Origin of the sequence: Cellulosimicrobium sp. NPDC055967 (assembly GCF_042269845.1) — a bacterium.
Taxonomy (GTDB): Bacteria; Actinomycetota; Actinomycetes; order Actinomycetales; family Cellulomonadaceae; genus Cellulosimicrobium.
The window spans coordinates 1-55,086 of sequence record NZ_JBHJYJ010000014.1 but is presented as its reverse complement, the minus strand read 5'-3'; the positions used below and the strand labels follow the sequence as shown (position 1 = coordinate 55,086).

General features: G+C 75.1%; 56 protein-coding genes and 1 pseudogene (1 of these 57 only partly in view). 37 read left to right on the top strand and 20 right to left on the bottom strand.

What is annotated here, in order from left to right; all coding sequences use genetic code 11:
• From ACFC2L_RS16265 to ACFC2L_RS16245, 5 genes are all read left to right on the top strand, one after another.
• Positions 1–2,081 carry the 3' portion of a nitrate reductase subunit alpha gene (locus ACFC2L_RS16265; protein WP_375825353.1) on the top strand. It extends 1,870 nt beyond the left edge of the window, so the window shows 2,081 of its 3,951 coding nt (coding positions 1,871–3,951); its start codon lies off the left edge, out of view; its stop codon occupies positions 2,079–2,081.
• Positions 2,082–2,166: 85 nt separating this feature from the next.
• Positions 2,167–4,026, top strand: coding sequence for a nitrate reductase subunit beta (narH, locus tag ACFC2L_RS16260; RefSeq protein WP_375825352.1), 1,860 nt, complete (start codon positions 2,167–2,169; stop codon positions 4,024–4,026).
• Positions 4,023–4,778, top strand: a complete 756-nt coding sequence (gene narJ, locus ACFC2L_RS16255; protein WP_375825350.1) for a nitrate reductase molybdenum cofactor assembly chaperone — start codon at positions 4,023–4,025, stop codon at positions 4,776–4,778. Before narH ends, narJ begins: the two co-directional genes overlap by 4 nt.
• Positions 4,775–5,533 (top strand): respiratory nitrate reductase subunit gamma, encoded by a 759-nt coding sequence (gene narI, locus ACFC2L_RS16250; protein ID WP_375825348.1) that lies wholly within the window; start codon positions 4,775–4,777, stop codon positions 5,531–5,533. The genes narJ and narI overlap by 4 nt, the downstream gene beginning before the upstream one ends.
• 185 nt (positions 5,534–5,718) lie before the next feature.
• Positions 5,719–6,285 (top strand): DoxX family protein, encoded by a 567-nt coding sequence (locus tag ACFC2L_RS16245; RefSeq protein WP_375825346.1) that lies wholly within the window; start codon positions 5,719–5,721, stop codon positions 6,283–6,285.
• A 191-nt stretch (positions 6,286–6,476) separates the two neighbouring features.
• Here the strand turns inward: ACFC2L_RS16245 and ACFC2L_RS16240 are convergent, their stop codons facing one another.
• The gene (locus tag ACFC2L_RS16240) at positions 6,477–6,965 is read right to left on the bottom strand and encodes a GNAT family N-acetyltransferase (RefSeq protein ID WP_375825345.1); all 489 of its coding nucleotides are present in this window, start codon (positions 6,963–6,965) and stop codon (positions 6,477–6,479) included.
• Between the two features lie 183 nt (positions 6,966–7,148).
• Between ACFC2L_RS16240 and ACFC2L_RS16235 the strand changes: the two genes are divergently transcribed.
• Genes ACFC2L_RS16235 through ACFC2L_RS16225 form a run of 3 tightly spaced genes read left to right on the top strand, consistent with a single transcriptional unit; the run spans position 7,149 to position 10,691 of the window.
• Complete coding sequence (locus ACFC2L_RS16235; RefSeq protein ID WP_375825343.1) at positions 7,149–7,553, top strand: molybdopterin-binding protein; 405 nt, start codon at positions 7,149–7,151, stop codon at positions 7,551–7,553.
• On the top strand, positions 7,550–8,443 hold the full coding sequence (gene modA / locus ACFC2L_RS16230) for a molybdate ABC transporter substrate-binding protein (protein ID WP_375825341.1): 894 nt from the start codon (positions 7,550–7,552) through the stop codon (positions 8,441–8,443). The genes ACFC2L_RS16235 and modA overlap by 4 nt, the downstream gene beginning before the upstream one ends.
• A 25-nt stretch (positions 8,444–8,468) precedes the next feature.
• Positions 8,469–10,691: an ABC transporter permease gene (locus tag ACFC2L_RS16225; RefSeq protein ID WP_375825339.1), complete on the top strand. Its 2,223-nt coding sequence runs from the start codon at positions 8,469–8,471 to the stop codon at positions 10,689–10,691.
• 73 nt (positions 10,692–10,764) lie between these two features.
• On the opposite strand, the pseudogene ACFC2L_RS16220 reads toward ACFC2L_RS16225, so the two are convergent.
• Together ACFC2L_RS16220 and ACFC2L_RS16215 are read right to left on the bottom strand one after the other, a co-directional pair.
• A pseudogene (locus ACFC2L_RS16220) lies at positions 10,765–10,992 on the bottom strand (MFS transporter); the annotation flags it as partial.
• 21 nt (positions 10,993–11,013) lie between these two features.
• A complete protein-coding gene (locus ACFC2L_RS16215; RefSeq protein ID WP_375825338.1) occupies positions 11,014–11,715 on the bottom strand; it encodes a FadR/GntR family transcriptional regulator in 702 nt (233 codons plus the stop codon).
• 162 nt (positions 11,716–11,877) lie between these two features.
• On the opposite strand from ACFC2L_RS16215, the gene ACFC2L_RS16210 reads away from it, so the two are divergent.
• Together ACFC2L_RS16210 and ACFC2L_RS16205 are read left to right on the top strand one after the other, a co-directional pair.
• The gene (locus ACFC2L_RS16210; protein ID WP_375825337.1) at positions 11,878–12,453 is read left to right on the top strand and encodes a gluconokinase; all 576 of its coding nucleotides are present in this window, start codon (positions 11,878–11,880) and stop codon (positions 12,451–12,453) included.
• A gap of 51 nt (positions 12,454–12,504) precedes the next feature.
• The gene (locus tag ACFC2L_RS16205; RefSeq protein ID WP_375825335.1) at positions 12,505–13,887 is read left to right on the top strand and encodes a GntP family permease; all 1,383 of its coding nucleotides are present in this window, start codon (positions 12,505–12,507) and stop codon (positions 13,885–13,887) included.
• 65 nt (positions 13,888–13,952) lie between these two features.
• Here ACFC2L_RS16205 and ACFC2L_RS16200 read toward each other — a convergent pair whose 3' ends face one another.
• From ACFC2L_RS16200 to ACFC2L_RS16190, 3 genes are all read right to left on the bottom strand, one after another.
• Positions 13,953–15,431 carry a hypothetical protein gene (locus ACFC2L_RS16200; RefSeq protein WP_375825334.1) on the bottom strand — a complete coding sequence of 493 codons (1,479 nt, stop codon included), beginning with the start codon at positions 15,429–15,431 and terminating at the stop codon, positions 13,953–13,955.
• A gap of 86 nt (positions 15,432–15,517) precedes the next feature.
• Positions 15,518–16,657 (bottom strand): hypothetical protein, encoded by a 1,140-nt coding sequence (locus ACFC2L_RS16195; RefSeq protein WP_375825333.1) that lies wholly within the window; start codon positions 16,655–16,657, stop codon positions 15,518–15,520.
• Between the two features lie 105 nt (positions 16,658–16,762).
• Positions 16,763–17,917 (bottom strand): VIT1/CCC1 family protein, encoded by a 1,155-nt coding sequence (locus tag ACFC2L_RS16190; protein ID WP_375825332.1) that lies wholly within the window; start codon positions 17,915–17,917, stop codon positions 16,763–16,765.
• Between the two features lie 137 nt (positions 17,918–18,054).
• Between ACFC2L_RS16190 and ACFC2L_RS16185 the strand changes: the two genes are divergently transcribed.
• A complete protein-coding gene (locus tag ACFC2L_RS16185) occupies positions 18,055–18,435 on the top strand; it encodes an FKBP-type peptidyl-prolyl cis-trans isomerase (RefSeq protein WP_087470098.1) in 381 nt (126 codons plus the stop codon).
• Between the two features lie 90 nt (positions 18,436–18,525).
• On the opposite strand, the gene ACFC2L_RS16180 is transcribed toward ACFC2L_RS16185, so the two are convergent.
• Positions 18,526–19,251 carry a DedA family protein gene (locus tag ACFC2L_RS16180; protein ID WP_375825330.1) on the bottom strand — a complete coding sequence of 242 codons (726 nt, stop codon included), beginning with the start codon at positions 19,249–19,251 and terminating at the stop codon, positions 18,526–18,528.
• A gap of 194 nt (positions 19,252–19,445) precedes the next feature.
• Here ACFC2L_RS16180 and ACFC2L_RS16175 point away from each other — a divergent pair, with 194 nt between their 5' ends.
• The gene (locus ACFC2L_RS16175; RefSeq protein ID WP_087470100.1) at positions 19,446–20,042 is read left to right on the top strand and encodes a ribonuclease H; all 597 of its coding nucleotides are present in this window, start codon (positions 19,446–19,448) and stop codon (positions 20,040–20,042) included.
• A gap of 120 nt (positions 20,043–20,162) precedes the next feature.
• Positions 20,163–21,173 carry a DNA-3-methyladenine glycosylase family protein gene (locus tag ACFC2L_RS16170; protein ID WP_375825329.1) on the top strand — a complete coding sequence of 337 codons (1,011 nt, stop codon included), beginning with the start codon at positions 20,163–20,165 and terminating at the stop codon, positions 21,171–21,173.
• A gap of 76 nt (positions 21,174–21,249) precedes the next feature.
• On the opposite strand, the gene ACFC2L_RS16165 is transcribed toward ACFC2L_RS16170, so the two are convergent.
• The 3 genes from ACFC2L_RS16165 to ACFC2L_RS16155 all read right to left on the bottom strand — a co-directional run bounded on the left by ACFC2L_RS16165 (position 21,250) and on the right by ACFC2L_RS16155 (position 22,960).
• Entirely contained in the window at positions 21,250–21,429 is a 180-nt protein-coding gene (locus ACFC2L_RS16165; protein ID WP_375825327.1) for a hypothetical protein, read from the bottom strand.
• A gap of 156 nt (positions 21,430–21,585) precedes the next feature.
• On the bottom strand, positions 21,586–22,284 hold the full coding sequence (locus tag ACFC2L_RS16160; protein ID WP_375825325.1) for a DsbA family protein: 699 nt from the start codon (positions 22,282–22,284) through the stop codon (positions 21,586–21,588).
• Between the two features lie 49 nt (positions 22,285–22,333).
• Positions 22,334–22,960: a DinB family protein gene (locus tag ACFC2L_RS16155; protein WP_375825323.1), complete on the bottom strand. Its 627-nt coding sequence runs from the start codon at positions 22,958–22,960 to the stop codon at positions 22,334–22,336.
• A 305-nt stretch (positions 22,961–23,265) separates the two neighbouring features.
• Here ACFC2L_RS16155 and ACFC2L_RS16150 point away from each other — a divergent pair, with 305 nt between their 5' ends.
• Together ACFC2L_RS16150 and ACFC2L_RS16145 are read left to right on the top strand one after the other, a co-directional pair.
• Positions 23,266–23,913, top strand: coding sequence for a histidine phosphatase family protein (locus ACFC2L_RS16150; protein ID WP_375825321.1), 648 nt, complete (start codon positions 23,266–23,268; stop codon positions 23,911–23,913).
• Positions 23,914–23,982: 69 nt separating this feature from the next.
• Positions 23,983–24,540 (top strand): PH domain-containing protein, encoded by a 558-nt coding sequence (locus ACFC2L_RS16145; RefSeq protein WP_375825320.1) that lies wholly within the window; start codon positions 23,983–23,985, stop codon positions 24,538–24,540.
• A 15-nt stretch (positions 24,541–24,555) separates the two neighbouring features.
• On the opposite strand, the gene ACFC2L_RS16140 is transcribed toward ACFC2L_RS16145, so the two are convergent.
• Positions 24,556–25,317 (bottom strand): MOSC domain-containing protein, encoded by a 762-nt coding sequence (locus tag ACFC2L_RS16140; RefSeq protein WP_375825318.1) that lies wholly within the window; start codon positions 25,315–25,317, stop codon positions 24,556–24,558.
• Positions 25,318–25,406: 89 nt separating this feature from the next.
• On the opposite strand from ACFC2L_RS16140, the gene ACFC2L_RS16135 reads away from it, so the two are divergent.
• Positions 25,407–26,027 carry a class I SAM-dependent methyltransferase gene (locus ACFC2L_RS16135; RefSeq protein ID WP_375825317.1) on the top strand — a complete coding sequence of 207 codons (621 nt, stop codon included), beginning with the start codon at positions 25,407–25,409 and terminating at the stop codon, positions 26,025–26,027.
• A gap of 36 nt (positions 26,028–26,063) precedes the next feature.
• Here ACFC2L_RS16135 and ACFC2L_RS16130 read toward each other — a convergent pair whose 3' ends face one another.
• Positions 26,064–26,339: a hypothetical protein gene (locus ACFC2L_RS16130; protein WP_375825315.1), complete on the bottom strand. Its 276-nt coding sequence runs from the start codon at positions 26,337–26,339 to the stop codon at positions 26,064–26,066.
• Positions 26,340–26,342: 3 nt separating this feature from the next.
• Positions 26,343–27,407, bottom strand: a complete 1,065-nt coding sequence (locus ACFC2L_RS16125; RefSeq protein ID WP_375825313.1) for a C2 family cysteine protease — start codon at positions 27,405–27,407, stop codon at positions 26,343–26,345.
• A gap of 162 nt (positions 27,408–27,569) precedes the next feature.
• On the opposite strand from ACFC2L_RS16125, the gene ACFC2L_RS16120 reads away from it, so the two are divergent.
• The 4 genes from ACFC2L_RS16120 to ACFC2L_RS16105 all read left to right on the top strand — a co-directional run bounded on the left by ACFC2L_RS16120 (position 27,570) and on the right by ACFC2L_RS16105 (position 30,939).
• Positions 27,570–28,115, top strand: coding sequence for a hypothetical protein (locus ACFC2L_RS16120; RefSeq protein ID WP_375825312.1), 546 nt, complete (start codon positions 27,570–27,572; stop codon positions 28,113–28,115).
• A gap of 3 nt (positions 28,116–28,118) precedes the next feature.
• The gene (locus ACFC2L_RS16115) at positions 28,119–28,406 is read left to right on the top strand and encodes a hypothetical protein (RefSeq protein WP_375825311.1); all 288 of its coding nucleotides are present in this window, start codon (positions 28,119–28,121) and stop codon (positions 28,404–28,406) included.
• 103 nt (positions 28,407–28,509) lie between these two features.
• The gene (locus ACFC2L_RS16110; RefSeq protein WP_375825310.1) at positions 28,510–30,006 is read left to right on the top strand and encodes an amino acid permease; all 1,497 of its coding nucleotides are present in this window, start codon (positions 28,510–28,512) and stop codon (positions 30,004–30,006) included.
• 42 nt (positions 30,007–30,048) lie between these two features.
• A complete protein-coding gene (locus ACFC2L_RS16105; RefSeq protein ID WP_375825309.1) occupies positions 30,049–30,939 on the top strand; it encodes an aminoglycoside phosphotransferase family protein in 891 nt (296 codons plus the stop codon).
• A gap of 3 nt (positions 30,940–30,942) precedes the next feature.
• Here ACFC2L_RS16105 and ACFC2L_RS16100 read toward each other — a convergent pair whose 3' ends face one another.
• Genes ACFC2L_RS16100 through ACFC2L_RS16085 form a run of 4 tightly spaced genes read right to left on the bottom strand, consistent with a single transcriptional unit; the run spans position 30,943 to position 34,482 of the window.
• A complete protein-coding gene (locus ACFC2L_RS16100; RefSeq protein WP_375825308.1) occupies positions 30,943–32,139 on the bottom strand; it encodes an ABC transporter permease in 1,197 nt (398 codons plus the stop codon).
• A complete protein-coding gene (locus tag ACFC2L_RS16095; RefSeq protein WP_375825307.1) occupies positions 32,136–32,795 on the bottom strand; it encodes an ABC transporter ATP-binding protein in 660 nt (219 codons plus the stop codon). Before ACFC2L_RS16095 ends, ACFC2L_RS16100 begins: the two co-directional genes overlap by 4 nt.
• Entirely contained in the window at positions 32,792–33,889 is a 1,098-nt protein-coding gene (locus tag ACFC2L_RS16090) for an efflux RND transporter periplasmic adaptor subunit (protein WP_375825306.1), read from the bottom strand. The genes ACFC2L_RS16095 and ACFC2L_RS16090 overlap by 4 nt, the downstream gene beginning before the upstream one ends.
• Positions 33,886–34,482, bottom strand: a complete 597-nt coding sequence (locus ACFC2L_RS16085) for a hypothetical protein (protein ID WP_375825305.1) — start codon at positions 34,480–34,482, stop codon at positions 33,886–33,888. The genes ACFC2L_RS16090 and ACFC2L_RS16085 overlap by 4 nt, the downstream gene beginning before the upstream one ends.
• A 132-nt stretch (positions 34,483–34,614) precedes the next feature.
• Between ACFC2L_RS16085 and ACFC2L_RS16080 the strand changes: the two genes are divergently transcribed.
• From ACFC2L_RS16080 to ACFC2L_RS16025, 12 genes are all read left to right on the top strand, one after another.
• Positions 34,615–35,271 carry a response regulator transcription factor gene (locus ACFC2L_RS16080; RefSeq protein ID WP_375825304.1) on the top strand — a complete coding sequence of 219 codons (657 nt, stop codon included), beginning with the start codon at positions 34,615–34,617 and terminating at the stop codon, positions 35,269–35,271.
• Positions 35,268–36,485: a sensor histidine kinase gene (locus ACFC2L_RS16075; RefSeq protein ID WP_375825303.1), complete on the top strand. Its 1,218-nt coding sequence runs from the start codon at positions 35,268–35,270 to the stop codon at positions 36,483–36,485. The genes ACFC2L_RS16080 and ACFC2L_RS16075 overlap by 4 nt, the downstream gene beginning before the upstream one ends.
• Before the next feature lie 238 nt (positions 36,486–36,723).
• Positions 36,724–37,353, top strand: coding sequence for a hypothetical protein (locus ACFC2L_RS16070; protein ID WP_375825302.1), 630 nt, complete (start codon positions 36,724–36,726; stop codon positions 37,351–37,353).
• Between the two features lie 31 nt (positions 37,354–37,384).
• Positions 37,385–38,380: a peptidoglycan-binding protein gene (locus ACFC2L_RS16065; RefSeq protein WP_375825301.1), complete on the top strand. Its 996-nt coding sequence runs from the start codon at positions 37,385–37,387 to the stop codon at positions 38,378–38,380.
• The gene (locus ACFC2L_RS16060) at positions 38,377–38,979 is read left to right on the top strand and encodes an ATP-binding cassette domain-containing protein (protein WP_255179749.1); all 603 of its coding nucleotides are present in this window, start codon (positions 38,377–38,379) and stop codon (positions 38,977–38,979) included. Before ACFC2L_RS16065 ends, ACFC2L_RS16060 begins: the two co-directional genes overlap by 4 nt.
• Complete coding sequence (locus ACFC2L_RS16055; protein WP_375825300.1) at positions 38,976–40,043, top strand: hypothetical protein; 1,068 nt, start codon at positions 38,976–38,978, stop codon at positions 40,041–40,043. Before ACFC2L_RS16060 ends, ACFC2L_RS16055 begins: the two co-directional genes overlap by 4 nt.
• Positions 40,040–41,890 (top strand): AMP-binding protein, encoded by a 1,851-nt coding sequence (locus ACFC2L_RS16050; protein WP_375825299.1) that lies wholly within the window; start codon positions 40,040–40,042, stop codon positions 41,888–41,890. The genes ACFC2L_RS16055 and ACFC2L_RS16050 overlap by 4 nt, the downstream gene beginning before the upstream one ends.
• 218 nt (positions 41,891–42,108) lie before the next feature.
• On the top strand, positions 42,109–42,543 hold the full coding sequence (locus ACFC2L_RS16045) for an Rrf2 family transcriptional regulator (RefSeq protein WP_375825298.1): 435 nt from the start codon (positions 42,109–42,111) through the stop codon (positions 42,541–42,543).
• Positions 42,544–42,614: 71 nt separating this feature from the next.
• Positions 42,615–43,841 carry a globin domain-containing protein gene (locus ACFC2L_RS16040; RefSeq protein WP_375825297.1) on the top strand — a complete coding sequence of 409 codons (1,227 nt, stop codon included), beginning with the start codon at positions 42,615–42,617 and terminating at the stop codon, positions 43,839–43,841.
• 407 nt (positions 43,842–44,248) lie between these two features.
• Complete coding sequence (locus ACFC2L_RS16035) at positions 44,249–45,565, top strand: NAD(P)/FAD-dependent oxidoreductase (protein ID WP_375825296.1); 1,317 nt, start codon at positions 44,249–44,251, stop codon at positions 45,563–45,565.
• A 109-nt stretch (positions 45,566–45,674) separates the two neighbouring features.
• The gene (locus ACFC2L_RS16030; RefSeq protein ID WP_375825295.1) at positions 45,675–46,292 is read left to right on the top strand and encodes a hypothetical protein; all 618 of its coding nucleotides are present in this window, start codon (positions 45,675–45,677) and stop codon (positions 46,290–46,292) included.
• A 147-nt stretch (positions 46,293–46,439) separates the two neighbouring features.
• On the top strand, positions 46,440–47,123 hold the full coding sequence (locus ACFC2L_RS16025) for an SDR family oxidoreductase (protein WP_375825294.1): 684 nt from the start codon (positions 46,440–46,442) through the stop codon (positions 47,121–47,123).
• A gap of 3 nt (positions 47,124–47,126) precedes the next feature.
• Here ACFC2L_RS16025 and ACFC2L_RS16020 read toward each other — a convergent pair whose 3' ends face one another.
• Together ACFC2L_RS16020 and ACFC2L_RS16015 are read right to left on the bottom strand one after the other, a co-directional pair.
• Positions 47,127–48,404 (bottom strand): hypothetical protein, encoded by a 1,278-nt coding sequence (locus ACFC2L_RS16020; protein ID WP_375825293.1) that lies wholly within the window; start codon positions 48,402–48,404, stop codon positions 47,127–47,129.
• A gap of 113 nt (positions 48,405–48,517) precedes the next feature.
• Complete coding sequence (locus tag ACFC2L_RS16015) at positions 48,518–50,284, bottom strand: M28 family peptidase (protein WP_375825292.1); 1,767 nt, start codon at positions 50,282–50,284, stop codon at positions 48,518–48,520.
• A 220-nt stretch (positions 50,285–50,504) separates the two neighbouring features.
• On the opposite strand from ACFC2L_RS16015, the gene ACFC2L_RS16010 reads away from it, so the two are divergent.
• A complete protein-coding gene (locus tag ACFC2L_RS16010) occupies positions 50,505–51,806 on the top strand; it encodes an exonuclease domain-containing protein (RefSeq protein WP_375825291.1) in 1,302 nt (433 codons plus the stop codon).
• Between the two features lie 27 nt (positions 51,807–51,833).
• Here ACFC2L_RS16010 and ACFC2L_RS16005 read toward each other — a convergent pair whose 3' ends face one another.
• Positions 51,834–52,265: a PASTA domain-containing protein gene (locus ACFC2L_RS16005; protein WP_375825290.1), complete on the bottom strand. Its 432-nt coding sequence runs from the start codon at positions 52,263–52,265 to the stop codon at positions 51,834–51,836.
• 136 nt (positions 52,266–52,401) lie between these two features.
• On the opposite strand from ACFC2L_RS16005, the gene ACFC2L_RS16000 reads away from it, so the two are divergent.
• The 4 genes from ACFC2L_RS16000 to ACFC2L_RS15985 all read left to right on the top strand — a co-directional run bounded on the left by ACFC2L_RS16000 (position 52,402) and on the right by ACFC2L_RS15985 (position 54,967).
• Positions 52,402–53,406: a hypothetical protein gene (locus ACFC2L_RS16000; protein ID WP_375825289.1), complete on the top strand. Its 1,005-nt coding sequence runs from the start codon at positions 52,402–52,404 to the stop codon at positions 53,404–53,406.
• 86 nt (positions 53,407–53,492) lie between these two features.
• Complete coding sequence (locus tag ACFC2L_RS15995) at positions 53,493–53,933, top strand: hypothetical protein (RefSeq protein ID WP_375825288.1); 441 nt, start codon at positions 53,493–53,495, stop codon at positions 53,931–53,933.
• Positions 53,930–54,289, top strand: coding sequence for a carbohydrate-binding protein (locus ACFC2L_RS15990; RefSeq protein WP_375825287.1), 360 nt, complete (start codon positions 53,930–53,932; stop codon positions 54,287–54,289). Before ACFC2L_RS15995 ends, ACFC2L_RS15990 begins: the two co-directional genes overlap by 4 nt.
• Before the next feature lie 156 nt (positions 54,290–54,445).
• Positions 54,446–54,967, top strand: a complete 522-nt coding sequence (locus ACFC2L_RS15985; RefSeq protein WP_375825286.1) for an Hsp20/alpha crystallin family protein — start codon at positions 54,446–54,448, stop codon at positions 54,965–54,967.
• Positions 54,968–55,086: the final 119 nt, after the last annotated feature.

The following is a 55,086-nucleotide window of genomic DNA, read 5'->3' as shown; positions in this document are numbered from 1 at the left end:
TCTACCGCGCGATGCTCGCGCTGACGACGCTCACCGGCTGCCAGGGCGTGAACGGCGGCGGGTGGGCGCACTACGTGGGGCAGGAGAAGTGCCGCCCGGTGACCGGGTGGGCGCAGTACGCGGGCGGCCTCGACTGGTCGCGCCCGCCGCGCCAGATGATCGGCACGGCGTTCTGGTACCTCGCGACGGACCAGTGGCGGTACGACGGCCTGCCCGCGGACGCGCTGGCGTCGCCGCTCGCGCAGGGTCAGTTCTCGGGTCGCACCACGGCGGACACGCTCGTCGAGTCGGCGCAGCGCGGCTGGATGCCGAGCTTCCCGACGTTCGACCGCAACCCCCTCGACCTCGTGGACGAGGCGCGCGCGGCGGGCAAGGAGCCCGCGCAGCACGTGGTCGACGAGCTCAAGGCCGGGACGCTCCGGTTCGCGTGCGAGGACCCGGACGACCCGGCGAACTTCCCGCGTGTCGTGACGGTGTGGCGCGCGAACATCCTCGGGTCGTCGGGCAAGGGCAACGAGTACTTCCTCAAGCACCTGCTCGGGACCGACGCCGCGGTCAACGCGGCGGAGTCGAGCCCGGAGCGCCGCCCGCGGTCGATGACCTGGCGGGACGAGGCGCCACAGGGGAAGCTCGACCTGCTCGTCACGCTCGACTTCCGCATGACGTCGACGACGCTGTTCTCGGACGTCGTGCTGCCGGCGGCCACGTGGTACGAGAAGCACGACCTGTCCTCCACGGACATGCACCCGTTCGTGCACTCGTTCAACCCGGCGATCAGCCCGCCGTGGCAGACGCGCACCGACTTCGACATCTTCCACGCGCTGGCGGGGAAGGTGTCCGAGCTCGCGGTGACGCACCTCGGGGTCCGGGAGGACCTCGTCGCCGCGCCGCTCGCGCACGACACCCCGGACGAGATGGCGGTCCCGCACGGCGCGCTCACCGACTCGGGCCTGCCCGTGACGGAGCGCGAGCTCGTGCCGGGCGTGACGATGCCGAAGCTCGTGGTGGTCGAGCGGGACTACCCGGCGTTCGCGGCCCGGATGGCGTCGCTCGGTCCGCTCACGGAGAAGGCGGGCATGGTCACCAAGGGCGTGCACTTCTCGCCCGCGCCCGAGGTCGCCGACCTCGGCCGCCGCAACGGTCTCGTCCAGGACGGACCGACGGCCGGGCGCCCGCGCCTGGACCGGGACACGCACGCGTGCGAGATGATCCTCGCGCTGTCGGGCACGACGAACGGCCGGCTCGCGGTGCAGGGGTTCGAGCACGTCGAGCAGCGCACGGGCACCCGGCTCGCGGACCTCGCGCTCGACGAGCAGGGCAAGCGCGTGACGTTCCCGGACGTGCAGTCGCGCCCGACGCCGGTCATCACCTCTCCCGAGTGGTCCGGGTCCGAGCACGGGGGCCGCCGGTACTCGGCGTTCGTCGTCAACGTGGAGCGGCTCAAGCCGTGGCACACGCTCACGGGGCGCCAGCACCTCTACCTCGACCACGACTGGATGATCGAGCTCGGCGAGCACATGCCGATCTTCCGGCCGCCGCTCGACATGCACCGCCTGTTCGGCGACTCGCCGGTCGTGGGCGACACGTCGCCGTCGGGCTACCCCGCCTCCGGCGGTCATGCCGAGGTCGCGGTGCGGTACCTCACGCCGCACAACAAGTGGTCGATCCACTCGGAGTACCAGGACAACCTCTTCATGCTGTCCCTGTCCCGGGGCGGCCCGAACGTCTGGATGTCGCCCGCCGACGCCGCCAAGATCGGGGTCGCGGACAACGAGTGGATCGAGGCGTACAACCGCAACGGCGTGGTCGTGGCGAGGGCGGTGGTCAGCCACCGGATGCCCGAGGGCACCGTGTACATGCACCACGCGACGGACCGCACGATCGACGTCCCGCTCGCGGAGACGTCCGGGCTCCGTGGCGGCATCCACAACTCGCTCACGCGCATCCTGCTCAAGCCGACGCACCTCGCGGGCGGCTACGCCCAGCTCTCCTACGCGTTCAACTACCTGGGACCCACGGGGAACCAGCGCGACGAGATGACCGTCATCCGCCGACGCAGCCAGGAGGTGCGGTACTCGTGACGCTCGTGACACTCGTGACCCGGACCGGAACAGCGCGGGGCCCGGCGGCGGGCAGGCAGTCGTCGGCGTGGGAGGGGGTGGCGTCGTGCGGGTGATGGCGCAGATGTCGATGGTGATGAACCTGGACAAGTGCATCGGGTGTCACACGTGCTCGGTCACGTGCAAGCAGGCCTGGACCAACCGCACCGGGGTCGAGTACGTGTGGTTCAACAACGTCGAGACCCGCCCCGGCCTGGGCTACCCCCGCACCTACCAGGACCAGGACCGCTGGCAGGGCGGGTGGGTGCGGACCAAGAAGGGCAAGCTCAAGCTGCGCGCCGGGGGCCGGTTGAAGAAGCTCGCCACGATCTTCTCCAACCCCGTCCTGCCCTCGATCCACGACTACTACGAACCGTGGACGTATGAGTACGACATGCTGCTCTCGGCCCCCCAGGGCGCCCACACCCCCGTCGCCAGGCCGAAGTCGCTGCTCACGGGCAAGGACATGAACATCTCCTGGTCGGCGAACTGGGACGACGACCTCGCCGGGTCCACCACCACCATGGCCGACGACCCGGTCCTGCAGCACATGTCCGAGCACGTCGCGACCGAGCTCGACAAGACGTTCATGTTCTACCTGCCCCGCATCTGCGAGCACTGCCTCAACCCCGCCTGCGTCGCGTCCTGCCCGTCGGGCGCCATGTACAAGCGCGCCGAGGACGGCATCGTGCTCGTGGACCAGGACCAGTGCCGGGGTTGGCGCATGTGCGTCACCGGCTGCCCCTACAAGAAGGTCTACTTCAACCACAAGACCGGCAAGGCCGAGAAATGCACCCTGTGCTACCCCCGCATCGAGGTCGGCCTGCCCACCGTGTGCTCCGAGACGTGCGTGGGACGCCTGCGCTACCTCGGCCTCGTCCTGTACGACGCCGACAAGGTCACCCAGGCCGCGTCGGTGGAGGACGAGCACGAGCTCCTGGCCTCCCAGCGCGCCGTCTTCCTCGACCCGAACGACCCCGACGTCATCGCCGCCGCGCGCGCCGAGGGGATCCCCGAGGACTGGATCACCGCCGCCCAGCGTTCGCCCATCTGGGACCTCATCACCCGGTACGAGGTCGCCCTGCCCCTGCACCCGGAGTACCGCACCCTGCCCATGGTCTGGTACATCCCACCCCTGTCCCCCGTCGTCGACGTCGTGACCGCCTCCGGCAACGACGGCGAGGACGGACGCACCCTGTTCGCCGCCATCTCGAAGCTACGCATCCCCCTGGAATACCTCGCCGGCCTCTTCACCGCGGGCGACACCGCCCCCGTCGAGAAGGTCCTGCGCCGCCTGGCCGCCATGCGCTCCTACATGCGCGACATCAACCTCGGCCACGACGCCAACGAAGAGACCGCGGCCGCCGTCGGCATGACCGGGCAACAGGTCCAGGACATGTACCGCCTCCTCGCGATCGCGAAGTACGAAGACCGCTACGTCATCCCCACCGCCCACACCGAGATCGCCCGCGAGCTCGACGAGCTGTCATGTTCCCTCGACTACGACGGCGGCCCGGGGATGGGCGGCATGGGCCTGACCGGCGGCGGGCCGTTCGGCGAGACGTCCGGGAGCCCGGTGCCCGTCGCGGTCGAGAACTTCCACGTCCTCCAGTCGCGCCAGACGGCGGACTCCCCGTACGGGCCCTCGACGCCCGGCCGTGTGAACCTCCTCAACTGGGACGGCAACGGCCGCCCGCCCGGGCTCTTCCCGCCGGGCGAGGACGCGACGACCGGCGGGACCGGCGCGGGCACGGGGACCGGCGGCGTCGTCCCCGGGGGGCCCGGCTCGCTGCCCGGGGGTCGGCAGGACGCGCGGCACGACACGATCCCCGGCCCGTCGGCGCCCGGTGGGCCGGTCGGCGGACCGGCGGGCAACCCGGCACAGGAGGACGGGCCCGGCGTCGGGCCCGACGGAGGCACCCGATGAGGACGCGCTCCCTGCTCCCGACCCCGGCGCTGCGCCCCGGGGCGCGACCTCGCGGGCCGCAGCCCGACCACCTGGCCCCCGTCTCGGCGTCGGGCACCCAGCGCCGCACGGCCCACATGGCCGCGTCCGTGCTGCTCGCCTACCCCGACGCGGACGTGCTCGACGCGGCCGTGGCCGTCCGGGCGTCGACGCCCGGGCTGCCCGCACCGGTCCGCGAGCGCCTCGACGCGTTCTGCGACGTGCTGCCGGCGTCCGCGGACGCGCAGGGCCTGCGCGAGCTCCAGGCCCGCTACGTCGCGACGTTCGACCTCAAGCGCAAGTGCTCGATGTACCTGTCGTACTACGCCGCGGGCGACACCCGGCGGCGCGGGACGGCGCTCGTCGCGTTCGTCGAGGCGTACCGGGCCGCGGGCTGGGAGGTCACGGGCTCGGAGCTGCCCGACTACCTGCCGACCGTGCTCGAGTTCTCCGCCCGCACCGAGGGCGACGACGCGACGATCGCGGCGGGGCTGCTCGCCTCGCACCGCGACGGGATCGAGGTGCTGCGCACCGCGCTCGAGAGCATGGCGAGCCCGTGGACCGGGCTGGTCGAGGCGGTGTGCCTCACGCTCCCGCCGCTCGACGAGCGCACGCAGCAGCGGTACGTCGAGCTCGTGACGGCGGGACCGCCCGCCGAGCTCGTGGGGATGGAGCCGTTCGCGCTGGAGCCGTACGGCGCCGGGGCCGGCCGGACCGGAGGTGCGGTGCGATGAGCGGGGTGAGCACGGGCGAGATCCTGCTGTGGGTCGTCTTCCCGTACGTGACGTTCGCGGTGTTCGTCGTGGGGTCGGTCTGGCGGTACCGGTACGACAAGTTCGGCTGGACCACGCGGTCCAGCGAGCTCTACGAGAAGCGGCTCCTGCGGCTCGGCTCCCCGCTCTTCCACTTCGGGCTGCTGTTCGTGATCCTCGGGCACCTCATGGGCCTCGTCATCCCCAAGTCGTGGACGGAGGCGGTGGGCATCAAGGAGGTCGCCTACCACTTCGTCGCCACGTACATGGGGTCGATCGCGGCCGTCGCGCTCGTCGCCGGGCTGCTCATCCTCATCTACCGGCGCCGCACCACCGGTCCCGTCTTCCGCGCGACGACGCGCATGGACAAGACCATGTACGTGTTCCTCGCGGCGTCGATCCTGCTCGGGTCGTGGGCGACCGTGCAGACGCAGCTCCTCGCCGGCGGCCACGGGTACGACTACCGGGAGACGATCTCCCCCTGGTTCCGGTCGCTCTGGTACCTGCAGCCGCAGCCCGCGCTCATGGAAGGCGTGCCCGCGGCCTTCCAGCTCCACATCGTCGCCGCCAACCTGCTCTTCATCCTGTGGCCGTTCACGCGGCTCGTGCACGCGTTCTCCGCGCCCGCGCCCTACCTGTTCCGCCCGTACGTCGTGTACCGGTCGCGCGACGCGTCGGTCGCCGCGCGCGCCCCGCGGCCGGGCTGGGACCCCTCGGAGCGCCCGCGCGGGCGGTGAACCCCGGCGCCGTCGCCGGACCAGGAAGCGCCAGGTCAGCGGCGAGAAACCACCTCGTCGCGTGCAGGACCCGCCGAGCGCCACCGGGTGAAAACGCGACGACGGTGACCACGGGACGCGCCGGCACGCCCTCCTTCCAGGGGCGGTCACCCCGACCGTGACCGTCACCCGGAAGAGGTTCGAGCATGTCCACCACCGCCCCGACGACCGCCGGTCGTCCCCGCGTCGTCCGCCCGTCAGCGTCCTCGACCACGCCCGTCGCCCGTCGCCGCGTCGCCGTCCTGCCCGCGCGGCTGGCCGGCCGCGTCGACGCCGCCGTCGCCGCCACCGCGCGCTTCCTCACGCGCTGGTCCGTCCCCGCGCTGCGCGTCGCCCTCGGCCTCGTGTTCCTCGGGTTCGGCGTCCTGAAGTTCTTCCCCGGCGCGAGCCCGGCGGAGTCGATCGCGGCGCGGACCGTCGAGACGCTCACGTTCGGCCTCGTCGGCGGGACCGCGGCGGTGCTCTTCACCGCGGTCCTCGAGACGTTCATCGGCCTGACCCTCCTCACGGGCCGCCTCCTGCGGGCCGGGCTGGTCGCCCTCGCCGTCGCGATGGCCGGCATCCTGTCGCCGATCGTGCTCTTCGCCGGCGAGCTGTTCGGCCACGGCATGACCCTCCTGGGCCAGTACGTGCTCAAGGACCTCGTGCTGGTCGCCGGCGCTGCCGTCGTGGCGGCCGTCGCCCTCGGTGCCCGGCTGAAGCTCGACGCATGACACCCAGGCGCTCCCACGCCTTCCCCGACCCGACGCACAGGACCCCGTGACCGGCACCGGTCACGGGGTCCTGTCTGTCGGGGCACCGACCACGCCGTCGTGAGGTAGAGCCTCCGGCCGCGACGTAGAACGCGGCGAGCTCTATCTCACGCCCGGAGGTTCTACCTCGGCGGAAGGCGGTCGCGGCTCCGTCAGGCGAGCGCGAGCGTCAGGTACACGCTGTTCGGGTCGTCCGTGTAGTCGGCGAACGGCGCGCACGGCACGAACCCGTGGCGCGCGTAGAGGCGACGCGCAGGGGCAAAGTAGTCCTCCGTACCCGTCTCCAGGCTCACGCGGTCGAGGCCACGGTCGCGCGCGACGTCGAGCAGGTGCGCGAGGACCGTGGCCGCGACGCCCCGACCCCGCGCGGCCGCCGTCGTGCGCATGGACTTGAGCTCGCCCAGCGTCGCGTCGTGCTGCTTGAGCGCGCCGCACCCGAGGAGGCCGCCGTCCGCGGATCGCGCGGTGACGAACGTGATGTCCGACGCGCGCAGCCGCTCCACGTCCAGCGCGTGCACGCTCTCCGGCGGCGACGTCGCGTGCATCTCGTCCAGGTGCTCCTGCAGCAGCGCCAGCACGTCCTCGGCCGTCGGACCCTCGACGGCGACGCGCACGTCCGCCCGGGTCGTCGTCTCGTTCACCCGCCGAGCCTGCCACACCACCGGTCGAGCGATGCACGGGCGTACGAGCGGCGCACGTCCAGGTGCGTCCTTCGAGCGCACGTGCACCAGTCGGCGCGTACTCCGGCGCGTGACGTCGTCGCGCGGGGTTTCCCACGGTCCCGCGGCGTGACACTCCGCAGGTACGGGTCTATCGTCGCCATCATGCCGCATTTTCGGATCCGCGAGGCCGCAAGCCTGCTCGGGGTCAGCGACGACACCGTCCGCCGCTGGGTCGACGCCGGCGACCTCGCCGCGAGCGTCGACGACGCCGGGCGCAAGGTCGTCGAGGGCGCGGAGCTCGCGCGCTTCGCCGTCGCGCAGTCGCACCCGACGCCCGACCCGTCCGGCGTCGCGCGCTCGGCGCGCAACCGGTTCGTCGGGATCGTGACGGACGTCGTGAGCGACACCGTGATGTCCCAGGTCGAGATGCTCTGCGGGGGCCAGCGCGTGGTCTCGCTCATGAGCACCGAGGCCGTGCGCGAGCTGCGCCTCGAGCCCGGAAGCCTGGCCGTCGCGGTCGTCAAGGCGACGACCGTCATCGTCGAGACCCCTGGAGGAACCGCGTGAGCACGTCCGCACGCCCCCGCACGACCACCCGCACGACAACCTCGCGCCGCCGCGCCCGAGGAGCCCTCGCCGCGCTCGGGACGGCGGCCCTCGTCGCCGCGCTCGCCGCGTGCGGCACCGGCGCGGACGCCGGGGACGACGCCTCGCCGTCGGGCGGCGCCACGGACGCCGCGAGCACGCCGGCCGAGGAGCGCACGCTCACGGTCCTCGCCGCGGCGTCGCTGCGCGACGTGTTCACCGACCTCGCCGACGGCTTCGAGGCCAAGCACGAGGGCGTCACCGTGGCGCTGTCGTTCGCCGGGTCGTCCGACCTGGGCGACCAGATCCTCGCCGGGGCGCCGGCCGACGTCTTCGCCTCCGCGGACGAGCGCACCATGACCCGGGTCGTCGACGCGGGCGACGCGTCCGACCCGGTCGCGTTCGCGACGAACACGCTGACGATCGTCACCCCGCCCGGGAGCCCCGCCGGCGTCGAGACGTTCGCCGACCTCGCGCGCGAGGACGTCAAGGTCGTCGTCTGCGCGCCGGAGGTCCCGTGCGGCGGCGCGACCGACACGGTCGCCGAGGCCGCGGGCGTCACCATCCACCGCGTGAGCGAGGAGGCCAGCGTCACGGACGTCCTCGCCAAGGTGACGTCGGGCGAGGCCGACGCCGGGCTCGTGTACGTCACGGACGCGACCCTCGCGGGCGACGACGTCGACGTGGTCGACGTGCCCGAGACCGACGCCGCGCTCAACGTCTACCCGATCGCGCTCGTCGCGGCGGCCGAGGGGGCCGGCCCCGAGCAGGTCGCGCTCGCGCACGCCTGGATCGACCTGGTGACCGGCGACGCCGGGCAGGCCGCGCTCGCCGCGGCGGGCTTCGGCGCCCCGGACGCGGCGGCGCCGTGACGACCGCACCGTCCCGCAGGCCCTGATGCGCGGGCTCCCCCGCTGGGTCCTCGCCCCGGCGCTGCTCGGCGCGCTGTTCGTCGTCGTCCCCGTGGTGGCGATGGTCGCGCGCGTCGAGCTGACGCCGGCGGCGGACGGGACCGGCGGCCTCTGGGCCCTCGTCACATCCCCGGCCGCGGTCGACGCGCTCGGGCTGTCCCTGCGCACCGCGCTCGTCGCGACGCTGTGCTGCGTGCTGCTCGGCACGCCCATGGCGCTCGTCCTCGCGCGCACGACGTTCCCCGGGCAGCGCGTCGCGCGCGCCCTCGTGCTGCTCCCGCTCGTCCTGCCGCCCGTGGTCGGCGGCATCGCGCTGCTCCACACGTTCGGTCGCCGCGGGCTGATCGGCCAGCACCTCGAGGTGCTGGGGATCGAGATCGCGTTCACCACGACGGCCGTCGTCATCGCGCAGACGTTCGTCGCCCTCCCGTTCCTCGTCCTGAGCCTCGAGGGCGCGCTGCGCACGCAGGACACGCGCCTCGAGGACGTCGCCGCGACGCTCGGCGCCGGCCCCACGACGGTGCTGCGCCGCGTGACCCTCCCCCGCGTCCTGCCGGGGCTGCTGTCGGGCGCGGTGCTCGCGTTCGCGCGGGCGCTCGGCGAGTTCGGCGCGACCATCACGTTCGCGGGCGCGCTCCAGGGCGTCACGCAGACCCTGCCGCTGGAGATCTACCTCCAGCGCAGCGCCGACCCGGACGCCGCCGTCGCGCTGTCGTTCGTGCTCGTGGTGGTCGCGGTGCTCATCACGGCCGCCGTCCACGGTCCGCGCGTGCTCGGCGGCCCGGACACCCGGACGGCCCGCCCGCGGCGCGACGGCCGGGCGGCCCGCGGGTCGGGCGCCCTGCCCGACGGCGACCGGGTCGTCCGGGAGGACGTCTCGCCCCGGAGCGGCACCGACCCGGCGTCGGCGCCCGCCGCGGACCCGACCCCACGCCCCCACGTGGCGGCCGCCGCGCTCGCCGTGCGCGCCGTCGTCCCCGACCGCGGGCTCGACGTGGACCTCGCGCTCGCGCCGGGCGAGGTCGTCGCGGTGCTCGGCGCGAACGGGGCGGGCAAGTCGACGCTCGTGCAGGTCGTGGCAGGGCTCCTCCCGCCCGGGGAGGCGCCCGGCGCCCGGGTCGCCGTCGGGGACGACGACGTCACGCGCGCCGCGCCGCGCCGTCGGCGGCTCGCGTGGCTGAGCCAGCGACCGCTGCTGTTCGAGAACCTGTCGGTCGAGGACAACGTCGCGTTCGGCCTCCGGGCGCGAGGCGTGCCGCGCACCCGCGCCCGGCGCGAGGCCCGGGCCGCGCTCGGGCGCGTCGGCGCCGCCGACCTCGCGCCCCGGCGCGCGACCGACCTCTCGGGCGGGCAGGCGCAGCGCGTCGCCATCGCCCGGGCGCTCGTCACCGACCCGCGCGTGCTGCTGCTCGACGAACCGCTCGCCTCGCTCGACGTCGGCGTCGCGCAGCACGTGCGGTCGGTGCTGCACCACGCGCAGCGGGAGCGGCCCCGCACGACGCTCCTCGTGACCCACGACCTGCTCGACGTGCTGCTGCTGGCCGACCGCGTCGTCGTGCTGGCGGACGGCCGCGTCGTCGAGGACGGGCCGGTGGACCAGGTCCTCACGCGGCCACGGTCCCGGTTCGCGGCCCGCCTCGCGGGCGTGAACCTCCTCGCAGGGAGCGTCGTCCACGTCGCCGTGCCGGAGCCCGTCACGGTGGGGAGCCTCGGGACGGAGCAGGGCGGGCCGGACACCGGCGGGACGGAGACCGGCGGGACGGGCGCCGGCGGGACGGACGCAGCTCTGGTCCCGGCCGAGGCAGGGCCGGCCGCAGCACGCGAGGTGACGGTCGCCGTCGACGGAGCGGAGGTCCGCGTGCGCGGGACGGCGGACGAACCGCTCGCGGTCGGGACCGGGGCCGTCGCGGTGTTCGAGCCGCGCACGGTCGCCGTCCACCGGGCGACGCCCGAGGGCAGTCCCCGCAACGCGTACCGGGTCGTCGTGACGAGCGTGGAGCCGCACGGGCCGCTGCTGCGCGTGTGGGGTCGCGTGGCGGGCGAGGACCGGGGCGACCAGGCCGCGGTGACGACGACCGCCGTCGGGCACGACGCCCCGCACCTCGCCGCGGACCTCACGCCGCGCGCCGTCGCCGAGCTGCGCCTGACCCCGGGCGAGCGCGTCTGGTTCGTGGTCAAGGCGGCCGAGGTGCGAATCCACCCCCACTGACACGCCGAACCCGGGGTCGTTCCCCACGACGCGCCGGTCGTGAGGGAGGACCCCGGGTTCGGCGCCGCGGGTGTCAGACGGCGGCTGGTGCCTCCGGCGCGGGGGCGGGCGCCGTGTCGTGCGGGGCGGGCCGCACGGCTCGCGACCACTCGCCGCCGCGAGCACGGACCGCGACGAGCAGGACGACGAGCCCGACGGCCGTCATCGCGGCGCCCGCCCACAGGGGCGACGTGAAGCCGAGCCCGGCGGCGATGGTCAGACCGCCGATCCAGGCGCCGAGCGCGTTGCCGACGTTGAACGCGTGGCAGGGGCGCGCGCCGGGTCAGGCCTGCCGGTCGACCCCGCCGAGCGCGGCGCGGACCTCGCCGACGATCGCCGCCATCGCCGCCTCGGCGGCGCGCGGGTCGCCGTCCGCGACGGCGCGCGCGACGGCCTCGTGCTGGTCCAGCGCCTCGGGCACAGGGGACGCGGGCATGAGCCCCAGGTGCGTCCGTCCGCTGAGCACCGCGGCGACGACCCCCGCGAGCGCGCCGAACATCTCGTTGCCGCTCGCGCGCAGCAGGAGCTCGTGGAAGCGCACGTCGAGCGCGAGGAACTCCTCGAGGTCGCCCGCCTCGCCGAGCATCCGCATGCGTGTGGCGGCCGCGACGAGCTCGGCGCGCTCGTCGTCGGTCGCGTGGACCGCCGCCCCCGCGGCCGCGAGCGGCTCGACGGCGTGGCGCAGCTCGGTGAGCGTGCGGAGCTGGGGGTCGCGGCCCGGGCCCTCGAGGCGCCAGCGGATGACGCGCGGGTCGAGCACGTTCCACTCGTCGATGCCGAGGACGACGAGCCCGACACGTCGCCTGGACCGCACGAGGCCGAGTCCTTCGAGGAGCCGCATGACCTCGCGCGCGACGGTGCGCGAGACGCCGAACTCCGACCCGATCGACTCGAGCGTGAGCGGCGTGCCTGCCGGGACGTCGCCGCTGGTGATGCGACGACCCAGGGAGTCGAGCACGGTGGTGTGCAGGACCGTCGTCGCCATGCTCGCAGCCTAGTGGCGCCGAATGGTGCTATCAATCACTTGCCAAAGGTGCTACCAATAGCCCACAGTGGACGCCAGCGACGACCACGACGGTCGTCGCCCGGGAGCGGCCGGCACGGCGCCGACCCGCCCGGACGCCCCGCCCGACACGGAAGTCGACACATGGACACGGACGTCAGCACCACCGACCGGCCCGACGACGCCGGGAGCACCTCCCAGCCTCAGCACCTCGTCGTGATGGGCGTCGCCGGCTCGGGCAAGACCACCGTCGCGACGCTGCTCGCCCGCCACCTCGGCACCGAGTACGCCGAGGCCGACCAGTTCCACCCCGAGGCCAACATCGCGAAGATGAGCGCCGGGACGCCGCTCACCGACGAGGACCGGTGGCCGTGGCTCGAGGCGATCCGTGACTGGCTGAGCGCCGAGGCGGACGCCGGTCGCTCCGGCGTCGTGACCTGCTCCGCGCTCAGGCGCTCCTACCGCGACCTGCTGCGCACCGCGCGCGGCCGCGTCTGCTTCGTCCACCTCGACGGCAGCCCCGAGCTCCTCGCGGAGCGCATGGCGCACCGCAGCGGCCACTTCATGCCCACGTCGCTCCTGCCCTCCCAGCTCGCCACGCTCGAGCCCCTGGACGACGACGAGCCCGGCTTCACGCTCGACGTCGCCTCCACGCCCGAGCAGATCGTGGACGAGATTCTCGCGCGCACGCGGCTGAGCAGCGCGCCCGGCGCCCGCTGAGCGCGCGCCCGACCCGACCCACCGACCACGACCGTCGACGGAGACACACCCATGCCCCCTGAGGACTGGACACAGACCCTGACCGCCGGACCGCTGCTCGCGATCGCCGCGGGCGCGATCGCGCTCCTGCTGTTCCTCATCATCAAGCTCAAGCTGCACGCCTTCGTGGCGCTCATCCTCGTCAGCCTGCTCACCGCCGTCGTGGCGGGCATCCCGACGGGCTCGGTCGTCGAGGTGCTCACCGCGGGCTTCGGCACGACGCTCGCGACCGTCGCCCTGCTCGTCGGGCTCGGCGCGATGCTGGGCAGGCTCGTCGAGACGAGCGGCGGCGCGAAGGTCATGGCCGACTTCCTCATCGGGAAGTTCGGCGAGAAGCGCGCGCCGTTCGCCCTCGGCCTCGCGTCGCTCATCTTCGGCTTCCCGATCTTCTTCGACGCCGGCCTCGTCGTCATGCTGCCCATCGTGTTCTCCGTGGGCCGCCGGCTGGGCGGGTCCCTCCTGCTCTACGGGCTGCCCGTGGCGGGCGCCTTCTCCGTCATGCACATCTACGTGCCGCCGCACCCCGGCCCGGTCGCCGCGACCGAGTTCCTCGGCGCGAACGTCGGCATCGTCATCCTCCTCGGGCTCGTCGTCGCGATCCCCACCTGGTACGTCACGAGCTACCTGTTCGGGCGCTACGTCGGGCGTCGCGTCGAGCTACCCATCCCCGCGATCCTCGGCGAGGCCGACGAGGACCAGCTCGAGAACCCGCCGAAGTTCGGCACCGTCGTCGCGATCCTCCTGCTCCCGCTCGTGCTGATCTTCGCCAACACCGGGCTCGACGCGCTGCGCGCCGCCGGGACCGTCGACGCCGAGAACCCGGCCGTGCAGACCCTGCGCGCCATCGGCGCGACGCCGGTCGCGCTGCTCATCACGGTGCTCGTCGCGGCCTGGGTGCTCGGTCGTCGACGGGGCGTTTCCGGGACGGCGCTGGAGAAGACCCTCGACTCCGCGCTCGGCCCGGTCTGCTCGGTCATCCTCATCACCGGGGCGGGCGGCATGTTCGGGGGCGTGCTGCGCGCGACCGGCATCGGCGACGCGCTCGCCGACGTGCTCGGCGACCTGGGGCTGCCCGTGATCGTGGCCGGGTTCCTCATCGCGGCGATCCTGCGCGTCGCGCAGGGGTCCGCGACCGTCGCGCTGACGACCGCCGCCGGGCTCATCGCCCCCGCCGTGGAGGCGGGCGGCTTCAACGCGGTCGAGCTCGCCGCGGTCGTCGTGTCCGTGGCGGCGGGCTCCGTGGTGCTCAGTCATGTGAACGACTCCGGGTTCTGGCTGGTCGGCCGGTTCTTCGACATGGACGTCAAGACGACGCTCCGCACCTGGACGGTCATGGAGACCGCCATCGGTGTCATGGGCTTCGCCATCGCGGCGCTCGTCTTCGCCGTCGCGTAGCGCGCGGCGAGCACCGCGAGGACCGCCCGGGCACGGCGCCCGGGCGGTCCTCGACGTCGTGGACGTCAGCTCCGGTCGGTGAAGACCGGGGTGTAGGCGTCGCGGTCCGCGAGCCAGGACTTCCGGCGGAAGCGCTGGAGCGTCAGACCGAGGAGCGTGAGCAGCCCCGCCATCACGAGCAGGCCGAGGTCGCCACCCGCACCGGTCGTGGCCAGGGCCGTCGGACCCGACGCCGCGACGGTCGTCCCGGTGGCCGTCACGGCCACGGCGCCCGCACCGGTGCCGATCGGGTGGAGCACACGGACCACCGTGCCGTCCGTGCCGTCCGTCGATCCCGGGTCAGCGGGGTTCGTCGGGTCGGTCGGGTCCGTCGGGTCGGTCGGGTCCGTCGGGTCCGTCGGGTCCGTCGGGTCCGTCGGGTCCGTCGGCACGACGGCGGCCGTCGGGCACGCGGCGGAGGCGTCACCCAGCAGGCCGACGCCCACGCCGCAGACGGTCACGGGGACCGTCACCGGCAGGCCGACGTCGAGGTCGGGCAGCGCCCCGAGGACGCCGTCCTCCCCGAGCAGGCCGCCGTCGAGGAGCCCGTCGCCCAGCAGACCGTCGTCCCCGAGCACGCCGTCCAGCAGCCCGTCGCCCGACGCACCGCCGAGCAGGTCGTCCACCAGGCCGTCCTCACCCAGCACCTCGTCGAGGAGCCCGTCGTCCCCGCCGAGCACGTCGCCGCCCAGGAGGCCGTCGCCGAGCAGGTCGTCCACCAGACCGCCGTCGCCCAGCACCCCGTCCAGGAGACCCGTGCCGTCGGCGTCGCCAGAACCGGTCCCGTCACCGGGGCCCTCCCCGGCAGTGGCACCGCCGACCGTCGCGTCGCCGCCGACGCCGACCGCGACACCGGACACGTCCACCGGCACGGTCACGGGCACGTCGACGTCGACGCCGGAGCCGGAGCCGGCCGCGCCGTCGTCCGTGCCGTCAGCCGGAGCCGCCGGAGCCGGCGTGACGGTCGCGTCACCCAGGACGCCCACCGCGACGCCGGACACGTCCACGGGGACCGTCACCGGCACGTCGACGGCCACGTCCGCCGGGTCCGCCGGAGCGGGCTCGGGGGCAGGTGCCGGGGCGGGCGCGGCCTCCGGAGCCGGAGCCGGAGCCACCGCGGCGTCGCCGAGGACGCCGACGGCGACGCCCGAGACGTCCACCGGGATCGTGACGGGCACGTCGAGCTCGACGTCCGCCGGGCCGGCCGGGGCGGGCTCGGGATCGGGGACCGGGGCGGGAGCCGGTGCGGGCGCCGAGGATGCCGTGGCGTCCCCGAGGGCACCCACCGCGACGCCGGTCACCGTGACGGGGACGTTCACGGGCACGTCCACCGACACGTCGGGAAGGGCCTCGGTCACCTGGCTCAGCGGAGCCTCGACCGAGACGTCCAGCCCGAGGTCGCCGAGGAGGTCGCCCTCGGCTGCGTGGGCCGCTCCGGCCCCGACGACCACGAGGCCGCCTGTGACGAGCGCTGTGCGCAGCGCGCGCCGAACGAAGGTGTGCATGATCGTTCTCTCTCCTGCTCAGAAGTGGCTGGCGCACGACGGCGCCGGGTCGCGTCTGCCGCGCTCGGGGCGCGACGCGAGCCACGTCAGGCAGGAGAGACGGGGACCTCGAAGAACGTCGAGGGGTGCTTCGACCGCGCGTCGTCGACGACGGCGGTCCAGGACGAGAGCGCGGGGGCGGCGGCACCGTGGTCGAGGGCGGCGAGGTCGCCGCCGGACCCGGCGCGCTGGGCGCTGCCGGAGGGCGCGGGCGCGGTGCCGAGCCCGCCGTCCGACGGCGTGCCACCGAAGGGTGTCGCGCCGCCTGCGGGCACGGCGGTGCCGGGCGGAGCGTCGAGCGGGGCGAGGGGAACCCCGCCGCGCGCGCCCGGGGGCGGGGCATCGGGCGCCGTCGGGCCCGCACGATCCGCACCAGGAGGGGGCACGGGCGGCAGCTCGCCGCCCGCCGGCAGCGGCACCCCCGGTACGGCGGGCTCGGCCGCGGTCGTGCCGGTGCCGGGCATCGACGGGCCGGCCGGGCCCGGAGCCTCCGGACCGGGGGCAGGTGCCTCGGGGAGCACGGGCGCGAGCGGGTCGAGCGGGGTGAGCGGCCCGCTCACCGGGCCGAGGACCGGGTCGGTGACCGGCGCCAGGACGTCGAGCACCGGGGTGAGCGCGTCCAGGACGGGCGTCACCGGGTCGAGCGCGGGCGACACCGCCCCGAGGACGGGGTTCACCACGGGGGCGACCGCCTCGACGACGGGCGTCGCGGCCGGCACGACCGCGTCGAGGGCCGGCGTGGTCACCGGGGCGACGACGTCGGTCACGGGCTGCACGACGGGCGCCACGGGCGCGACGACCTGCTCGACCACGGGAGCGACCGGCTCGACGACCTGCTCGACCACCGGGGCGACGGGTCGCACGACCTCCTCGACCACGGGTGCCGCCGGGGTCACGACCTTCTCGACGACCGGGGCGACCGGCTGGACGACGGGGGCGACGACGTCGCGCACGACGGGCTGGACGACGTCCTGCACGACCGGGTCGACGACGCTCTGGACCGTCGAGGTCACGGGCGACAGGACCTTGCCGAGGCCGAGCGGGTCGTCCGCGGCGGACGCGCCGCCCGCGGTCACGACGGCGAACGCGAGGCCCGCACCGAGACTGCCGCCGGCCACGAGCGCGCGCACGAGCCAGCGGCGGGCGGCTGGTGCGCGCCTGCCCTGCGCGTCGTGCGTCGCGTCCATCGTGCGCCCCGTAGGTCGTCGGTGCGGCGAAGAGGCGGGCCGGCAGGCCCGTCCGGGGTCACGGTAGGCATGCGCCGGTGACGCTCACCACCGGAGCGTCCGATTTCACCCGACGGTCGCCCCGAACACCAGGCCGAGCAGGTAGGTCGCCGCCGCGGCCCCGAAGCCGATGCCGATCTGCCGCAGCGCCCGCGTGAGCGGCGAGGTCCCCGAGAGCAGGCCGACCGTCGCACCGGTCGCCAGGAGCGCGATCCCCACGAGGAGCGCCGCGACACCCACGGCGACGAACCCCGTGAGACCGAAGAGGTAGGGCAGCACCGGGATGAGCGCGCCGGACGCGAAGAACAGGAACGACGACACCGCCGCCCCCATGGCCGTGCCGTGCGTCTCGTGCTCGTCCGCGCTGGGCGGTGGGGCGATCACGGTCTGCTGCGTGTACGTCGCGAGGACGTCGGCGGCGTGCGCCTCGGCCTCGACCGGCGCCATGCCGCGCGCGCGGTAGACCAGCGCGAGCTCGTTCGCGTCGACGTCGAGGTCGGGCAGCGCCGCGGACGCCTGCGGGCTGGGCGTCGAGGCGTCGAGCAGCTCGCGCTGCGACCGCACCGACACGTACTCCCCCGCACCCATCGACAGCGCGCCCGCGAGCAGGCCCGCGAGCCCCGAGAGGAGGACGGTGCTGTTCGACGCCCCGGACGCCCCGATGCCGAGGATCAGCGCGAGGTTGGAGACGAGCCCGTCGTTCGCGCCGAACACCGCAGCCCGGAAGGTGCCCGACATGCGGTTGCGCCCGCGCGTCGCGAGCCCGCGCACGACCTCCTCGTGGATCCGCTCGTCGGCGGCCATCCTCGGCGTGGCGTCGGCGTCGGTCTCGTACGTCGAGCGCGCCTCGGCGCGCTGGGCGAGCGCGAGCACGAACACGCCGCCGAAGCGGCGCGCGAGCCAGCCGAGCGTCCGGGTGCGCCAGTCGCCGCGCAGGGGCTTGCCGACGTCGTCGCCGAGCAGGTCGAGCCAGTGCTGCTCGTGCCGCCCCTCCGCGTCCGCGAGCGCCAGCAGGATGTCGCGCTCCTCCCCGCTGCGACGGCTCGCGAGGTCCCGGTAGACCGCGGCCTCCGCGCGCTCGTCGGCGAGGAACCGGCGCCACCGCCGGACCTCCTGCGGCGTCGGTCGGTGCCCGACGACGGCCGCCTGGTCCCCGCCCGGCGTCACCCCGCGCGGGGTGTCGGCGGGCAGTCCGGTGTGCGGCTCAGGCGTAGAGGACATGCCCTCCATGATGGCGATCTTCGGCCGCGCCGTGTTGCGCGCGGCCGAACGCGGGGCCGGGGGTCCCCCCGACCGGTGTTCCGGGCGTCCCCAACCTCAGGCCCGCCCGTCGTCCGTCGTCGTGGTTGGATCGAGCCATGACCACTGGAGAGAACGAGCTGTCCCGCCCCGAGGTCGACGCGCCGGAGGGCCCCGCCCCGACGGAGCTCGTCGTCGAGGACATCACCGTCGGTGACGGCCCCGAGGCGACGCCGGGTGCGACCGTGAACGTGCACTACCTCGGCGTCGAGTACGAGACGGGCGAGGAGTTCGACGCCTCGTGGAACCGCGGGCAGTCGATCAACTTCCCGCTGCGCAGCCTCATCGCCGGCTGGCAGCAGGGCATCCCCGGGATGAAGGTCGGCGGGCGGCGCAAGCTCGTCGTGCCGCCGGAGCTCGCCTACGGCCCCGCGGGCGGCGGCCACCGCCTGTCCGGCAAGACGCTGATCTTCGTCATCGACCTGCTCGGCGTGTCCTGACCGACCACTGACGCGCGAGAGGGCCCCGGTCGTCGACCGGGGCCCTCTCGCTGTCTGCCCTCCCGGGCGTCGCCGTCGTGCGACCAGGTCCTACCGCGCGGAGCCGGGGCACGTGACCAGCGCCGCGTCCGTCTCCGGGGCGAGCGCGCCGGACGCCGTGCTCGCGACGGGTCCCGGCACCGGAGCGGTGTCCCGCTCCCGGCGAGCCGTCCGCAGGCGGACCACGGTGTCGACGAGGACACCGAGGAGGATCCCGCCGACGACGCCCACCACGACGGCGAGGAGCGGGCTGTCGCCGACCCAGGCGGCGGCGAGCGTGCCGATGAGGACCGAGTAGGTGGCCCACACGACCGACGCGACGGCGGAGAGCGCCATGAAGCGGCGGCGCGAGAAGCCCACGGCCCCCGCGGTCACGTTGACCGCCGTCCGCCCGACGGGGACGAACCGCGCGCCCAGGACGACGGACGCGCCGCGCCGGTCGAGGGAGCGGGTCGCCCACGCGACGGCGCGCTGACCGCGCGGGCCGCGCAGCACCGGCAGCGCGCGCGTGCCGACCGCCCGGCCGAGCGCGTAGGCGAGCTGGTCGCCGCACCAGGCGCCGAGCGCCGCGACGAGCAGGACGAGCCCCCAGGCGACGCCACCGCCGGACTGCGCTCCGACGGCGAGCATGACGATCACGGTCTCGCCGGGGATCGGCGGGAAGAACCCGTCCCCCGCGGTCGTCGCGAACAGCGTCGGCAGCGCCCACACCGAGTCGACGAGCGCGAGCAGCCACGCCTCGACCTGTCCCCACAGCTCCACGACCCACGCGACCATGCGTCCCAGCCTCGACCGCGCGGCCGTCCGGCACCATGGGGTATCCCCCCGGTTCTCCCCTGAGGCGACCCCGACCGGGCAGACCGCGGACACGTGGTCCGGCGACCCTCCGGTCCGGGGGACAATGTGGCTCGACGCATTCGCCTCCCCGCGCCGCAGCCGGCGGGCGGGGACGTCCGTGATCGAGGAGCGCTGTGATCACTGTCAGCACCGACGGCTCGTGCCTGAGCAACCCGGGCGGCGCCATCGGGTGGGCGTGGATCAACCACGACGGCACGTTCGACTCCGGCGGCGCCGTGAGCGGGACCAACCAGGTCGCCGAGCTGACCGCGCTGCTCCAGGCGGTCCGTGCGCACCCCGGGGCGGAGCCGCTGCTCATCGAGTCCGACTCGCAGTACGCCATCAAGTGCGCGTCCGAGTGGGTCGTCGCCTGGAAACGCAAGGGGTGGCGCACCGCGGGCGGGCAGCCGGTGAAGAACCTCGAGCTCGTCCAGGCGATCGACCGGGTCATCACCGAGCGCGCGGGGCCGGTCCGGTTCCGCTGGGTGCGCGGCCACGTCGGCGACCCGTTCAACGAGCGCGCCGACCAGCTCGCGGGCCTCGCCGCCCAGGACTGGGCCGCCGGCCGGGGTGATCTCGACGGCACGCTCGTGCCCGAGCTCGGCGACCCCACGCGACCGGTCGGCCGTGCGCCGGCCACCGCGCCCGTCCCGACCGCCGCCTCGCACGCCCCGGCACCGAGACAGCCGACCTCGGAGCCTGCGTGGGACATGGACACCCTGTTCGACTGACGCCCCCACCCGCCGAACACGACCTTGGTGTCGTTATCGAGCGGATAACGCCATCAACGTCGTGCTCGACGCCGCGCAACGTCGAGCTCGGCCGTCGGCGGCGGGTGCGACGATGGTCCGGTGACCGTCCTGCCGCGCACGGGCCCCGGGCCCGCCGAGCACGCGGTCGGCGACCCTCCGGGCGCGGTCGCGCACCACGTGGACGGTGAGCTGCTCGTCCGGCGCCTCCGGTCGGAGCGTCCCCTCGACCTGCACCTCACGCTCGCCCGGCTCTCCCGGGGGCCGTACGACCCGACGTTCCGCCGCACGCCGGCCGGCGACGTCTGGCGCACGACCCGGATGCCCGGCGGTCCTGCGACCTGCCGCCTCGCCCAGACCGGGCCGCGCGACGTCGTCGGGCACGCCTGGGGACCGGGCGCCCAGGAGGCGCTCGACGCCCTCCCCCACCTGCTGGGCGAGCACGACGACGACACCGGCTTCGTCCCGCCCGCGCCCCTGCGCGACGCGCACCGCCGCGCCACCGGGCTGCGCATCCCCCGCACCGGTCGCGTGCTGGAGGCGCTCGTCCCCGCGATCCTCGAGCAGCGCGTCCAGACGGTCGCCGCGTGGCGGTCGTGGGGCTGGCTCCTGCGCCGGTACGGCGAGCGCGCACCCGGTCCCGCGGGTGACGCCGGGATGCTCGTCGTGCCCGACGCCGCCACGTGGGCTCGCGTCCCGTCGTGGGACTGGCACCGGGCGAACGTCGACCCGGGCCGCGCACGGACCGTCGTCGCGGCCGCGCGCGTCGCCCGCCGTCTCGAGGAGTGCGGCGCGCTGCTCGACGCGCAGGGCGCCGCCGCCGCGCACGCCCGGCTCCAGGCCGTCCCGGGCGTGGGCGTGTGGACCGCCGCCGAGGTGGCGCAGCGCGCGCTCGGCGACGCCGACGCCGTGTCCGTGGGCGACTACCACCTCGCCAAGGCGGTCGGCTGGGCCCTCGTCGGCGAGCGCGTCGACGACGAGCGCATGCTCGAGCTCCTCGCGCCGTACTCCCCGCACCGCTACCGCGTCGTCCGGCTCCTGGAGCTCTCCGGGAGGGCGCAGGCCCCGCGGCGCGGCCCGCGTCTCTCGATCCAGGACCACCGCCCGAACTGACGGCCACGGGCCTCCCTGAGACAGGAAAGAGTCGCCGGAACGTGGCGTTCCGGCGACTCTCTCCTGCCCTCACGGGTTACTCGGGGAGCGCGCACACCCCGTCGACGCAGACCGCGGCGTCGTCCGCACCCACGAGCGTGAGCGTGGGTGCGGTCTCGCGGTGCGGTGCGGCCGCGTCCGCGGCGCTCACGCTCATGAGCGTGGTGCGGCGCGGGTTCGCGATGGAGTGGTAGAGGTTCGTCGTGGTGTCGGTCATCTGAGGCCTCCTCGTGGGATCACGGGCGCCGGTGCACGTGTGGAGCCGGCGTCGGTGCGGGCTGCGTCCCAGTCTCGGTGATACCGAGTCGCAGGTCCACCGCACTGGGGTGTGAGATACGTCGCTCTCCGTACCTGATCTCGCAGAGCGGATAACTCAGGCGGCGTCGCGCTCCGCGACGGCCTGCTGCAGCACCTGGACGAAGACCGCCGGGTCCTGGGCACCCGAGACGCCGTACCGGCCGTCGACGACGAAGAACGGCACCCCGTTGATCCCGTAGGCGCGCGCCTGCTCGATGTCCGCCTGCACGTCGTCGGCGTAGCGGCCGTCCTCCAGAGCCGCGACGACCTCGGCGCGGTCGAGACCGACCTCCGCCGCGAGGTCCGCGAGCTCCTGGACGCGACCCACGTGGCGGCCCTCCTCGAAGTACGCCTTGAGGAGGCGCTCCTTCATCTCGACCTGCTTGCCGTGCGCCTTCGCGTGGTGCAGCAGCTCGTGGGCGGTGAGCGTCTTGGTGTGCTGGAGCGCGTCGAAGTCGTAGGCCAGGCCCTCGGCGGCGGCGAGCTGGGTCATCTGCCCGAGCATCTGCTCGACCTGCGCGCGCGGCATGCCCTTGTGCCCGGCGAGGAAGTCCACCTCGGTGCCGTCGAAGTCGACGGGCGTGTCCGGCGCCAGCTCGAACGAGTGGTACTCGATGTCGACCTGCGGGCCGTCGCCGGCCTCGGCGAGCCGACCGAGCGCCGTCTCGAGGCGCCGCTTGCCGACGTAGCACCAGGGGCACGCGACGTCGGACCAGATGTCGATCTTCACCGTGGGGGCCGACGCGTCCGGCGCGGCGGGGCTGTTCGTCGTCATGTGACCGTTCAACCATCTGGAGGACCGCACGATTCCCTCCCGGCCGACCTCACGGCGTGACGTTCGCCGCACGGTAGAGGTCCTGCAGCACCATGATCTCCGCGCCATGGTGGATCAGCTCGCGGTTCATGTGCGCGACGAGGTGGACGAACGGCGCCTGCGCGTCGATCTCTGTCGCCTGGCTGAGCCCGACCGTGAACGCCCCCTCGTCCGGCAGGGCGTCGACCCCGGCCCGCCACCGGTCCACCTCGTGCCGCAGGCCCGCGACCGCCGGTCCCACCTCGCCCGAGAACGTCACCGCGTCGCGGCGGCGCTCGTGCGGCCCGAACGTCCACTCCCACCGCTCGAAGAACGCCTCGGTGAGGTGCGCGACGAGCCACGCGATCGTCCGCGGCTGCGGCGAGTCCGGCCCGTCGGGCCACTCCATCACCCAGTCGCCGACCCCGAGCGTGCGCGACGTACGCTCGGTGCCACGACGCACGACGCGCAGCGCGTCCGGCCCCGGCTCCCACTCGAGCTCCGCCTGGGTCAGCGTCGCGAGCCGTTCCGAGACCTCGAGCCACGAGAACCCGAGCTGGCCGCGCACGACCGCGAGCGTCGTCGGGACCGTGAGGATCGTCCAGTCGAACTCGGGGCTCCCGTACGCGATCTCCCCGTCCGACGTCTCGTGCACCATCTCGCTCCCCTCCCCGCGGCCCCGTCGCCGCCCGTCCGTCGGTGTGCGCTCGACGCTAGCCGGACCCACCGACGCCTGCGCGCGAGAATGGGGTCGGCCCGTCCCCGTCCCCCGGAGTCCTCGTGCGCGTCCGCCCCCGTACCGTCCTGCTCGTCGCCACCGGGATCGCCGTCGTCCTGCTCGGCGCCCTCGTCGTGTTCCTCGCGATCAACGGGGTCGACGGCGTCCCCGGCTGACCCGGCCGACGCGCGCTCCGGGCGTCCCCGGGTGATCCTGCTGGAGGACCCCAGCAGGAAGGCCGACCCGTGACCGCGACCGACACCACCCCCGATCCGCAGCTCGTCCTCGTGCGCCACGGCGAGACGGAGTGGAGCGCGAGCGGCCGCCACACCGGCCGGTCCGACATCCCGCTCACGGTCGCCGGCGAGCAGCAGGCCGTCGCGGCGGGCGTGTGGCTGCAGGGGTGGGCGGACCGCCGCGGGCGACGCCCCGCCGTCGTGCGCACGAGCCCGCGGCAGCGCGCCCGACGCACCGCGGACCTCGCCGGGTTCCCCGACGCGGAGACCGACGACGACCTCGCCGAGTGGGACTACGGCCCCGTCGAGGGCCGGACCGCCGTCGACGTCGGCGAACAGCTCGGCCACGAGTGGCTGATCTTCCGCGACGGCGTGAACGTGCTCGCCGCCGCGAACGGCCACCGTGGCGAGGAGCTCTCCGCGGTGGCGGACCGGGCCGGGCGCGTGCTCGGGCGCGTCGAGCCGACGCTGCAGGGCGGCGACGACGTCGTCCTGTTCGCCCACGGGCACCTGCTGCGCGTCCTCGCGACCGTGTGGCTCGGGATCGACCCCGGGCTGGGCGCGCGGTTCGAGCTCGGCACGGCCGCGATCTGCCTGCTGGGCTACGGGCACGGGCTGCGCACGGTCGAGGGCTGGAACCTCTCGGCACAGGGCTGAACCCGGCCGGCCGGCCGACCGGCGGGACGGCCCTCCCCCTGCGCACCGCGAGGTGGCACGATGCTGCCCATGGGTCTGAGCGAGAAGCACCTCACCGAGGGCGAGCACGTCGTCATGGAGCTCAAGGAGCACGCGAAGGCGCTGTTCTGGCCGTTCGTGCTGCTGGTCGTCCTCGCTGCGGCGGTCGTCGTGACGGTCGTGCTCGTCCCGAACGACGTCGTCCGCTGGGTCGTCGCGGGCCTCGCCCTCGTCGCGGCGGTCGTCTGGGTGTTCGTGCCGTGGCTGCGCTGGCGGACCACGGAGTACACGGTGACGAACAAGCGCATCGCGATGCGCTCGGGCATCATCACGCGCACCGGGCGGGACATCCCGCTGTACCGGATCAACGACGTGAACTACGAGAAGGGCCCGATCGACCGGATCTTCGGCTGCGGGACGCTCGTCATCTCCGACGCGACCGACAAGCCGGGCCTGAACCTGCACGACGTGCCCGACGTCGAGAACGTGCAGGTCCGCCTGCACGACCTGCTCTTCACCGCCGACGACGGCTCCGACGACGGCGAGTGGCCGCCGAACGAGCCGCCGCGCGGCCCGCGCGCGCCCCGTATCCCGCGCGCGGAGCGCTGACGCCCCCGTCCTCGATCAGTCCTCGATGCGCCGCCCGGCCGCGATCTCGGCGCGGGCCAGCATCTCGTCGGTCAGCACCACGTCACCCTCGAGGTGCGCCACGAGCAGCCGGCGCGCGACGCCGGCCGCACGCTCCGGGTCCGCGCCGCGCGCGTTCCACGCCCCGAACCAGTCGGCGAGGGTCACGCCGTGCTCGGGCCGGTAGCAGACCGTCACGGCGTCCCCCGCCTGCAGCTCGCCGTTCCGCACGACCCGCAGGTACGCGCCGGTCCGGTTCGCGGCGGTGAACCGCTTGACCCACCTGTCCTCGCCGAGCCGCCGCGCGAACGTGGAGCACGGCGTGCGGGGCTGGGTGACCTCGAGCAGCGCGGTGCCCACGGACCAGCGCTCCCCCACGACCGCCGCGCTCACGGGGATGCCCCGCACCCGGAGGTTCTCGCCGAACAGGCCCGGCGGGATCTCGCGCCGGAGCTGCCCGACCCACCAGTCGGTGTCGTCCTGCCCGTACGCGTACACGGCCTGCTCCTCGCCCCCGTGGTTCGCACGGTCGGCCTGGAGGTCGGCGTAGAGGCCGAGGCGTCGGACCTTCACCGGCCCGGCGACGGGCCGCTTGTCGATCGCCGTGACGCCGACGGGTCCGGCGTCGGGCAGGAGCGCGTGCACGCGGCACACGGCGAGGACCTCGCCCGTCGGCGCGCTGGAAGCGAGGGCGGTCACGGGCGCCGCACCAGGAGACGTGGGGAGGTCGGTCGGCGAGGCGGGTGCAGCGGGAGACATCCCTCGATTCTCTCAGCGCGTGGTGGCGCAGGACACCGGGGACCAAGGTCACGGGACCGTTCTCACCCCGCACGGGTAGCGTCGGCGCCATGAGCGCCACCCGTCCCTCGCGCTGGGAGCAGAAGACCGCTGCCGACCCGTCGCACTCCACCTGGTACGTCGAACGCTTCCGGGCGATGGCGGCGCGCGGTGCCGACCTCGCGGGCGAGGCACGGCTGGTCGACGCCATGCTGCCGCGCGGCTCGCGGGTGCTCGACGCCGGGTGCGGGCCGGGGCGCGTGGGCGCAGAGCTGTTCGCGCGCGGCCACACGGTCGTCGGGGTCGACGTCGACCCGGTGCTGGTCGAGGCCGCGCGCGCCGACCACCCGGGGCCCGACTGGCGCGTGGGCGACCTCGCCGAGCTCGACCTGCCCGCCGAGGGCGTCACCGAGCCGTTCGACGCGATCGTGTGCGCGGGCAACGTGGTGACGTTCCTCGCGCCGGGCACCGAGGTCGAGGTCCTGCGCCGCTTCCGGGCGCACCTCGCCCCGGACGGTCGCGCCGTCGTCGGCTTCGGCACCGGGCGCGGCTACCCGCCCGAGCGCTTCCTGGCCGACGCCGCGGAGGCGGGGCTGCGCCTCGACGTCGCCCTCGCGACGTGGGACCTGCGCCCGTGGACCCCGGAGGCCGACTTCCTCGTCGCCGTGCTCGCCGTCGACGCCGCGGGCTGAGAGCCCGGGCCGACGCGCCCGGGCCGACGGCACGGCTCAGGCGGGCGTGAACGTGAACGTCACGGCCCCGCCCGAGCTGCCCGGCTCGCCCTCCACGTCGTCGACGTGGAGCATGCCCGCGCCGTGCAGGTCGATCGTGTCCCCGAGGTCCGCCCGCAGGACGTCCTCGCCGCGCGGCGAGCGGACCGCGAGCTGCGCGAGCGCGCGTCCCGCGCCGACGCCGACGCGCATCACGCCCACCCGCACGTCGGCGAACTCCGCCTGCGCTCCCTGGGGCACGCGCGCCCGGCGCACCTCGTCGTTGCCTGCCATGCGTCAGCCTCCCGAGTAGACGGAGTCGAAGTTCTCCTTGTACTCCTGCTCGGTGAGCCAGAGGTCGCCGACCTTCTGCTCGCCGTCCAGCATGCCGCCGCCGGGTCCCCACGGGTTGACGACGTGGATCTTCATCTCGCCGTCGACCTCCTTGACCTCGGTGACGACGTACGCGTGGTTGGGCACGATGCGGCTGTCGTCGACCTCGTCCTCCCACCACCAGAACGCGTCGTCGTCCTCGGTGCCCACCGCGACGGGCCCGTCCTTCAGCCGGTCCTGGATGTCGGACAGGCTGAGCTCCCCCGACCGCTCGGCCGGACGGCCCGTGATGGCCTCGAACGCGTCGTCGGAGTGCCCGCCGTCGATGTCCTGGTAGTCGCCGCCGAAGTACTCGGCCGCCGCCTTCTCGTAGATCGACACCCAGTTCGGCTCGCCGTTCTGACCGCCGACGCCGTTCTCCGGGACGGTCGCCTCCACGACGATCTCGACCGGCTCGCCGTCCTTGTACATCGTCACGGTGTACGTGCCGTCGTCGTTGAGCCGGATGTGCTCGCGCAGGAACTCCGGGTCCGTCGTCGCGACGGCGCCCAGGCCGGCGAGGAACCAGCAGTCCCCGACCTGGCCCTGGTTGATGTCGTCGAGCGAGAAGTCCTCGTTGTCGAGGTCGATCGGCGGGACGTCCTCGTAGTCGCCGAGGGCGTCGGTGAGGCCCGGGTCCCCCGGCCGGTCGCCGTCCTCGCCCGGTGTGCTGCGGTCGCCGCCGCCCCCGCCGGACCCACCGCCACCGGATCCGCCGGCGCCGTCGGTGCTCGCGCTCTCCTGCTGGTCCGCCTGGCGCACGACGGCGGTCGCCGCCTCGCCGAGGACCGCACCGACCGCGGCGACCGCCGGTGCGTGCGACGTGGACCACTCGCCGCGCAGCGCGTCGCCGTCCGGCCCCTCCCAGGGGCTGGACGTGACCAGCGCGTCGAGCTCGCCGCGCAGCGACGTCAACCTCTCGGCGGCCTCGGACAACCGCTGTCCGAGCTGTCGCAGCTGTGCGACGTCCGCCCCGTACATCCCGCTCATGTCTCCCCCTCGCCCGCAGGTCGCCGAGACGGTACCGCCGTCCGCCCACGCCGGTCCATGGGGCGCGCTCCCCATCCCCGCGCAGGCCGCACTTCTGACCTCGGGCCGGTCCGCGCTGGTAGCGTCCCCCGCGGACGACGCACGCGACGACCGAGGGGGACCATGACGGAGCAGGCCAGGACACGGCGCCGGGGCACGACGACGCGGGCCGTGGGGGCGGTGCTCGCGCTGGGCGCCCTCGCCACGCTCGCGGCGTGCGGCGGCGACGCCGAGCCGACGGAGCCGCCGCCCGCGCCGGACGCCGTCACGGGGTACGAGGAGACCCGGCAGGACGTCCTCGCCGCCGTCCAGGACGTCTACGGCGCAGACGGCTGGGCCGACGACGGCAGCGCCTCGGCGACGGCGCAGGACGACGGCCGCTGCGTCGTCTTCCTCCCGGACGCGAGCGCCACGCGCGCGGACGCCGAGGCCTACGACCTGCTCGCCGACGTCCCCGCCGCGCTCGCCCCGGTGCTCGACGCGCACGGCTTCGGCGCGCCGTCCGACGTCGTCGAGGCGGAGCACGGCGGGTCCGCCTCCGTCGAGGCCGCGGACCCGGCGGGGTGGTCGGTGCGCGTCACCGCCGACGGCGACGTGGTCCGACTCGACGTGTCCGGCCCGGTCGACCTCGACCCGTGCGACGAGGCCGGGCTGCCGGAGCTCGGCTGAGCCGTGCCGTCGTACCGCGTGACCCTCGCCGTGGGCCTGCTGCGCCCGGGCGCCGACCCCGAGGCCGTGCTGCCCGCCGCCGCGGCCGCGGCACGCGACCTGACCACGGTCGAGGCGTACGACGTCGGCGTCGTGCGCGGCGAGGCCCGCGTCACCGTCCGCTTCCTCGCGGACACGGACGCCGCCGCGCACACGGTCGCCGACGCGGTGGAGGTCGGTGTGGGCGCCCACGCCGCGACGTCGGGCGGCCGCCTGACCCGGCGCTGGGGAGCACGCTGGCACCCGGCCTGACCGCCGTCGGCGCGGGACAGGGCGCCGGACCGCCCGCCGCGCGACGTGGGCGCGGGACCGGTTCAATGGACGGACCTGTCACCGACGCCGGGGAGGCGCACCCGTGGCCACGAGGACCGGCCTGTTCCGTCGCAAGTCCGTCGAGGACTCGCTCGCGGCGATCGACGACCCGGAACGCTCGCTCAAGCGCAGCCTGACGTCCTGGGACCTCGCGGTCCTGGGGGTCGCCGTCGCGGTCGGCGCGGGCATCTTCTCCGTCGGCGCGACGGCTGCCGCGAACTACGCGGGACCCAGCGTCATCGTCTCGTTCGTCATCGCGTCGATCGTGTGCGCCCTGGCCGTCATGTGCTACGCCGAGTTCGCGTCCGCGATCCCCGTCGCCGGGTCGGCGTACACGTTCTCCTACGCGACCATGGGCGAGCTCGTCGCGTGGATCATCGGGTGGGACCTCATCCTCGAGATGCTGCTCGCGTCGGCGGTGATCGCGAAGTTCTGGGGCGTGTACCTGGGGGACGCGTTCGGGCTGTTCGGCATCGACCTGCCGCTGACGATCCCGATCGGTCCCGTCGACCTCGAGTGGGGGCCGGTCTTCATCGTCGCCGTGTTCACCACGCTGCTCGCGATCGGCACCAAGCTCAGCACGCGCGTCAACAGCGTGTTCACCGTCATCAAGGTGGGCATCACGCTGTTCGTCATCGTCGTCGGGTTCTTCTTCGTCGACGCGTCGAACTACTCGCCGTTCGTGCCGCCCGCCCAGCCGGCGCCGGAGCAGTCGGCGCTCGCGCAGCCGCTGGTCGGCTTCCTCACGGGGCTCGAGCCCACCACGTACGGCGTCATGGGCCTGCTCGCGGGCGCGGCGCTCGTGTTCTTCGCGTTCATCGGGTTCGACGTCGTCGCGACCACGGCCGAGGAGGCCAAGGACCCGCAGCGCACGCTCCCGCGCGGCATCCTCGGCGGCCTCGCGATCGTCACGGTCCTGTACATCCTCGTGACGCTCGTCGTGACCGGCATGGTGTCGTACACCGAGCTCGCGGAGTCCGACGCGCCGTCCCTGACGACGGCGTTCATCCTCGTGGGAGCCGACTGGGCTGGGCGGGTCATCTCCGTGGGCATCCTCGTCGGGCTGACGACGGTGATCATGGTGCTGCTCCTCGGGCTCACGCGCGTCGTCTTCGCGATGAGCCGCGACGGCCTGCTCCCCCGCGGCATCTCCCGGACCTCGCACCGGTACCACACGCCGATCCGCCTCCAGGTGGGGGTGGGGATCGTCGTCGCGCTCATCGCCGGGCTGTCCCAGGTGGAGCTGCTCGAGGAGATGATCAACATCGGGACGCTCTCGGCGTTCGTCCTCGTGAGCTTCGGCATCCCGATCCTGCGCCGCTCGCGCCCCGACCTGCAGCGCTCGTTCAAGGTGCCGTGGTCGCCCGTGCTGCCGATCGTGTCCGGCGTCGCGTGCCTGTGGCTCATGGCCAACCTCACGACCCTCACGTGGCTCCGCTTCCTCGGCTGGGTCGTCGTGGGCCTGGTGATCTACGCCTTCTACGGCTACCGGCACTCCGTCGCGGGCCGCGACTCCCTGAAGGGCGACGTCACCGCGTAGGTGCCATCGCACCGGTGTCGCCCAGAGGTACCGTGGGCGCGCATGAGCGCCTCAGACACCGCGATCACCGCCGACCTCGTCCGCGCGGCACTGGAGGAGCAGCACCCCGACCTCGCCGGGCTGCCGCTCCACGAGGTCGCGGGCGGGTGGGGAAACCAGATGTGGCGGCTCGGCGACGACCTGGCCGTCCGGGTGCAGCGCATGGACCCGACGCCGGAGCCCCAGCTCAAGGAGCGGCGGTGGCTGCCCGTCCTCGCCCCGCGCCTCCCGCTCCCCGTCCCCGCCCCGGTGCGGCACGGCGAGCCGTCCGAGCGTCTCCCCCGGCACTGGACCGTGATGACGTGGGTCCCCGGCGAGCCGCTGGACTACGGCACGATCACCCGGGGCGCGGACGCCGCCGACGCGCTGGCGGGGTTCCTCCGCGCGCTGCACGTCGCGGCGCCCGCCGACGCGCCGACGTCCACGGACCGGGGCGCCCACCCCCGCGACGCCACGGACGGCTTCGAGGGGTTCCTGCGCGCCGTCGCCCCCGACGACGCCGCCGCCGTCCGGTCCGTCTGGGACGACGCCGTCGCGGCCCCCGCGTGGGAGGGAGCGCCCGTGTGGGTGCACGGGGACCTGCACCCCGCGAACGTCGTCGTCGCGGACGGGACGCTCGCGGGCGTCGTCGACTTCGGCGACCTGTTCGCGGGCGACCCCGCGTGGGACCTCGCCGCCGCCTGGGTGCTGCTGCCCGCGGGCACCGCCGCGCGCTTCTTCGACGCCTACGGGCGCGCCGACGACGCGACCGCGCGGCGCGCCCGCGGGCTGGCGGCGCTCAAGGCCCTCTTCCTCCTGCTCATGGGGCAGAACGGGGACGAGGGCCTGCCCGGCGGCAAGCCCCACTGGGGGCCCGCGGGCCGCGCGGCGCTCGACCGCGTCCTGGCCGGCTGACGCTCACCGGGCGGCCAGGGCCTCCGTCGGCGAGAGCCGCGCCGCGCGCTCGGCCGGGTAGAGGCCCGCGACCACGCCGACGACGACGGTCGCCGCGAGGCCGCCGAGCGACGCCCAGGCCGGGACGTGGGTCGGCCACGCGCGCAGCGCCGCGTACGCGGTGGTCGCGACGACGCCCAGCACGACTCCCGCCGTCCCGCCCAGGAGCGCGAGCAGCAGCGACTCCGCGAGGAACTGGGCGCGGACGTGCCCGCGCGTCGCGCCGAGCGACCGCCGCAGACCGATCTCCCCGCGGCGCTCCAGGACCGAGATCACCATCGTGTTCGCGACCCCGACGCCGCCGACGAGCAGCGCGACGGCGCCGAGACCCAGCAGGAGCCCGGTGAACGCCGCGTCCGCGGCGGCCCGCGCGGCGAGCGCGTCCGACGGCCGTGACACCCGGACCTCGTGCGGCGCCGCCGGGTTCGCGGTCGCCGCGAGCACGGCGCGCACGTCCGCGACCGACGCCTCGTCGGAGCGGGTGTAGACGGTGGTCGGGTGCCCGTCGAACCCGAGGACCTCGGCCGCGACGGGGCGTCCCACGAGCGCCGCCGAGTCGATCTCCGGGGCGAGCACCACCGGGTCGAGCACCCCGACGACCGTGAACGGCTCACCCCCGACGAGCACCTGCACGTCCGGGTCGGCGTGACCGATCCCGAGGAGCCGGGCCGTGGTCGCGCCGAGGACGACCGCCGGGTACCGGGCGGTCGCGGCGTTCAGCCAGGTCCCCGACGCGACCGTCGCGCCGAGCGCGGGCGGCAGGTCGAGGTCCGCGGCGTAGGTCGCGATGCCGCCGGTCTCGACCTCGGGCACGAGGTCGCTGCGGTACACCGCCGCGTCGACCGCGCCCACGGACGACACGTCCGTCACCGGCCCGATGCGGGCGATCATGGCCGGGGCCTCGTCGGGCAGGGCGGCGGTGCCGCCGAAGAGGTCGGTGCCGGGCGCGACGCGCAGCAGGTCGGTGCCGAGCCGGTCGAGCTGCCGGTCGAGCTCGGCCCGACCCGAGCTGGAGATGCCCACGACCGCGACCATCGCCGCGATCCCGATCGCGATGCCGAGCGCGGAGAGGACGACCCGCGCGGGCCGCGCCCGCAGCCCGGCCCCGCCCACGCGCAGGAGGTCGCCGGCGCGCAGCCGCGCCGGCGCGAGCCCGCTCACGCGTGCACCTGCCCGTCGCGCAGGGCGACGCGCCGCCGCGCGCTCGTCGCGACCTCGGCGTCGTGCGTGATGACGACGACCGTCGTCCCGTCGCGGTGCAGCCCGGCGAGCAGGGACATGACCTCGCCGCCCGACGCGGAGTCGAGGTTCCCGGTGGGCTCGTCGGCGAGCAGCAGCGCGGGCGACCCCGCGACGGCGCGCGCGACCGCGACGCGCTGGCGCTCGCCGCCCGACAGCTCGTGCGGCCGGTGCGCGAGCCGGTGGCCGAGCCCGACCCGCTCCAGCGCCTCGACGGCGAGGCGCCGCCGCCGCGCCGGGGCGACGCCCTGGTAGAGCATCCCGTCGGCGACGTTCTCGACCGCGCTCACCCCGGCGGCGAGGTGGAACTGCTGGAACACGAACCCGATGCGGCGCGCGCGCAGCGCGGACAGCCCGCGGTCGGAGAGCCGCGCGACGTCGTGGCCGTCGACGCGGACCGTGCCCGCGCTCGGGCGGTCGAGGGTCCCGACGATCTGCAGCAGGGTCGACTTGCCGGATCCCGACGGGCCCACGACGGCGACGAAGTCACCCTCCTCGACGGCGAGGGTCGCCTCCCGGAGCGCCACGACGCCGTCGTACTCCTTGGTCACGGCATCGAGCTCGACGACGGCGCTCATCCCGGGACCACCACCCGGTCGCCCGCGGCGAGCCCGGTCCCGGCCACCTCGACGCGGCCGTCCGAGAACAGCCCGGTCTCGACGGCGACGAGCGACGACCCGCCGTCGTCGACGCGCTCGACCGCGTACCCGCCCTCGGCGAGCGCGAGGAGCGCGGCGACCGGCACCGTGAGCACGTCGTCGCGCCGGTCCGCCGCGAACGCGACGCGCGCGGTCGACGCGACGGGCGCGGCGGCGTCCCCCGCGAGCACCGCCGGGTCGTCGGGCGTCACCGTGACGCGCAGCACGGAGGTGCCCTCCGCGCCGTCGGGTCCCGGCGGCCCGGGGACGACGACCGGCTCGACGCCCTCGACGGTCGCGGGGAACGTCACGCCGTCGGGCAGCGTCACCGTGACCGCCGCGCCGGCGACGGCGAACCGGGCGTCGCGCGGGTCGAGGTCGACCGTGACCACGCGGTCCTGTCCCGCGACGACGACCAGGTCCGCCGCAGCGTCGTCCCCGACCTCCACGAGCAGGTCCGCGACCTGCACGGCGCGGGGCGCGTAGTGCACGGCGCCCGGTTCGACGACGCCCGTCCGCGCCACGCCCAGGTCTGCCTGCCACGCCCGCACGGCCGCGGCCGTCGCGGACGTGAACCGGTCGTCGACGTCGAACCCCGTCCGGCCCAGGGCCGCGAGGTTCTCCTCGAGCTGGCGCACGTCGGGACCCGACGCGCCCGCCTGGAGGGTCCGGTACGCGGGCAGGTCCCCGTACAGCAGGACCGTCGGCACCTCGTCGACCCGGTAGAGCTGCTGCCCGCGCTCGACGACCGCGCCCACGTCCGGGAGCCACGTGACCACGCCACCGTCGCCGCGGAGCGTCCGGGGCCCGACCAGGCCCACCTCCCCCGGCTCCTCGGTCGTCGCCACGAGGTCCTGGCGCACGACCTCCGCCGTCGCGGGCACGGGCGCGACCGACGGCGCGTCGGACGGCTCGAACCCGAACCCGTTCGCCGCCGCGGCCGCGAACCCCACGCCCGCCGCGGTCAGGACGCCGAGGACCACCCACCCCGCGCGGCGCGACGCGCTCGCGCGACCATCCGGCCGTCGGCTCATCCCTCGCCCTCCCCGGGCGTCCCGGCGCCCTCCACGCACGCCTCGAACGCGGCCGTGTACTCGGGCGACGACGGGTCGATGCTGCTCCCGGGCGGCATGTCGATGACGCCCTCCGGGTTCGGGTCGGGGTAGTCGTCGACGCCGTGGTCGCGCATGCAGGCCGCGAGCTCGCGCAGGCGGGCGAGGTGCTCCGGGTCCGCGTCCGGCGGGGCGCCGCCGCCCGGGAGGAACTGCGCGCACGCCGCGAACGCGGCGTCGGCCTCCGCCGTCGAGACGCCCTCGGGGTAGGTGTACGTGAACTCGCCGGCCGAGCTCGTGGGCGGCGGGATCGGCGCGCCCTGCTCCTCCATGCACGTGCTGAGGCCCGCCGGGTCGCCCTCGAACAGCGGCCCGGAGGGCGTGCTCGTCGGCGTCCCGGTCGCACCGTCATCGAGGGACGCGACGGACGGCGCGTCGCCCGACGTGCCCGTCGCGCAGCCCCCGGCCAGCAGCGCCGGCGCCAGCGCGAGGAGCAGCACGACCGGCGCGCGCCCCCGGCGCACCGGTGCGGTCCTCCGCGTGGTCGTCCGTGCGGTCGTCCTCGACCTGGTCATGAAGGTCTCCTCCGGCGATGGGTCGGAGGACGGGCGTGCCCTCCTGGTCACCACCTCACCCGACGGCACGTTTCCCGGGCGTGACCGGCCCCGGTAACGCGGGGATAACCCGCGACGGGCCACACTGGGCGGATGCGCATCCTGGTCGCCGAGGACGAGCCCCTGCTCGCGGACGCCGTCGCGGAGTGGCTCCGCGGTGCGGCGCACGCCGTCGACGTCGTGGGCGACGGCGGGAGCGCGCTCGAGCACGTCGACGTCAACGACTACGACCTCGTCGTCCTCGACCGCGACCTGCCCGTCGTGCATGGCGACGACGTGTGCCGCCACATCGCGACGTCGGCGATGACGACGCGGGTCCTCATGCTCACCGCGGCCGGGAGCGTGGACGACCGGGTCGCGGGCCTCGCGATGGGTGCCGACGACTACCTCGCCAAGCCGTTCGCGTTCGCCGAGCTCGGCGCGCGGGTGCAGGCCCTCGGGCGCCGGTCGCGGCCGGCCGCGCCCCCGGTGCTCGCGCGCGCGGGCGTCCGGGTCGACCTGCACCACCGCCAGGTCGTGCGCGACGGCCGCTACGTGCCGCTGTCGCGCAAGGAGTTCGCCGTCCTCGTCGAGCTGCTGCTCGCGGAGGGCGCGTTCGTCTCGGCGGAACGGCTGCTGGAGAAGGCATGGGACGAGAACATCGACCCCCTCACCGGCGTCGTGCGGGTGACGATCCTCAAGCTGCGCCGCAAGCTCGGCGAGCCCGGCATCATCGAGACCGGTGCCGGCGTGGGGTACCGGATCCGGTGAGGCCGCCCCGGTCGAGAGGTCCGCGCCTGACGCTGCGCGCCCGGCTCACCGTCGTCCACGCCGCGCTCTTCGTCGTCGCGGGCGCGGTCGTGCTCGCGGTCACCTGGGCGCTCGTGCGGCAGCGGCTCGTCGGCGAGGCGTCGCTCGTCAGCGCGTCGTTCTGCTGCACGTCCCCCGGCCAGTCCGCCACCGCCCCGGGGCAGGAGATCACGTACGACGTCCTCGTGGGCCTCGTCGGTGCCGCACGCGGCGAGGCGCTCGCCGCCGTGCTGACCCAGGGCGCGATCGCGCTCGTCGCCGTGGGCGCGCTCGCCGCCTGGGCGGCGTGGCTGCTCGCCGGTCGCATGCTGCGTCCGCTGTCGACGATCACCGCGACGGCGCACCGCATCGCCGAGTCGCCCGACGCGGCGCGCCGCATGCACGAGCGCATCGGTCTGGCCGGCCCGCGCGACGAGGTCACCGAGCTCGCCGACACGTTCGACGGCATGCTCGCCCGGCTCGACCACGCGTTCGACGCCCAGCGGCGCTTCGTCGCGAACGCCTCCCACGAGCTGCGCACGCCGATCACGCTGCACCGCGCGCTCGTCGAGGTCGCGACCGAGCGGCCCGGGGCGTCGGACGACCTGCGCCGCCTCGGGCAGGCGCTGCTGGAGGTCACCGCGCGGCAGGAGCGGCTCCTGGACGGACTGCTGCTCCTCGCCCGGTCCGAGCGCGGGCTCGCCGACCGCCGGTTCGTCGACCTCGCGGACGTCGTCGAGCACGTGCTGGACCCGCCGCCCGGCGCACCGGCCCCGGACCCCCGCGTCCGGATCGAGGCGTCGTGCGACGAGGCACCGACGTCCGGCGACCCGCTGCTCCTCGAGCAGCTCGTGCGCAACCTCGTCGAGAACGCCGAGCGCTACAACCTCCGCCACGACGGCTGGGTGCGGGTCACCACGCGGTCGGACGCCGCGGGCGACGCCGTGCTCGAGGTCGCCAACCCCGGTCCGCCCGTCGCGCCCGACGACCTCCCGGGCCTGTTCGAGCCCTTCCGGCGGCTGGGCGGCGAGCGCACCGGCGACGGCGCCGGGAGCGGGCTCGGGCTGTCGATCGTCCGCGCCGTGGTGGACGCCCACGGCGGCTCCGTCGCGCTCGCCGCGCGACCCGAGGGCGGCCTCGTCGTGACCGTCCGGCTCCCCGGCGAGGAGTACTCGCTCGGCGCTTCCGCGTCTTGAATAGTGGACACACGTGATACTCCCGACATTTGAGGCGAGACTTCCCTCGACCGATCAGCACCTTGGGGGATGTGATGAGAAAGGTCATGAAGGCGGTCATCACTGCCACGCTCGTCGCTGGTGTCGCGGCGTACTACGACGTCAAGTAGTCCGACTCACGTGCTGCCGAGCGTCCGGACGCCGTCGCTCGGCAGCACGCGGGCCCGCCCGTCCCGACGACCGCAGTGATCGGAGCATCATGTCTCTTCGCAGGTCGACGCGGCGACGCGTCGCCGCGGCGGCTCTCGCCGCCCTCGTCCCGCTCCTTGCCGCGTGCGGCACCCCGGGTTCCGTCGGGTCGAGCGTCGACGACGGGACGGCCGTCGACGTTCCCGCGTTCGACGGCCCCTACGCCGCCGAGTTCACGGCCTTCTACTCCGACGCCGGGTCCGACTTCGCTCGTCAGGCGCTCGCCGACGAGGAGATCACGGACGCGGAGTACGCGGAGATGGAAGAGAAGTTCCGCACGTGCCTCGAGGCGGAGGGCGTGACGTTCTCCGGCTTCGAGCCCGACGGGTCGTACGAGGCCTCGCCCCTGCCGGACGGGAGCGACCCGTACGAGGTCGTGAAGACCTGCGAGCGTGAGTCGGGCGCCGACACGGTCGGGGCGCTGCACGACATCATGGCGTCCAACCCGGACAACCTCGACGTCCCGACGATCATGGCGGAGTGCCTGGTCCGTCGCGAGGTCGTACCGGCGGGCTACGCGGCAGACGACTACCTCACCGACATGGAGGGGCGGTTCTCCGACCTCGCCGCCCTGTCGACCGAGCTCCGCGAGGCGCTGACGTCGTGCTCGAGCGACCCGCTCGGCCTGGCCGGTGAGTGAGGGTCGCAGCCCGGCCACGGTGGGCCTGTGGGTGATCGGCGCACTGACGCTCGTCGCCGTGGGGGTCGTCCTCGGTGCCGCGTGGACGTCCCCGGCCGTTCCCGCAGCCCTTCGACCGCCCGCTCCCATCACCACCTTCGAGGTCCGGTCCGCGACGTTCGACGACGTCCGCTCCGTCCGGCTCGCCGTCGCCCGTGGCGAGGAGTCGGGGCTGGCATCACCCGGTAGCGGTCTGGTCACACGCTTCGACTGCCGTCCCGGCTCGACCATCGAGTCCGGGACCGCGCCGCTCTGGCTCGACGACGCACCGGTCGTCGCGCTCGCGACGACGCTCCCGCTGTGGCGGGACCTTCCGGTCGGCACCGAGGGCAACGACGTGCGGGCGCTGCAGGAGGAGCTGACGCGTCTGGGGCACCCGGTCGAGGCCACTGGAACGCTCGGCACGAAGACCCTGCGGGCAGTCAACGCACTCTTCGACGACCTCGGCGACCCCTCGGCCCTCACCTCCGTCCCGCGATCTCGTCTCCTCTGGATCCCCGGACCTTCGGTCACCGTCGCGGAGTGCTCGGTCACGACAGGGAGCCAGCTCGAGGCCGGAGCGGAGCTCGTCGTGACGCCCGGCACGCTGGCAGGCGTCGCGCTGCGCGACGGCGCGCCGTCCGACCTCGTCGCCGGGGCGCGCACGCTCCGGGTGGACGGGATCGACGTCGCGGTCGAGCCGCAGAACCCGATCACCGACCCAGCACTGCTCGCACAGCTCGACGCTGCGCCCTCGCTCCAGCAGGCAGGCACAGGCGACGAGGCGCCGGTCGGTCAGCTGCGGTTGGCAGAACCGGTCGACGTGTCGGTCGTCCCACCGTCCGCCGTGATCACGGCACCTGACGGGACGACCTGCGTGACCACGGACGCCGTGCCCCACAGGCTGCGGGTCGTCGGGTCCGAGCTCGGGCAGACGTTCGTCCTGTTCGACGGCACCCCGCCGACCGCCGTCGACACGTCGCCCCGACCGGACTCCGCGTGCGCGTGACGGCGAGCGGCCTCGGGCACCACTTCCCCGGGCGCCCCTGGCTCTTCCGCGGGCTCGACCTCGATCTGCGGCCAGGTCGCACCTACGCGCTCACGGGTCCGTCGGGGTCGGGCAAGAGCACCCTGCTCGGCCTGCTCGCCGGGTGGGAGGAGCCCCGCGAGGGCACCGTCGCGCGGGACGGCATCGGGCGGACCGGGTGGGTGTTCCAGAACCCGCACGGGACGCCGCGACGCTCGGCGCTCGACCACGTCGCGCTCCCGCTGCTCGTCCGAGGGCTGCACCCCCGGGAGGCGGAGCGACGAGCCACCGACCTCCTGAGCAGGTTCGGGCTCGACGGCATCGCGCAGCAGCAGTTCCGCCGCCTCTCGGGCGGGGAGGCGCAGCGCCTGATGCTGGCGCGGGCCATCGCGTCCGAACCGGGGCTCCTGCTCGTGGACGAGCCGACCGCGCAGCTCGACCTGCCGACCGCCCGCACCGTCAACGCGTCCCTCGGTGCGCTGCGCTCGCCCGCGACGATCATCGTCGTCGCGACCCACGACGCCGCGACCCGCGACTCCTGCTCGGACCACGTCGACCTGACGCTGGACCCCGCCGCATGAGGCTGCGCTCGATCCTGCGCGAGGCGTGGCGCAACGCTTCCACAGGCACCGCACGCTGCGTCACGCTGGCGCTGGTGCTGATCGGCCTGGTGGTGACCGCGACGGTCGCCGAGATCTCGACCGCAGCGACGCTCGAACAGCAGGCTGCGGACTTCCGGGCGGCGGGTGGGTCGGTCCTCACGATCTCAGCACCGGGCCGGGTCGACGGCGCGCGGTGCGAGTCGTTGCGCGATCTGCCCGGGGTACACACCGCGGGTGCGCTCACCGTCCGACCGGACGAGTCCGTCGCCGCCGTCGCCCTTCCCGGTGCCCCCATGCCCGCCGCGGACGCGAGTCCAGGGTTCCCGGCCGTCGTCGGCGCCACGACCGACGGTGGGCCGGGCCTGATCCTGACCGACGACGCCGTCGCGACGCTCGGCCTCGAGCTCGGCGACCGACTCTCCGCGACGACCGGGACGACTCGCCTCGCGGGCACCTACGCCTACCCTCGCGACGGCCGGAGGGACGGGTACGGCTATCTCGCGGTGAGCGTCACCGGGTACCGCGCACCCTTCGACGAGTGCTGGGTCGAGGCGTGGCCGATGACCACGGAGCTGAACCCCCTCCTCTTCACCGTGCTCCGGCCGGGCGGCGACGCCGACGACGTCCCCCAGGTGCAGCAGCTCAACTCCACGCTGGGTTCCGGGCTCGACGGCGCGGGGCTGTTCCACGATCGCGTCACCCGGTTCGGAGGGCTCCTCGTCGGGCTGATCGCTGCCGTCGTGGCCTTCGTCGCCGTACGGGCTCGCCGGGTGGAGCTCGCCACGGCCCTCCACGACGGGATGCGACGGCGTGACCTGTGGACGATCGTGTCGCTCGAGGCGGTCCTGTGGACCGCTCCGGCGGTAGCGGTCGGGATGGCGCTCTCCCTCGCCTGGTTCGGCCGGGACGGCGACCTGCTGGTCGGCGCGGTCCTCGGTGCGCGCGTGGCCCTGTCCGTGCTGGCGGGTGGCGTGGCAGGCGTCGCCGTCGCCCTGGCCACGACGCGCGAGAAGGACCTGTTCGCCTACGCAAAGGACCGATGACCACACCGACGCCGCACACAACCTACGCAACCGTAGGTTACGGTGGCGTAGTGAACACTCTGGCGACGAGGCCGTGGACCGCCCGCTACGCTCCCGGCGTCCCGACGGACGTCGCGGTGCCCGACGAGCCGGTCACGGCCGCCCTCTACCGCGCGGCCGAGCGCTGGCCGGACCGCGTCGCGGTCGACTTCTTCGGCGCGACCACCACGTACGCCCGGCTCGTCGCGCAGGTCGAGCGCGCCGCGAGCGCCCTGCACGACCTCGGCGTGCGCCGTGGCGACCGCGTCGCGCTCGTGCTCCCCAACGGCACGTCGCACGTCGTCGCGTTCTACGCCGTCCAGCGCCTCGGCGCCGTCGTCGTCGAGCACAACCCCACGTACACCGCCGACGAGCTCGCCCACCAGCTCGCCGACTCCGGGGCGAGCGTCGCCGTCGTGTGGACCAAGACCGTCCCGGCCGTGCTCGAGGCCCGCTCGCACGCGCCCGGCCTGCGCACCGTCGTCGGGCTCGACATCGCGCGCGACCTCCCGCGCGGCAGCCGCCTCGCGCTGCGCCTGCCCGTCGCGCGGGCGCGCGCCCAGCGCGACGCGCTGCGCGGCCCCGTCCCCGCGGGCGTCCCCGACTGGCACGACCTCGTCCGCCGCGCGCGGGCGCTCCCGCCGTCGCTCCCCCACCCGGGCGCCGACGACGTCGCGCTCCTCCAGTACACGGGCGGCACCACGGGCACGCCCAAGGGCGCGGTGCTCACGCACCGCAACCTCGTCGCGAACGTCGTGCAGGGCCAGGCGTGGGCCACGTTCGAGGAAGGTGCCGAGACCGTCTACGGCGTGCTGCCCTTCTTCCACGCGTTCGGGCTGACGTTCTGCCTCACCCTGCCCGCGCGCATCGGCGCGACGCTCGTCGCGTTCCCCAAGTTCGACCCCCAGGCGTTCGTCGCCGCGCAGGCGCGGCGGCCCGCGACGTTCCTGCCCGGCGTCGCGCCCATGTTCGACCGCATCGTCACCGCCGCCGCGGACGCGCCCGGGCCGGGCTCCGACCTCACCTCGATCCGCCTCGCGTTCGCGGGCGCGATGCCCATCACCGCCGAGACCGCACGCCGCTGGGAGGACGCAACGGGCGGTCTGCTCATCGAGGGCTACGGCATGACCGAGACGTCCCCGATCTCGCTCGGCAACCCCTGCTCCGACGACCGTCGGCCCGGGACCCTCGGCCTGCCCTTCCCCAGCACGGAGATCCGCGTCGTCGACGCCGACGCTCTCGACGCCGGGAACCTGCGCGACGCCGACCCCGAGCCCACCGACGACCCGGCCGCGCCGCGCACCGTGCGCGGCGAGCTGCTCGTGCGCGGCCCGCAGGTGTTCCGCGGCTACTGGAACCGCCCCGAGGAGACCGCGCACCAGCTCCTCGACGGCGGCTGGCTGCGCACCGGCGACGTCGTCCGGGTCGCGCTCGACGGCCCCGACGCCGGGCTCGTCACGCTCGTCGACCGCATCAAGGAGATGATCGTCACCGGCGGGTTCAAGGTGTACCCCTCCCAGGTCGAGGACCACCTGCGCGGGATGCCCGGCGTGCGGGACGTCGCCGTCGTGGGCGTCCCCGGCAGCGGGTCCGACGAGCACGTCGCGGCCGTCGTCGTCCTCGACGACGCGGACGACGCCGGCTCGCCCCCGCGCGTCGACCTCGCCGCCGTGCGCGAGTGGGGCGAGCGGCGCCTGGCCCGCTACGCCCTGCCCCGCACGCTCGCCGTCGTGCCGGAGCTCCCGCGCTCCCAGATCGGCAAGGTCCTGCGCCGCGTCGTCCGCGAGGACCTCCTGCACCGCGACGACGTCGAGCACCACCACGCCTGACCGCGCGGCCCGGTCCGCGGCGCGCCCGGACCTCGGACCCGCAGGGTCGGGCCCACGGTCGGAGGGCCCCACCCAGCCCCCGAGGTAGACCCTCGGTCGGCCGAGGGTAGACCCCTGGTAGCGCGAGGTAGAGCGGGGTCTCTCTCCGCAGGTGAGCATGACCGACGTCACGTCAGATAAAGTCGCGCGCCAGATGCGACTTCGCCTAGGTTCGAAGCGTGCAGCTGACCCAGTTCACGGACCTCGGGCTGCGGACCGTCATGCGCCTCGCCGTCCTCGACGCCGAGGAGACGATGAGCACGCAGGACGTCTCCGCACAGCTCGCCGTGTCGTACAACCACACGACGAAGGTCGTCACGCGCCTCGCGGAGCTCGGGGTCGTCGCGGCGCGACGGGGTCGCGGAGGCGGGGTCCGGCTGAGCGCCACGGGACGGTCCGCGTCGGTCGGCTGGATCGCGCGCGAGCTCGAGGGACCCGGCGAGGTCGCGCAGTGCGAGGGCCCGACGCCGTGCCCGCTGCGCCAGGCCTGCCGGCTCCGCGGCGCGCTGCGCGAGGCCCAGGAGGCGTTCTTCACCGTCCTCGACCGCTTCACGGTCGAGGACCTGGCACGGACGCCGACCGGCCCCGTGCTCCTCGCGCTGGGCACCCGGTGACCACGGGCGCCCGTCGGCCCGACCGCACGGCCGGGCACCACCCACCATCACCGTCAGGATGGGAGCAGCCGATGCTGTCCGAGAAGTCCACCGAGGTCGTCCGTGCCACCCTCCCCGTCATCGGGGCCGCGATCGGCGACATCACCCCGGTGTTCTACCGCCGTATGTTCGCCGCGCGGCCGGAGCTGCTGCGCGACCTGTTCAACCGCGGAAACCAGGCGCAGGGGGAGCAGCAGAAGGCGCTCGCGGGGGCGATCGCCGCGTACGCGACGATGCTGGTCGACCCCGCCGGCCCGCCGCCCGCGGCGCTGGTCGCGCGCATCGCGCACAAGCACGCGTCGCTGGGGATCGTCGCCGAGCAGTACCCGATCGTCCACGAGCACCTCTTCGCGGCGATCGTCGAGGTGCTCGGCGACGCCGTGACGCCCGAGGTCGCGGCGGCGTGGGACGAGGTCTACTGGCACATGGCGCACACGCTCGTCACGGCGGAGAAGGCCCTGTACACCGGTGCGGGCGTCGACGACGGCGACGTGTGGCGCGACCTCGTCGTCGCCGAGCGCCGCCTGGAGGCCACGGACACGGTGTCGTTCGTGCTTGCCGACCCGAGCGGCGCTCCCCTGCCGGCGTTCTCCCCGGGCCAGTACGTCTCGGTCCAGGTCACGCTGCCCGACGGCGCGCACCAGATCCGGCAGTACAGCCTCTCCTCGGGGCCGGGGCGCAGCACGTGGCGCGTCGGCGTGCGTCGGATCGCCGAGAGCCCCGCCGAGCCCGGTTACCCGGCGGGCGAGGTGTCGAACCACCTCTACGAGAACGTGTTCGAGGGCGACACGCTGCGCGTCTCGCTCCCGTTCGGCGACCTCGCGCTCGAGGACGCCGACCACCCGCTGCTGCTCGTGAGCGCAGGGATCGGCGTCACGCCGATGCTCGGGATGCTCGACCACCTCGCGACGGCGGACGACGCGACCCCGCGGCACGTCGCCGTCGTGCACGCGGACCGCTCGCCGTCGCGCCACGCGCACCGCACGGAGCTGGGCGCCCTCGTGGGCAGCCTGCCGGACGCCGTCCTGCACACCTGGTACGAGACGCCCGGCACGGGCGCGACGCCGGAGCACGTCCGCACCGGCCGCGTCGACCTGTCCGAGCTGGACATCGACCCCGCGACCGAGGCGTACCTGTGCGGACCGCTGCCGTTCATGCTGGCCGTGCGCGACGAGCTCGTCGCGCGGGACGTCGCGGCGGAGCGGATCCACTACGAGGTGTTCGGCCCCGACTCCTGGCTGCCGGCCGGCGTGAACTGAGCACTCCTCCTCCGGACGGGGGCCGCCGGGCAGGCGGGCCCCCCCCCCCCCCCCCCCCCGCCCCCCGCGGGGGCGCCCGGTGGGGGCGCGGGGGGGGGTGGGCCGAAACACGCCGAACGCGTCGGCGGCCACCCCCCCCCCGGGGCCGGGCGGGGCGGCGCGGACCCACCCCGCGGTGTGCGCCCCCTCCGCCGGGCGCCCGCCGGGCGTCCACTGACCACCCCCCCGCCGGCGGGGGGCCGCGGGGCCGGCGGCCACGACGCACGCCTCGCCCCGGCGCGCGTCGTGGCCGCCTGTTCGGCGCGAGGGCGGGGTTCGCCGTAACCTGGCAGACGTCGTCGGCGACGTCCGCGACGCAGGCGGGCGGGCACCGGCGCTCTCCCACCCCGTCGCCCCGAGGAGGCCCCGTGCCCGAGCCCGTCACCGCTGCGCCTGGTGCGGCAGCCCCCGACCCCCTGCCGCACGTCGTGGTGGTCGGCGCCGGGTTCGCCGGCCTCGCCGTCGTCAAGGGGCTCGCGAAGGCGCCCGTGCGCGTGACGCTCGTGGACCGCCGCGTCTACAACACGTTCCAGCCGCTGCTCTACCAGGTCGCGACGGGCGGCCTGAACCCGGGCGACGTCACGTACTTCCTGCGCGGGCTGCGGCTCAAGCAGAAGAACGTCCGGGTCGTGCACGAGCACCTCGTCGGGATCGACCACGAGGCGCGCCGCATCCGGCTCCTCAACGACGAGTGGGTCGACTACGACTACCTCGTCGTCGCGAACGGTGTCACGGCGAACTTCTTCGGCACCCCGGGCGCCAAGGAGAACTCGTTCCCCATGTACTCGCGGTCGCAGGCGATGAAGATCCGCGACACGCTCTTCATCCGGCTCGAGAAGGCCGCGGCGAGCCCGGCGACGGACGACGGGCTGCGTGTCGTGGTCGTGGGCGGCGGCGCGACGGGCGTCGAGGTCGCGGGGGCGCTCGCCGAGCTGCGGACCGCCGGGCTGCGCCCCGCGTACCCCGAGATCCACGGCGACGCGTTCGAGGTGAAGATCGTCCAGCGCGGCGGCGAGGTGCTCAAGTCGTTCCACCCGAGGCTGCGCCGGTACGCGGCCGAGGAGCTGCGGCGTCGCGGCGTCGGCCTGCACCTGGGGGCCGGGGTCGCCGAGGTGCTGCCGGACGCCGTCGTGCTGACGGACGGCACGCGCATCCGGTCCGACCTCACGGTCTGGTCGGCGGGCGTCCACCCGCACGAGGAGGTCGACGACTGGGGGCTGCCGCGCGGCGAGGGCGGGCGCGTCGTCGTCGGCGACGACCTGCAGGTGGAGGGCCTGCCCGGGGTCTTCGCGGCCGGTGACATCGCGGTCTCCCCGGCGGGGCTGCCGCAGCTCGCGCAGCCCGCGATCCAGTCGGGCGCGCAGGTCGCGCGCAACATCGAGGCGCTGCTCGCCGGCCGCCCGACGACGTCCCTGCGCTACTTCGACAAGGGCACCATGGCGGTCATCGGCCGGCGCGCGGCGATCGCGGAGGTCGTCGGACGGCTGCGGCTCACGCGGGGCGTCGCGTGGCTCGCCTGGCTGTTCGTCCACATCATGGGGCTCATCGGGCCGCGCAACCGGCTGACGACGCTCGCCGGCCTGGTCACGCGCTACGGGTTCCCGTTCCACCGCCGCCCGATCCCCATCGTCGGCGACGTCCCGACCGTCCGGCCGCCCAAGCGGACGGGCCCGCGCCGCGGCTGACCGCGCGAGGATCACCCGCCCGCGGCACCTCCCCCGGCCGCACGGGCCGCGACCGTCACGTACCCTCGAAGACGCAGAGAAGTTCGCAGGGGCAACGGGGGCACGTGTGGTGGCAGGACGAACGACGGCACCGTCGACGACGACGGGCCGGCTGAAGGACATCTCCCAGGAGCACGGGGCGCACCGCGTCGGGCGTGCGCGCACGACGGCGGTACCGCGGCGGACGCGCGTCGTCGTGCTCGCGGCCGTGGCGGTGGCGGCGCTGGCGGGCTGCCGCGTCGAGGGCGTGCCGGGTGGTCCCGGGGCCCCGACGCCGTCACCCACCGCAGAGCCGACCACGGTGCCGACCGAGGAGCCGACCGACGGCCCGACGCCCGACCCCACCGACGACCCCACCGACGGCCCGACAGACGGTCCGACGACCGGGCCGGGCACCCCGGTCCCGCCGGGCGGGTCCGACGGCGTCGAGCTCTCGGTCGAGATCGAGCCCGCGTTCCCGATGCCGAACCTCGTGGAGACGAGGCTCAAGCAGGCGCGCGCCGACCTGGAGCAGCGCGGCGCGGCGACGGTGGTGGTCGTCGACGCACGCGACCCGCGCGCGGGCTCCCTGCCGGGCGCGTCGAACGGCTGGACGGTCTGCGAGCAGGACCCGACGGGCGGCGACCTCGTCCGGGCGTCGGAGACGGTCGTCCTGGGCGCGGCCCCGAACGCTCGCCAGTGCCCCTGACCTGTCCCTCGGGTGGCGGCGTAACCGGTGCGGGAGCACCGTGGAACCACACCGCGAGATCGACCTGACCGTCTCGAGATCGGCCCTCAGAGGGTCGATCTCGACCGCTCGGGTCGATCTCGACGCCAGCAGACAGGAGTCCGCCGCATGAAGATCGCCCTCGTCGGTGCCCACGGCAAGGTGGGCCGGCTGCTCGTCCCCATCCTCGTCGACCACGGCGCCGCGGTGACCGGGATCGTGCGCGCCGAGGAGCAGCTCCCGCTCGTCCGCCGCCTGGGTGGCGAGCCGCTCCTGCTCGACGTCGAGAGCGCGTCCGTCGACGAGCTCGCCAGGGCGCTCGGCGGGTTCGACGCCGTCGTGTGGTCGGCGGGGGCGGGCGGCGGGAACCCGGAGCGCACCTACGCCGTCGACCGCGACGCCGCGGGCCGCTCGATGGACGCCGCCTCCGCCGCCGACGTGAGCCGCTACCTGATGGTGTCGTGGATCGGCTCCGTGCCCGACCACGGCGTCGACCCCGACTCGAGCTTCTTCGCCTACGCGGACGCCAAGCTCGCCGCCGACGACCATCTGCGCGGCACGGACCTCGACTGGACCATCCTCGGGCCCGGCACGCTGACCGACGACGGCCCGACCGGCGCGATCCGCGTCGTCGGCGACGGCCCCGACGGGCTCGACGGCGCCGACGACGTCCCCGACGGCGCTGCTTCGCAGGTCTCGCGCGCGGACGTCGCGATGGTCGTCGCGCAGGCCGTGCGCACCCCGGCGACGGTCGGCCGCTTCGTCCGGTTCACCGCGGGCGACACGCCGATCCTCGAGGCGCTCGACCGGTAGCCCTCAGCGCCCGAGGCGGCGGTCCACCCGCTCGCGCAGGTCGAGCGCAGTGCGGCGCCACGTCGCTGCGCGCGCCACGACCGCACCGACGCTCGTGTCCTCGGCACGCACGTGCACGACCTCGACGCCGTGCTCCGCGGCCGTGCGGACGATCGTGTCCGTCGCGCCGCGCAGCGCGAGCTGGAGCAGGACGCCCGTCGTGCTCGACTGCGCCTCGCCGGTCCCGAACCGCCGCCGGTAGACCACCTGCGTGACCACCCGGTCGAACATCGGGTCCGACGGCGCGTCCGCGACCGTGCCGGCGACGTCCCCGCGCGCCGCGTCCGCATCGTCGCCAGGCAGGTCCGGGACGCTGCCCTCGGCGCCGGCCGTCCCGAGGAGGGCCTGGGCGTCGGCGACGACGTCGTCGCCGTCCGCGTCCGGCGGGAGCACGGCGAGGTAGAGCGAGAGCAGGAGCTCGCTGATCTTCCGCAGGACCCACGCCCGGCCGGGCAGCGGGGGCAGCGCCACGACGTACTGCGCGAGGTTCACCTCCAGCGCCTCGGCCGACAGGCACGTCCACGCGGGCGCCGTGCGGATCTCGACCACGCGCTCCCAGTCCACGTCCTTGCCGTCGAGGCCCACCCGCTCCGGACCGATCGTCACGGCGCCGAACCGGTCGAGCAGCGCGAGCGGCGCCGTCGCGAACCGCGGCACGTACGGGACGAGCCGCACCACCCCCTGGACCGACACGTCCCACTCCCGCTCGAGCGGGTACGACGGCCGGGGGTAGGCGGCGATCGCGCGCCGCACCCACTCCGCGACGACCTCGTCGAACGCGCCGTCGGCCGCGGCGCCGTCGGCCGCCCCGCCGCCGGCCTCTCCGCCGGCCTCTCCGTCGTCCGTCTCCGCACCGTCGTCCGCGAGCGCCTCGACGAGCGCGTCCTCCAGCGCGGCGTCGAGGCCCGGTCCGGGGCCACAGCCGGTTCCCGGGTCGACGGCGCCGGGCGCGGCGGTCGCCGGGCGGTCCTCGGGTGGGTCGACCGGGTGCTCGTCGGTCCGTGGGCCGGGCTGCTCGGTCGCCTGCCCGGCGCCGCCCCGCGCGCGTCGGCCGAGCGGGCCGGGCAGCGAGAACGAGGGCCGCGGGAGCGTGGGGCGCGGCACCGCCGGGACGCGCAGGAGGCGCTTCTCACCGAGCAGCCGCGCGAGGGTGCTGCGCTCGTCCCCCGACGTCGTGCCGGGCAGGTCGGGGCCCTCCCCCGGCACGTCCTCCGTCGTCGTGAGGAACGGTTCCTTCGCCACGTGACCCCCCTGTCCGTCGCGCCGCCCGACGGCGCACCGCGGGCCAGCGTAGACCGGACGGGGCCGCCCTCCTCGTGGAGGACGGCCCCGCCCGTCGTACGACCCGCGCTGCGTCAGCCGCAGGCGATCGCGTCGTACGCGACGTCGTACGTCTGCGAGTGGTTCTCCCCGCCGCCCGCGAGGCGCGCGACGACGCTCACGGTGCCGGCCTCGACCGACGCCGAGCGGGTGGAGAACGACTGGTACGCGTTCGCGTCGGGGGCGACCTGGCCGAACGCCCGCTGCCCGAACGGCGTCACGAGGCGCAGCGACACGGGCTGGTCCTCGCCGTTGGTCGCGCGGACGGCGACGTACGCGGTGCCGTTCAGGCACCGCGCCTCCGCCTCGATCGCGTCGACGCGGGGGTTGCCCACGCCGTTGATCGCGAACGTGTCCTCGGACAGCGACGCGACGGCGTGACCGATCGCGCGCGACATGATGTCGAGCGCGGTCGCGTCGACGTTGTCGATCGTGTCTGCCGGCGAGTGGTAGTTCGGGTCGTAGAAGATGCCCTCGGTGCCGCCGAACATCGCGACCTCCTCGGCCGTCTTCGAGCCGTCCGCGCCGGTGAACAGGCCCGACGCCGGGATCCCGTTCTCGATGAACGCCTGGTAGTCGGAGCGGCCCGAGAACTCGGTGTCGACCCACGCCTGGTCGATGCCGTCGAAGTAGTCGGTGAACACCGCCTCGGTCTCGGCCGAGCCCGGCGGCACCTCGACGGGCGCGGGGTACGTCGACTCGTTCGCGTCGTACACGCCGATGATGTAGTTCGGCGAGCCGACCATGTCGAAGTTGAGGTAGGTCGCGATGTCGTCGAGCGCCGCGGGGTCGTTCTCGACGAGGTCGCTCACGTAGTGCGTCGAGCCGCGCAGCCCGACCTCCTCCGCGCCCCACCACGCGAACCGCACGGCGTTCTCGACGTCCTGGCCGCCGTCGGTCGCGGCGGCGAGCTGGACCGCGACCTCGAGGATCGCGGCCGACCCGGACCCGTTGTCGTTGATGCCCGGCCCGTCCTCGACGCCGTCGAGGTGCGCGCCCACCATGACGACGTTGTGGTCGCGACCGCCCGGCGTCTGGGCGAGCACGTTGAACGTCTCGAACTCCTCGACGTGCGTCTGCAGGTCGTAGGTCGCGACCGCTTCGGCGCCACCCGTGATCGCCGCGAGGATCTGCTGCCCGGCCGCCTGCGTGATGCCCACGGTCGGGACCCAGACGTCGCTCGCCTCGCCGAGGGTCGGGTTCAGCGCGCCGTCGGTGTTGTTGTAGAGGATCACGGCGGCGGCGCCGGCCTCCGCGGCGAACCGCGCCTTGTCCGCGAACGGGCACGACCCGCGGCTGACCAGCGCGACGGCGCCCTCCACCGCGACCCCGTCCCAGGTGTCGGCGGTGCAGCCCTGGACCAGCGCGTCGGCGGGCTGGACGATCGGGCCCGTGACGCCGTCGTCCGGGGTGTCGGGGGCGAACTCGGCGGGGTACACGTCCGACGTCACCTCGACGCCGGCCGCGGTGAGGGACAGGTCGTCGGTGACCAGGTCCTCGAACGTGAAGTACTGGCGCTCGGGCTCGTAGCCCGCGGCCCGCAGGGCGTCCTCGACGTAGACGGCGCTCGCCTCGTAGCCGGGCGTCTCCATCGCGCGGTTGCCGCCGTTGGCGTCCGCGATGTCCTGGAAGTCCTGGAGCCGCTGCATGACCGCGTCGCCGGTGACGAGGTCCTCGAGCGGGGGCGGTCCGTCGGCGGCACGCAGTCCGCCTGCGGGGGCAGCGCCGACGGGCGCTGCGGTCAGTGCCGCGAGCACGAGGCTCGCGGCGGCGGCAGACGGGACGATCGTTCGTGGTCTCACGCATCCTCCTCGACAGTGGCCCCCGCCGGCCGACCCCGGTCGTGTCGGGGTCCGGCCGAGTCGCACACGAGACGCGCGACGCTGCGAAGGCTCGTGTGCTCGCGAGCGTAGGCCCACGGGGCCCGGCGCGAAACCCCTGCGCGCCCGCGGGTGGTCGCGGCCGCAGACACGGTGACGACGGTGGTGACGAGGCGTGGGCGGCGTCGGGCAGACTGTGCCCGTGCCCGGATTCGCCGTCGTCGACCTCGAGACCACGGGGTTCTCCCCTCGCCTCGGCGACCGGGTCGCCGAGGTCGCGGTGGTGCTGGTCGACGCCGCGGGCCGGGTCGAGGACGAGTGGTCCACGCTGGTCAACCCCGAGCGCGACCTGGGGCCCCAGCACGTGCACGGCATCGCGGCGGCAGACGTCGCGCTCGCCCCGACGTTCGACCGCGTGGCCCCCGCCCTCCTGCGCCTGCTCTCCGGCCGCGTCCTCGTGGCGCACAACGCGGCGTTCGACACGCGGTTCCTGCGCGCGGAGATCGGGCGCGCGGGCATCGCGGCCGCGATCGACCCCGTCGCGTGCCTGTGCACCCAGCAGCTCGCGGGCCGGTACCTCACGGGCTCGCGCGCACTGGCCGCGTGCTGCGCGGCGGTGGGGGTCGTGCACGACGGCGTCCACTCCGCCCTCGGCGACGCGCGCGCGACCGCCGGGCTGCTCGGGTACTACCTCGACGTCGCGGCCGACGACGAGTGCTGGGACGTGGCCCGCGCCGCGGCCGACGGGGTGCGGTGGTCGCTGCCCGCCGCGCTCCCCGGCGTGGAGCCGGTCCTGCGCGGCGCGAGCCGCGCTCGCGGGCACTGGCTCGCCGGGCTCGACGAGGCGCCGGGCACCCGCGCGGGCGACGCGCACCCCCGGGCCGAGCGCCCGGACGTCGACACCGAGACCTACCTGCGCCTGCTCGACGCCGCGCTCCTCGACCGCTACGTGTCGCACTCGGAGCGTGCGGCGCTCCTCGCCGAGGCGCGGCGGGCCGGGCTGGACCGGGCCGCGGTCGAGGGCGTGCACCGCGACTACCTGACCGCCCTCGCCCGGGCGGAGCTCGACGCCCTCGACGGCGCGACCGCCGCGGGCGACCGCGACGACGGCGGCTCCGTCCGCGACGACCCCGCGCTGCACGAGGTCGCGGGCCAGCTCGGCCTCGACGCGGACGACGTCGCGGGAGCCGTCGAGGCGGCGCTCGGGGCGCGGCTCGCCGCGGAGCTCGCCGTCGCCCCGCGCCCGGCGTTCGTGCTGGCCGACGGCGACGAGGTCGTGCTCACCGGGTCGATGTCGCGTACGCGCGAGGCCTGGGAGCGCGACGTGCGGGCCGCGGGCCTCTCTCCCTGGCCCTACGTGACGCGCCGGAGCCGGCTCGTCGTCGCCGCCGACCCGGACTCGCTCTCGACGAAGGCCCGCACGGCCCGCCGGTACGGCATCCCCGTCGTCACCGAGGCGGCCCTCGCGGCGCTGCTCGCCGCCCGTTCCGCACAGGCTGCGTGATGTCCGCTCACGGGCGCGCAGGGCTGCTCAGGGACAGGCCTCGTCCAGCTTGACTGCGGAGAGTGTGACCACGGTGGAGATCGGTACGACCGCTCCAGGTGCCGGGTCCTGCGCACAGACGGTCCAGTTGGAGTCGTTGACCGCGAAGCGTTCGAGCCCTGTCGCGTCGACCTGGTCCATGACGTAGGAGTCAAGGGTCTGGAGCAGGTCCTGCGCGTCCTGGAGGTTCTGCCCGACGACAGAAGGCATCTCGAAGGTCTGCTCGACCTCCTGGTCCGCGCTCGATGCCGTCTCCGGCTCGCCGGACTGCTCGGGCTCGGTGTCGTCGGGCGCCGGTGCGTCCTCCTGCGGCTCAGCCTCCTCGGTCACGGTCACGGTGACCGGGTCGGCGGGGCTGCCACTGCACCCGGCGAGAGCGAACGACACCAGGCCCACCACCGCGACGATCGTCTTCCTCATCGACCTGCCCCTTTCGACTCGTCCTCCACTCTGGGCCGGAACTCGCTGCGGAGCACGGCGAACGCAGGGTGAAAGTCGAGCACGCTCGCACACGGAGACCGAGCACGAGCAGTGCACAGGTGCGACGCTGGGCAGCATGGGCAAGCGCGGCATGCTCGGCACGGCACCCGACGCCGACGCGCTCGTCGACGGGCTCTTCGCGCTGCCGCTCGAGCAGTTCGTCGTCGCCCGCACCGCGGCGGCGAAGGAGATCAAGGCGTCGGGGGACGCCGTGGGTGCGGAGCGCGTGGCGCGGCTCGCGAAGCCGACCGTGGCGGCGTGGGTCGTCAACCAGGTCGCGCGCGAGCGTCCCGACGACGTCGCCGCCCTCGTCAGCCTCGGGGACGAGCTCCGCGACGCGACGACGGACCGCGACCGTACGCGCATCCGCACGCTCGACCGGCTGCGGCGCGAGCGCGTGGAGCGCGTCGTGGGCGAGCTGCGCGACGCGGGCGAGGTCGCGGGCCGGGCGGTCTCCGCGACGGCGCTCGACCGGCTCGCGGAGACGCTCACCGCCGCGGTCATGGACCCGGACGCGGGCGCGCTCGTCCGTGCGGGGCGGCTCGCGCAGGCCCTGCAGCACGTCGGGTTCGGGATCGTCGACGAGGGCGGCGAGCCCGCCGACGTCGTCGAGCTGCGGGAGCGCACCGGTGCGGCCGGCGCGCGCGGCTCCCGGACCGCGGCAGGCGGGGCGGGCGCCGGGAGCGGCACCGGCCGTGCTCGCACCGCGCGCTCCGGCTCCTCCCCCGACGGCGGAGAGCCGCCCGAGGACGCCGTCGCGGCGGCCGAGCGCGAGGTCGAGGAGTCCGCGGCCGAGGTCGACCGCCTGGAGGCCGAGCGCGACGAGGCGGAGACGCGCGTGCGGGCGGCGAGCGACGCCGTCGGGCAGGTGGAGGAAGAGCTGGGGCACGTCGAGGACGAGCTGGCGCGGCTCGCCGACGCGCGCGAGGAGCTGCGCGCGCGCCTGTCCGAGACCCGGGAGGCGGAGGCGAGCGCCCGCGAGGCGCTCGAGAGCGCCGACGCGCGGCTCGACACCGCCGAGCAGCGTGCCGCAGCCGCCCGCAAGGCGCGCCGTGCCGCGCGCACGACCGCGCCCGGGTGAGGGATTCCCCGTAGGGCGCTGCGGGAGAACCACACGATCCGACGGCGCCCGTTGACCTCCCGGGGCCGCGGCGGGACCGTCGGCCCATGCCCCGCACCGCACGCGGCGACGACGCCGCGCACCGCTCGCTCCTGGCCCCGCTCTTCGCTGCACCGCGGGCCGAGGGGGTCTACGTCGGCTCGGCGAACGACTACTCCGACCGGTCGGACCACGTGCAGATCCTCGACAACACCATCGGTCCGCTCGTGCGCGGGGAGAACGTCGACGTCAAGGAGGGGACGACGGGCGGGCGGATCGCGCGCAACATGTTCGTCGGCGACGGGCTCACGGGCGCGAACTACGACGACTCGTGGGTCGACGTGAAGGGGAACGACTACGTCGTCGAGGACAACGTCGGGACGGCCACGACGAAGTTCGGCTTCCAGACGCACCAGCAGTCCCCGGGGTGGGGCTGCGGCACGGTGTTCCGCGGCAACCACGCCGACCTCACGGGCGCGACGGGCAGCGCCGGTACGCGATCGAGGTGACGGTGCACGACCCCGTGGCCTGCCCGGTCACGGTGACGGACGACAACACGGTCGTCGGCGGCGACGGGCTCGTGAACCCCGGCGTCCCCGTGGTGACCGCGGGCGGCACCCCGACGCCCGACCCGGACCCCGAGCCGGAGCCGGACCCCGACCCGACCGACACCCCGACGCCGGAGCCCGAGCACCCCGCGGGGTGCGACGACGCGGCGCTCGCCGCGTGGTCCGCGACGACGGTCTACGTCGGCGGCGACCGCGTGCTGCACGGCGGGAGCCTGTGGGAGGCGCGCTGGTGGACGCGGAGCGAGGCGCCGTCGTCCGCCGCGTGGGGGCCGTGGCAGCACGTCGCGCTCTGCTGACGACCGCGGGTCGGGCTGAGCCTGCGGAGCGGGTGGTGCGGGTCGGGCACCGCGCCGTTCGTCGTCCGCGAACGCGGGACTGAGCCGGGCACGCTCAAGGTTGGACAGGTCAGGACGCCACGGGCCGACCGTGGCACGAAGACCTGGAGGACCACCATGATCAGCACCTACACCGTGGCACCGTTCCGCCCGCTGCCCACCGAGCGCGTCGTGCGCCAGCTCTGGACGCGGCCCGCGGGTGCCCCCGTCGCGCGGACGGGCTACGCGCCCGCCGCGGACGTCTACCGCGAGGGCGACGACCTCGTCGCCCGCTTCGACCTGCCGGGCGTCGACCCGGAGCGCGACGTGACCGTCGAGCTCGAGGGTCGTCGTCTCGTCGTCCGCGGCGAGCGTCGCGACCAGCGCGTCGTCGACGCCCCCGCGGCCGAGACGGCGGACGAGGCCGCCGAGGGCGAGCAGCCCGCGGTGGACGCCGGCGAGGCGGCCGAGGTCGCCCCGGCCGGGCGGCGCGTCCGCGAGGTGCGGTTCGGCGAGTTCCGCCGCAACGTCACCCTGCCGAAGTCGGCGGACGCCGACGCCGTCCGCGCGTCCTACGACGCGGGCGTGCTCACCGTGACCGTCGCCGGCGTGTTCGCCGGTCGCGCCCCGCAGCGCATCGAGGTCACGCGCGCGGCGTGAGGCGCACCGCCGGCGTGACGTGCGACGTCGCGCCGGCGCCCTGACCCCGGCCGCGCCCGCCCCCCTGCGCGGCCGGACCGCGGGCGGGGGCGCGGGCCGCCCGCCCCCGGGCCGCCCCG

Excerpts from the sequence above, each read along its gene's own strand:
- narJ (WP_375825350.1), top strand. The coding sequence starts at position 4,023 with ATGAGGACGCGCTCCCTGCTCCCGACCCCGGCGCTGCGCCCCGGGGCG.
- ACFC2L_RS16180 (WP_375825330.1), bottom strand. The coding sequence starts at position 19,251 with ATGGTCGCGTGGGTCGTGGAGCTGTGGGGACAGGTCGAGGCGTGGCTG.
- ACFC2L_RS16225 (WP_375825339.1), top strand. The coding sequence starts at position 8,469 with ATGCGCGGGCTCCCCCGCTGGGTCCTCGCCCCGGCGCTGCTCGGCGCG.
- ACFC2L_RS16050 (WP_375825299.1), top strand. The coding sequence starts at position 40,040 with ATGACCACACCGACGCCGCACACAACCTACGCAACCGTAGGTTACGGT.
- ACFC2L_RS16025 (WP_375825294.1), top strand. The coding sequence starts at position 46,440 with ATGAAGATCGCCCTCGTCGGTGCCCACGGCAAGGTGGGCCGGCTGCTC.
- ACFC2L_RS16155 (WP_375825323.1), bottom strand. The coding sequence starts at position 22,960 with ATGGTGCACGAGACGTCGGACGGGGAGATCGCGTACGGGAGCCCCGAG.
- ACFC2L_RS16165 (WP_375825327.1), bottom strand. The coding sequence starts at position 21,429 with ATGACCGACACCACGACGAACCTCTACCACTCCATCGCGAACCCGCGC.
- ACFC2L_RS16195 (WP_375825333.1), bottom strand. The coding sequence starts at position 16,657 with ATGGACGCGACGCACGACGCGCAGGGCAGGCGCGCACCAGCCGCCCGC.
- ACFC2L_RS16085 (WP_375825305.1), bottom strand. The coding sequence starts at position 34,482 with ATGACCAGGTCGAGGACGACCGCACGGACGACCACGCGGAGGACCGCA.
- ACFC2L_RS16245 (WP_375825346.1), top strand. The coding sequence starts at position 5,719 with ATGTCCACCACCGCCCCGACGACCGCCGGTCGTCCCCGCGTCGTCCGC.
- ACFC2L_RS16040 (WP_375825297.1), top strand. The coding sequence starts at position 42,615 with ATGCTGTCCGAGAAGTCCACCGAGGTCGTCCGTGCCACCCTCCCCGTC.
- ACFC2L_RS16205 (WP_375825335.1), top strand. The coding sequence starts at position 12,505 with ATGCCCCCTGAGGACTGGACACAGACCCTGACCGCCGGACCGCTGCTC.
- ACFC2L_RS15985 (WP_375825286.1), top strand. The coding sequence starts at position 54,446 with ATGATCAGCACCTACACCGTGGCACCGTTCCGCCCGCTGCCCACCGAG.
- ACFC2L_RS16130 (WP_375825315.1), bottom strand. The coding sequence starts at position 26,339 with ATGGCAGGCAACGACGAGGTGCGCCGGGCGCGCGTGCCCCAGGGAGCG.
- ACFC2L_RS16105 (WP_375825309.1), top strand. The coding sequence starts at position 30,049 with ATGAGCGCCTCAGACACCGCGATCACCGCCGACCTCGTCCGCGCGGCA.
- ACFC2L_RS16160 (WP_375825325.1), bottom strand. The coding sequence starts at position 22,284 with ATGACGACGAACAGCCCCGCCGCGCCGGACGCGTCGGCCCCCACGGTG.
- ACFC2L_RS16140 (WP_375825318.1), bottom strand. The coding sequence starts at position 25,317 with ATGTCTCCCGCTGCACCCGCCTCGCCGACCGACCTCCCCACGTCTCCT.
- ACFC2L_RS16000 (WP_375825289.1), top strand. The coding sequence starts at position 52,402 with ATGGGCAAGCGCGGCATGCTCGGCACGGCACCCGACGCCGACGCGCTC.
- ACFC2L_RS16095 (WP_375825307.1), bottom strand. The coding sequence starts at position 32,795 with ATGAGCGCCGTCGTCGAGCTCGATGCCGTGACCAAGGAGTACGACGGC.
- ACFC2L_RS15995 (WP_375825288.1), top strand. The coding sequence starts at position 53,493 with ATGCCCCGCACCGCACGCGGCGACGACGCCGCGCACCGCTCGCTCCTG.
- ACFC2L_RS16190 (WP_375825332.1), bottom strand. The coding sequence starts at position 17,917 with ATGTCCTCTACGCCTGAGCCGCACACCGGACTGCCCGCCGACACCCCG.
- ACFC2L_RS16135 (WP_375825317.1), top strand. The coding sequence starts at position 25,407 with ATGAGCGCCACCCGTCCCTCGCGCTGGGAGCAGAAGACCGCTGCCGAC.
- ACFC2L_RS16210 (WP_375825337.1), top strand. The coding sequence starts at position 11,878 with ATGGACACGGACGTCAGCACCACCGACCGGCCCGACGACGCCGGGAGC.
- ACFC2L_RS16005 (WP_375825290.1), bottom strand. The coding sequence starts at position 52,265 with ATGAGGAAGACGATCGTCGCGGTGGTGGGCCTGGTGTCGTTCGCTCTC.
- ACFC2L_RS16235 (WP_375825343.1), top strand. The coding sequence starts at position 7,149 with ATGCCGCATTTTCGGATCCGCGAGGCCGCAAGCCTGCTCGGGGTCAGC.
- ACFC2L_RS16200 (WP_375825334.1), bottom strand. The coding sequence starts at position 15,431 with ATGCACACCTTCGTTCGGCGCGCGCTGCGCACAGCGCTCGTCACAGGC.
- narI (WP_375825348.1), top strand. The coding sequence starts at position 4,775 with ATGAGCGGGGTGAGCACGGGCGAGATCCTGCTGTGGGTCGTCTTCCCG.
- ACFC2L_RS16215 (WP_375825338.1), bottom strand. The coding sequence starts at position 11,715 with ATGGCGACGACGGTCCTGCACACCACCGTGCTCGACTCCCTGGGTCGT.
- ACFC2L_RS16090 (WP_375825306.1), bottom strand. The coding sequence starts at position 33,889 with ATGAGCCGACGGCCGGATGGTCGCGCGAGCGCGTCGCGCCGCGCGGGG.
- ACFC2L_RS16080 (WP_375825304.1), top strand. The coding sequence starts at position 34,615 with ATGCGCATCCTGGTCGCCGAGGACGAGCCCCTGCTCGCGGACGCCGTC.
- ACFC2L_RS16055 (WP_375825300.1), top strand. The coding sequence starts at position 38,976 with ATGAGGCTGCGCTCGATCCTGCGCGAGGCGTGGCGCAACGCTTCCACA.
- ACFC2L_RS16120 (WP_375825312.1), top strand. The coding sequence starts at position 27,570 with ATGACGGAGCAGGCCAGGACACGGCGCCGGGGCACGACGACGCGGGCC.
- ACFC2L_RS16070 (WP_375825302.1), top strand. The coding sequence starts at position 36,724 with ATGTCTCTTCGCAGGTCGACGCGGCGACGCGTCGCCGCGGCGGCTCTC.
- ACFC2L_RS16125 (WP_375825313.1), bottom strand. The coding sequence starts at position 27,407 with ATGAGCGGGATGTACGGGGCGGACGTCGCACAGCTGCGACAGCTCGGA.
- ACFC2L_RS16185 (WP_087470098.1), top strand. The coding sequence starts at position 18,055 with ATGACCACTGGAGAGAACGAGCTGTCCCGCCCCGAGGTCGACGCGCCG.
- ACFC2L_RS16145 (WP_375825320.1), top strand. The coding sequence starts at position 23,983 with ATGGGTCTGAGCGAGAAGCACCTCACCGAGGGCGAGCACGTCGTCATG.